This window comes from Bradyrhizobium sediminis (assembly GCF_018736105.1).
Taxonomy (GTDB): domain Bacteria; phylum Pseudomonadota; class Alphaproteobacteria; order Rhizobiales; family Xanthobacteraceae; genus Bradyrhizobium.
Genome location: NZ_CP076135.1, coordinates 5,396,699 through 5,450,494, shown reverse-complemented (window position 1 = coordinate 5,450,494; position 53,796 = coordinate 5,396,699). Strand labels below are relative to the sequence as shown.

Below are 53,796 nucleotides of genomic sequence, written 5' to 3'. Positions count from 1 at the left end.
TTTCGACGACTTTTCTGATGGGAGTAAATTTTGGCTGGCGAAACCGCCGGGCGGGTGTTCCGCGCGGCGTGACCTCAAGCGAGGCTTCGTCTCCAGGCACAGACCGGCCGTCCGGCGAAACGCCGTCTGGCAAGATCGGGCTGGAAAAGAAGTGTTCGCGAGGTCAGCGCGTACTCGACGGTCTGTCCGGAGCGCGCGCGGTGGGCCGCGTACGGGCAATGTCCAAAGCGGCCAATACGTCATCGGCGGAGATTGGCAATTGATCGACTACTGCGATGATCCCGTTAAGCATACAGCCTCCCCCTCTCGCCTTGATTGCTCACGGCGAGTTGTCATTCCACTCGTGTTTCAAATTCAGTCGGCAACGCCTGAAGCCGAAAATCGTTCAGACGCGATACCGCTTCGTTCAGCCCGTTTGTCTTAACCCGTCCTGAGGCGTCGCCCTGCGCATTGCTCGGTCGGCCGGTGCGTATCTCTCTTGTTCTAGGCCGGCGCGACAACGAGTGCCCCGCCTTGAGAAATTTCGACACAGATCCATATTCCCCATATCGCTATGAGGTCTTACCCGACAATCGCTTGGAAAGCGTCGCCAACGCGCACACCGCCGCCGATTTGCACGTCCGCCCCGTTTCTTAAACCGCGCTGGTCTGAAGAGCCGTGGGCGCCGCGAACGTTCTTAGAGATACATCATGGCTTGTTTCCCGCAACGAAAATGATTCACGCCGCGAGGCGAAAAGATCGCTTCGCGTTTGCGAAATCGCGCGGCGGATTTTTTTGAAGGCGGCAACGTTTTGAATCTGTGCGGAGATTCGAATTGCAGAAGCGCTGTGACATTTCTGACAACCGCGCCAAATAAATTCATAATTCGTTTAAGGTTGAGCGAGGCGAAAATGAATTTTCAAACAACCTGCCGCCACTATGCCGATAAGTGACTACGCAAGCGCCATTTTTTTTGCTCGTCGGAACAGGGTAACCCTGAAGCGCTTCGCGCCGCGGCGCGGCGTCACGATTGCTTTTTCAAATGCGTGGCCGATCGCTTGATCTGCATCAAACCGGCGCTCGCCCTCGCGAGCCTCCCAGAGTCTGCCTTCCTACATAGGGTGGTAGTAAAACTACGGGGCGCCCAGGAGTTTCGCCAGGGCGATTGCGCAGAACGGCACGTACGAAAAAGAAAAAGCCCGGCGGGGCCGGGCTCTTTGACGAATATCGTTTTCGATCAGTCTTACTTCGCGAGCTTTGCGATCTGATGCGCGAGCCGCGAGACTTTTCGGCTCGCGTTGTTCTTGTGAATGATGTTGCGCTGCGCTGCCTGCATCAGTTCCGGTTCCGCGCGCGTCATCGCCTTCAGCGCCGCATCGCGGTCGCCGCTCTTGATCGCTTCTTCGACGGTGCGTACCGCGCCGCGCATCTGGGTGCGGCGCGACTTGTTGATGATGGTGCGGCGGGCAATCTTGCGCGTCGCCTTCTTGGCGGAAGTGGTATTGGCCATGTTCTCAAATATCCTTCGGCGGTGACCGATCGCAGCGGGCCAGAGCCTGCCAAACCTTCAACTGCATGATCGACGCGGGGTGTTTTCCAGTGTTCCCGAGAATGCCGTTTTCGAAAGCCAATATGCCCTCACGACGGCGCCGCTCAAAGAACAGCGGCGGCGGGATTGCGCCCGCCGCCATTGCCGGTCTTATAGAGGGCGCGCTTGGCAGCGTCAACGCCTTCCGGGCCCGGCCGGACCGGCGAGCTCGGCCCGGAAGCGCGGATAAGATGCTGAAGTAGTTGAATTTCCTGGGGCCCCCCGGTAATGCCTGACGGCGTTCCGGGCGCGACAGAGATAAGGTGACGCATGATCCGCGGTTTCTTCCGACTTGTGGGGCTGCTGCTGCTGGCCGGCGGATTTATCTTCATGGTCTATGACGGCGCGCGCTGGGTGGCCGACCAGACCCTGCAATTCACCCGGTTCGGGCAATTCTGGAACGATATCCATCAGTCCAGCCAGCAGGCGTTCCGGGCCTGGGTCGAGGGCGTGGCGCCCTGGCTCTGGACCAGCGTCGCCAAGGTCGTCCTGGACCAGCCGGTTTTTGCCGTGATGGGCGTGCTGGGTATTCTGCTGATGCTGCTGTTCCGGCCGCGCAAGCCGCTGATCGGCTATTCGCGGAGCTGACCGGGAAAGCCGATCCGGGAGACCCGATCCCACGGGTGCTGAAGGCGTTGCCGCGGTTGTGTTCGCAGCCCCGGCGTAACAAGGCTATGGCTGCCGACGTAAACGCCTATATTGGAGCCGATATCCGAGACGCACGCTGTTCCCACGCGTTTCAGCATTCCGCCGGGAGGTGACCGATGTTTTTCACGCGCAAGACCACAGCACTGCCGAGCGCAGCCGAGGCGCTGCCCGGCCGTTCGCAGCCGATCCCCACGGCCAGGAGCCATTTCGTCAATGGCCGCCAGCTGCAGCCGCCTTACCCCGCAGGACTGGAGCAGGCGGTGTTCGGGCTTGGCTGCTTCTGGGGTGCGGAGCGCAAGTTCTGGGAACTCGGCGATGGCATCTACACCACGGCCGTCGGCTATGCCGGCGGGCATACCCCAAACCCCGGCTATGAGGAGGTTTGCTCGGGCCGCACCGGTCATACCGAAGCGGTGCTGGTGGTGTTCGATCCGAACAAGATTTCGTACGAGCAGCTCCTGAAGACGTTTTGGGAAAGCCATAACCCGACCCAGGGCATGCGTCAGGGCAATGACGTCGGCACCCAGTATCGTTCCGCGGTCTACACCTTCGGCGACGCGCAGCGCAAAGCCGTCGATGCGTCGAAGGCGGCCTACCAGAAGGCGTTGACGGCAAAGGGCCTCGGCGCCATCACCACCGAGATCGCACCTGCAGGCGCATTCTATTTCGCCGAGGACTATCATCAGCAATATCTGGCCAAGAATCCGGCCGGCTATTGCGGGCTTGGCGGCACCGGCGTGTCGTGTCCGATCGGTGCCGGCGTCAGCGCCTGAAGGGTTCGCAGCAGTCGCGGAAAGCCGTTTTTCGGCTTTCCGCCCCGGCCGCCGAAAAAACCATTTGTTAACCATAACCGGTGCAAGACTTTGGCTGTCTCGCTATGAGGGATGGCTCCGGTGCGGGTTGTGCGCGCGTTTCGATTACCGATCACTGCCATCATGACTGCGCTCGCTCTGTCGGGCTGCATGCGCACGCCGGGACCCGTCGCCGTGGTGCAGCCTGGCGATCTCGATTCCATGGCCTATGGCCAGCCCAATAATCCCGCTCCGCCGGTCGTCGCCGCCGATGCCGGCGGCGGCGCGATCGCTGCGCTTCGCTCCAGCTTTGCCGCGGCGCCCGGCCGGACCTACGCGCCGGTTCCGGTGGCCTATGCGGCAGCACCCATGCCGGTGGCCTATGACGCGGCCTATCATCTCGACGCCGGCGACAAATTGCGGGTCGTGGTCTACGGCCAGGAAGGTCTCACCAACACTTATGCGATCGACGCCGGCGGCTCGATCACCATGCCGCTGATCGGCGCGGTGCCGGCGCGCGGGCGGACGCCGGCGGGCCTCGCCGCCGAGATCGCCGCCAGACTGCGCAACGGCTATATCCGCGAGCCCTCGGTGGCGGTGGAGATCGAGGCCTACCGGCCGTTCTTCATCCTCGGCGAGGTCGCGGCCCCCGGCCAATATCCTTACGTGCCCAATATGAGCGTCGAAAGCGCGGTGGCGATCGCCGGCGGCTTCTCGCCGCGCGCCCGCCGCGACCGTGTCACCCTCACCCACACCGACGCTTCGGGATCGATGCGCACCGTGGTGCCGCTCGGCACCGCGGTTGCCCCCGGCGATACCGTTCTGGTCGGCGAGCGCTGGTTCTGAATCCACTCACTTGTCATGCGCGGACTTGATCCGCGCATCCATCGTCCGCGCCAGCAGACCAAACTCATTTCGAACAGGATGGATTGCCGGGTCAAGCCCGGCAATGACGACTAGCGCAAATGCTTGCCGAGGAACGCCATGCTGCGCGGCCAGGCGATATCGGCGCTGGTCTTGTCGTAGCTTGCCCGCTCGTCGCAGTGAAAGCCGTGCTGCGCGCCCGGATAGACATGGATCTCGACGTCGGGCCGCTTCGTCCTGATGGTCTCGACATCGCTGAGGGGAATGCCGGCGTCCTTCTCGCCGAAATGCAATTGCGTCGGCACCTCAGGCTTGTCGCCGGCGAAGCGGACGATGGCGCCGCCGTAATAGCCGATCGCCGCCGACAGCCCTGAAAGCTTGGTGGCGGCGGCATAAGCGATGCTGCCGCCGAGGCAGAAGCCGATGATGCCGACCGGGCCGACATGCCTGACCGCGTCGATGGCGGCCTGGGTGTCGCGCAGCATCGACGCCCAGTCGGGGTTGGCGATGAATTTTCGCGCGTTCGCAATCTCGTCAGGCGAATAGCCGCATTGGAAATTGCGCTCGGTGCGGTCGAAGATCGAAGGCGCGATGGCGACATAGCCCTCGGCCGCGAGACGGTCGCAGACCGCGCGGATGTGGTGATTGACGCCAAAGATCTCCTGGATCACCACCACGGCCGCCCTGGGCGCGCCGGCGGGATCGGCGCGATAGCCGCCCAGTTGAAAATGGTCCGAAGCCGTCAGCTTGATGTCTTGTCCCACGGGGCATCCCTTTGTTGCGGGTTGATCTTGTCGGCGGGTGTGCGAGGAGAAGAGGGCGGTGTCCGGCCGGTCCGCTATTGCCACATCCAGTTGCGGCCCCAGTCGCCCTTCCAGCCGGCCAGCCGGCCGCCGCGGAATTGCAGATAGAGCCGGTGGCGGTGAGGGAACAGGCCGCTGCCGCCGAAGTCGCGGAACGCCAGGTAGATTTCGTTACCCGGCCGGCCCTTGATGTAATTGAGCGGGACGCCGAGAGCCCGCGCCGCATCCCCGGCGTCCATGCCGAACACCAGCGGCGTATTGTTCGACAATGTCGCGGTAAAGGGCGGCGCGTAGGGACCGCCTGCCGGCGGCAGGGTCTGCGCCATTGCAGGAACGGCCGTTCCGCCCAACACCGCAACGATCGAGACTGCCGCAGCGGCCATCATCCTCATGACGCGACCTCTCGCGCCGCCGTTGCATCGAGGCTGTCGAGGAACGGCAATACGGCTTCGATGAACGCCTGCGGCTGGTCGATGTTGACGGCGTGGCCGGCGGCCGGGATCACCACCTTCCTGGCGCCGGGAATCTTCGCCGCCATGTAGTCGGAGGCGGCGAGGAACGGCGTGTCGTCGGCGCCGACCACGACCAGCGACGGCACCCTGATGTCGGGCAGCGATTCGATCACGCGGGCGTCGCGCTGGATCAGCATGCCGCGCGCGGCGCGCGCCAGCCCCGACGCGTCGCGATGGCTCGCCTCGGCGCGTTCGCGGCTGAATGATTTCAGCACGTCGAGGCCTTCGCGCTCGAAACGGTCGCCGGTTTCGTGGGCGCGCCTGTTCCAGGCCTCGCGGGCGTCGTCCTTCTTGAAGCCGGGTCCGGTATCGATGATCAGCAGCGCGCGCACGCGCTCCGGATACGCACGATAGAATGCGAGCGACATGTACCCGCCAAGCGAAAGCCCGCCGACGATGGCGCTGGAAGCGCCGACCTCGTCGAGCAGTGCGGCCATGTCGGCGACCGTCGCGGCTTCGCTATAGGCGGATGGATCGTCGGGATAATCGGACCGGCCGTGGCCGCGCATGTCCCACAACACGAGCCTGTGGTTTTTCGACAGCGCCTCGATCTGGCCCCGCCACATCTCGCCGGTGGACGAATAGCCATGGGTCAGCAACAGCGCCGGACCGGAGCCATGGACCTCGTAATGGATTTCGACCCCGTCACGTCTGAGTTTTGGCATCGCGATTTCCTGAATATCTCGTGACCCTATTCTAGCGCGATCCGTTCGCCGAGGGGAAATGCCCAATTCCATGCGGCGGCGGCGCCCCCGCCGGCGTGGGCAGCAGATCCGATCGACAACTTCGTGACAAGTCGTTGCCGCATCGCACAAACCGGCGGACCGGAATATTTTCTCGTCACTCAATTCCAAATTGCATTTGCCTAGCGATGGGAACGCGATCATTCTGCGCGCTAAGGTCGGCATCGGCCCGGTGGGTGTCAGACCATAAGCCAACATGTGAGTTGCCGCCGTAAGCGGCTTCATGCACCGGCAGGGGGGAAGAGACCATGCCTAATCTCAACATCAACGGGCGGAATATGTCCGTCGAGGCGGCTCCCGATACGCCGCTGCTGTGGGCCATCCGCGAACAGCTGCAGATGACCGGAACGAAATTCGGCTGCGGCGCCGGCCTATGCGGAGCCTGCACCGTGCACGTCAACGGCGAGGCGGTGCGTTCCTGCCAGACCTCGCTCGGCGACGTCGCCGGCAAGAAGATCACCACCATCGAGGGCCTCAGCGCCAAGGGCGATCATCCCTTGCAGAAGGCCTGGATCGCCGAGCAGGTTCCGCAATGCGGCTACTGCCAGTCTGGCCAGATCATGCAGGCGGCCTCGTTGCTCGCCAGGAACCCCAATCCGAGCAAGGAAGAAGTGGTGGCGCACATGGACGGCAATCTCTGCCGTTGCATGACCTATTCGCGGATTCAGAAGGCGATCATGCGCGCGGCTTCCGAAATGCGCACCGCCTCCAACGCCGGCACCGAGCGGAGGGCAACATGAATACGCACGTGAAAGTCACCCCACCGGCTTCAGCCGATCTCAGCCGCCGCTCGTTCCTGGTCGGATCCGCCGCCGCCGGTCTCGCGCTCGGCTATTCCGCCGTTCCCGGCCTGCTTGGCGCCGATCGGGCGCTGGCCGCAGCGGGCAATTTCGATCCCAGCGTCTGGTATTCGATCGCGCCGGACGGGCTGGTCACGGTTACCTGCGGCAAGGCCGACATGGGCCAGCACATTGCCTCGACCATGGCGCAGATCATCGCGGAAGAACTCGGCTCGAACTGGAAGGACATGCGGGTTCAGCTCGCGTCCAACGATCCGAAGTTCAACGACCCTGTGCTCGGCGCGCAGATCACCGGCGGCAGCTGGAGCACGATGATGAACTTCGATGCCATGAGCCGCGCGGGCGCCGCCGGGCGCATCGCGTTGACCGAGGCTGCGGCCACGGCGATGGGGCTGCCGCCCTACTTCAAGGACGAGCTGGTCGTCCGGGACTCCGTCGTTTCGCATCCGAAATCGAAGAAGTCGATGACGTTCGCCGAAATCGTCAAGAGCGGCAAGATCACCAAGACCTTCACCCCGGACGAGCTCAAGGCCATCAAGCTCAAGACGCCCGACAAGTACACCATGATCGGCGTCTCGGTGCCGCAGCTCGACATCCCCTCGAAGACCAACGGGTCGGCCAAATTCGGCATCGACGTCATGTTGCCGGGCATGGTGTACGGCAAGATCGTCACGCCGCCGGTTCGCTACGGCGCCACCGTCAAATCGGTCGACGACGGCGAGGCCAAGAAGGTGCCGGGCTTCATCAAGGCCGTCATCCTCGACGACAAGACCGCGACCACGTCCGGCTGGGTGGTGGCGGTGGCCAACACCTATGCCAACGCCCGCAAGGCCGCGGACGCGCTGAAGATCGCCTATGACGGCGGGCCCAACGCCAAGCTGTCGAGCCAGTCGCTGCTCGACGAGGCCAAGCGGCTGCAGGCGCTGGACGATTCCGGCCTGTTCTTCGTCAAGGACGGCGATACCGCGGCCGCCCTCGGCACGGCGGCCAAGGTGCTGGAGGCGGAATACACCACCAGCATCAACATCCATGCGCCGCTGGAGCCGATGAACGCCACGGCGGAGCTCAAGGGCGATATCTGGCACATCTATTCCGGCAACCAGTTCGCGACGCGCTCCGGCGCGATCGCGGCGGGCGCCGCCGGGGTCGATCCCAAATTCGTCGTGATGCACCAGATGTGGCTGGGCGGAGGCTTCGGCCGCCGTCTCGACGCCGACATGATGGTGCCCGCGGTGCAGGCGGCGAAGGCCGTCGGCAAGCCGGTCAAGGTGATCTACTCGCGCGAGAACGACATGACCATGGACTTCTCGCGTCCGCTGACGTTCCAGAAGATCAAGGCCGGTCTCGACGGCGACGGCAAGCTGATTGCGATGAACCACGACGTGGTCTCGGCGTGGCCGACCAAGCGCTGGGGCATCCCGGATTTCCTGTCGCCTTCGGTCGACAAGAAAGGGGCGCTCGATGCGTTCACCGTGAACGGGGCGGACTTCTTCTATTCCGTGCCCAATCACAACGTCCGCGCCATCCTCAACGAGATGGCGCACAACGCCACCCCGTCGGGGCAGTTGCGTTCGGTCGCGCCCGGCTGGACCTTCTGGGCGGTCGAAAGCATGATCGACGAACTCGCTCACGCCGCCGGCAAGGATCCCGCGCAGTACCGGATCGCGCTCCTGGACGGCAAAGGCAAGAACGACGGCGGCGCGCAGCGCCTGCGCAACACCCTGCTCGCCGCGATGGGCATGGCCGGCTACGGCACCAGGCAACTGCCGAAGGGCGAAGGCATGGGCGTGGCCTGCGTTTCGTCGCAGGAGAGGGCGACCGCAAGCTGGACCGCGTGCGTGGCCCATGTCGCGGTCGCGCCGTCAGGCGAAGTCAAGGTCAGGAAATTGACCGTGGCGACCGACGTCGGCACCCAGGTGCATCCCGACAACATCCGCGCCCAGGTCGAGGGCGCGGCGCTGTGGGGACTGTCGCTTGCGATGTACGAGAAGGCGACGCTGAAGAACGGCGGCATCGAGCAGGCCAACTTCGACACCTACAAGCCGCTGCGGATGTCCCAGGTGCCGGAAGTCGCGGTCAACGTCATCGCCAACGGCGAGAAGGCCACCGGCGTCGGCGAGCCCGCGGTGACCGTGGTCGCGCCCGCGATCGGCAACGCGATCTTCAATGCCTGCGGCGCCCGCGTCCGCTCGCTGCCGATCACGGCGGAGGCGGTGAAGGCGAACATGAAGGCGTGAGCCGTCAAGTCATGGATGATAACGATCCGCCGGAAGCCCTGCTTCCGGCGGATTTTTTTTATGACGACGTTGGACACCTGTGCCCGCCGTTAGGTCCGTAGGATGGGTTGAGCACTTGCGAAACCCATCTTCAAGCCTCTGAAGGCCGCTGGCGATATCCCGCACACGTCCAATGATGGGTATCGCTGCGCTCCACCCAGATGCTTGAAAAAGCGCCCGACTGGGCGCTTTTTCAATTCACTACTGGCAGAGATGGTTGCGGCCATCCTCGCCACGGAACACTGTTCCCGGCTGACAGACGAAGCCATTGCGAATGGCATACCCGGGATCGTAGGGAGGCGCGACGCCGTAGGCCGGACCATAATAGCCGGGCGGGTAGCCCTCGTAATAGCCGTAGGGCTGCGTTGCTGCCCCAATAATCGCTCCGCCGATCAGTGCGCCTGCGATGCCAAGGCCAATTCCTGCGCCGCCATGATAGCCGCCGCGCCAGCCGCGGCGATATTGTATGGTCTCTGCCGGCGGCCCCACCGTCTCTTGCAGCATTCGTGGCGACCCGATCGGCGCCGCTGCGGCAGGCGCAACGACCCACGGCCCCAAGGCCACAGCCAGCGCGGCGACAAGAACTCCAGACGATTTATTCATTTCAATAACTCCCAAACATTTGAGCAAGGGCAAGCCCTGCCAAATGTGCTGAACTGCTCTTCATCAGTCGTTCAGGATAAAAGTCACCTTGAGGTCGACGCGATACTCGGCAATCTTCCCATTCTTCACGATAACCTTCTGTTCCTTGACCCATGCGGCCTCGACATTCTTGAGTGTGCTGACGGCGCGAGCGATGCCCTTCTCGATCGCGTCCTCGAAGCTCTTGTTTGAACTGGCGATAATCTCCGTAACTCTGGCTACCGACATTGACGCCTCCTTGTTGGTGAAACGATATGTTGTCGTGCGCCGGATTCTTCTTCAGGGTAGTTGATCAACTCTTGTGCGTCCGACATCGCGGAAAGACAAATAGGGTCAGCCGGCAAAAGTTCCCGCCCTGCCGCGCGCAATAGAGCCGCGCAGATTGATCTGCATCAAAGACAAATACGATATCGAGCGATGGCAGCAAACCTGCCAGGCGCGAAGCCGCCACTGGAAACAAGAAAACTGTGGTCCGTGGTTGCGCAGCCGGCTGTATTCAGCGCCAACGCCGCGTTTGCATGGCTGCTCGCACGCGGCGCTCGGCCAGCGCGACGGCTGCAGCGCGCGGAAGCGCCTTTTGGCGTCGACTCTCTTCCAGGACCGTGCGCACGTTGGCGCGAATTCGCTCATCGATATCGTCAAAGGCCGCGCGCTGTGTACCGCCCCGAGACTCGACCGAGGCACAGATCACGCCACCGGCATTCGCGATGAAATCCGGAATCACCAGCACTCCGCGCTCATGCAGCGCCCGCTCGGCTTCCGGCGTGCATGGGATATTGGCACCTTGCACCATCAAACGAGTCCGCAGCCGTGAAACATTGTCAGCGCGCACCACATCGGGCCGCGCCGCTGGTATCCATATGTCACAGTCAATATCGAGGATTGTATCGGCAGCGAGCTTCGAGCCCTTGTCGTGGTCGTTCAGCGATCGTCCTGCCTCCTTAAGGGCAATCAGCGCACCAACGTCGAGCCCCGATGGGTCGGCCAATGTTCCACCTGTGTCGCTCGCAGCGACAAGAAGGGCGCCTTTCTGGGCAAGAAAGAGCGCCGCGTGTTTGCCGACAGCGCCGAACCCCTGCACGGCGATACGTGCACCTTTCAGGTCGAGACCGATAAATTCGCTGGCAACATCGACACAGGCCGCCAGCCCGAAGCCGGTTGCGCCGATCTCATCGAGTGGAATTCCGCCGAGAGCGGCTGGCAAGCCGACGGCTCGGCCGATTTCGTCCTTGACCCATGCCATGCATTGCTCGTCCGTGCCCATGTCCGGCCCGGGAATGTAGTCGGTGATATCCCGGATACCGTCGGCGAAGGCGCGGATCAGCTGCTCCTTCAATGCCCCGGCCATGCGGGGGTTGCCGAAAATGACCGACTTGCCGCCGCCGTGTGGCAGGCCGGCGGCGGCGTTTTTCCAGGTCATTGCGCGTGCGAGTCGGAAGCATTCCTCGACCGATACATCGGGCGCCATTCGGACCCCGCCGATGCCCGCACCGCAAGCGGTATTGTCGATGACGACAATGGCCTTCAGTGCAAGACTGGGCCGACAAATATGGATGATCCGGGCAGGCCCGAAGTCATCGGCAAATCGAAACATGTCCTCCATGTCAGCCCTCTTGGTCAGGATGCGCTTTCAAGATCGGCGATCACCGCGCGCAGGAAGCGCCCCGCCATGCCGCCGGTGACCGCGCGGTGATCGAAGGTCAGCGACAGCGGTAAGGCGCGATGCAGGGCGCCGCCGCCGTCGGCGCCCCGGGCCGGCAGCGCCACGACCCGGCCGACGCCGAGGATAGCCACCTGCGGCGGCATCACGATCAGCGATGCATGGCGGCCGGCGATCGATCCAAAGTTCGACAGCGTGATGGTCGCGCCGCGCAGATCGGCTGGCGCCAGGCTCCGCTCCCGCACGCCGCGCTTGAACGCATCGATTTGCCGGCGCCAACCCTGCGGGGCTTCGCGCGCCGCGTCCCGCAGCACCGGAACAAACAGCCCGTCGGGACTGTCGATCGCGAGCCCGAGATCGATGGTGGGATTTTCTCGTAGCGACATTGAGGCTGCATCGTAGCTGGCGTTCAGGGCCGGCTCGGCTCTGCAGCCGGCGATCATCGCCCGCACCAGCCGGCCTGTCAGGTCTTCGCTCGGTGCCCATGCCTCGATGTCGGCTTCATCCTGAAGGGTCGCATGAACGACCTCACGCCATGCCCGCGCCATGTTGGCGGCCATGGTCCTCCGTGCGCCTCGCAACGGCGCAGCCGCTTGGCCCGTGACGGCGCCCGCCGCCGTGGCCTGGACGTCGGACATGGTCACTGTGTTGCCCGGACCCGTCCGCGTCACGCGCGCGAGGTCTACGCCAAGCTCGCGGGCGCGAGCCCGCACCGCGGGCGTCGCCCGTATGGCGCCTGGCGCAGGCGCAGCGGCTGCTGCTGCCGGTGGCGCCGCGGCCGGTGCCGGTTCCGCCAGCTGCCCCATGACGGTGCCGGCTTCGGCATGCGGGCCTTCCTCGAATTCAAGCAGGGCTGCGCCGACTTTCACCCGCTCGCCAACCTTGGCCAGCAGCCTCGCGATGTGGCCTGCCTGCGGCGATGGAATTTCCACTACCGCCTTTTCGGTTTCGACCGCCAGCAACGGCTGATCGACCACGACGTGATCGCCCTGCGCCACGTGCCAACTGACGATCTCGGCCTCCTGCAAGCCCTCGCCGAGATCGGGCAATGCGAACCTGCTCATGTGAAGGCCATCACGCGCCGCGCCGCCGTCATGATGGCCCCGACTTGCGGCATGTAATGCGCCTCCATGCGGGCATAAGGCATCATCGTATCGTAGCCGGTCACGCGCTCGATCGGCGCAAGCAGGCTGGTCATGGCGCGGCTGGCGACGCGAGCGGCGATCTCGGCACCGTATCCGCACGTCATCGGCGCCTCATGCACGACGACGAGACGGCCGGTGCGCTCTACCGACGCCAGAATCGTTGCGCTGTCCAGCGGCTTCAGCGTCGCAACGTCGATGACCTCGGCCTCGACGTTTTCTGCTGCCAGTTGATCGGCGGCTTCGAGCGCCTCCTTGACCATTGCTCCCCAGCCTACGATTGTGACGTCGCGCCCCGCCCGCAGCGTAAGGCAGTGGCCCAGCGGTATGCCGGCGCCATCGTCCGGAACGTCTTCCCTCGCAGCGCGGTAAAGCCGGGCAGGTTCCAGGAACACGACCGGATCGGGATCCCGGATGGCCGACAGCAGCAGGCCGTAGGCACGCGCGGCGGACGATGGCATGACCACCTTGACCCCCGGGATATGTGCGAACATGGCCTCGGGACTTTCGGAATGATGCTCGACCGCCTTGATCCCGCCGCCCGCCGGAGAGCGCAGCACCATCGGACAGGTCAGGCGGCCGCGCGTGCGCGCGCGCAGCCGGGAAGCATGATTGAGGATCTGGTCGATACAGGCATAGGCGAAACCAGTGAACTGGATTTCTGCCACCGGGCGAAATCCCTGCGCCGCGAGCCCGATCGAAACTCCGGCGATCGAGGCCTCTGCCAGCGGCGTATCGAGCACGCGCTGCTCGCCGAAAATCCTGAACAGTCCTTCGGTCGCGCGAAACACACCGCCGTCGATGCCGACGTCCTCCCCCAGCACCAGCACGCGCACGTCCTCGTTCATGGCGTGTTTCAGCGCGGCATTGACCGCTTGCACCAGGCTGAGCTCGGTCATGCGTCACCTTGCGCCTGAACGGTTGCTGCTTCCCGCTGCTCTGCGAGCTCGGCTGGAATTTCGGCATAGATGTAATCGAAAATAGCAGAGATCGGCTGAGCCGGCGTGGCAAGATACGCCTCGGCCGCTCCTTCGACGGAGCTGCTGCACTCATGCAACAGGGCCTCTTCCATGTCTTTGCTCCAGTGCCCGGCGTTCATCAGGAACTTGCGCAGACGCGCCACCGGTTCAGCCGGCCAATGGCCGCTGACCTCGGCGTCGTTGCGATAGCGGCTGGCGTCATCGGAAGTGGTATGGTCGCACAAGCGGTAGGTCAGTGCTTCGATCAAGGCAGGACCGAGCCCCTGCCGCGCCCGCGCCAGCGCCCGCTCCGTCGCCGCTCGGACGGCGATGACATCATTGCCATCGACCTGCTCACCGGGAATGCCGGCAGCGACGGCCTTTTGCGCCAGCGTCGCGGCGGCGGTCTGCTTTTCACGCGGGACCGAGATCGCCCAGGCATTGTTATTGACGACGAAGACTGCCGGAACTTTCCAGACACCTGCCATGTTCAGGGCTTCGGCCACGTCTCCTTTCGAGGTGGCGCCGTCGCCGAACACGCACACGGCGGCACGCTGTTCGCCGCGCAGACGAAAGGCCAGCGCCACGCCCACGGCATGCGGCGCGTGCGAAGCAACCGGGACGCAATTCGGAAAATCCTCGCGTGGACCGGCGAAATCGTTGCCGCGTTCGTCGCCGCCCCAATAGAGGAACAGCTCTTTGAGCGTGACGCCGCGCCAAATCTGCGCGCCATGTTCGCGAAAGCTCGGAACAAGGACATCGCTTTTCGCCATCGCGGCGGCTGCACCGACCGATACAGCCTCTTGCCCCAGCGACGACGCGTAGGTGCCGAGGCGGCCGGTACGTTGCAGCGCGATGGCCTTGGTGTCGAATGTGCGCGTGAGAACAAGCGTCCGATAGAGCCGCAGCAGTTCGGCGGGGTCGCGCGCGAATTCGGGCAGGGGCCCGGCAAGATTGCCGTCGCGATCGAGCACGCAGAGCAATCGGTTGCCCAACATAGACTAATCCCTTGCCCAATCTTGTTGGTAAACTCGCGCGGAAGCGGGATCCTGCTCTTGATCTATCTCAATCGATCGTGATCAGGACCGTTGATCGGCTTCGTGTCGGCGTGAGTGAATAGGCCGCCCGCAGCCTAGCGTTGGAATCGCTGGTATGCCAATATAGTTGTGCCAATTTGCAGGGGGGCAGCATGCGAACAGTTATGGTAGGAGCACTTTGCGCCATCGCAATGGTCACGAACGCAAACGCTGCGGTCAGGGAAGAGCCGGTCATCTATACGGACGGCGAGACCACCATGAAGGGCTTCGTCGTATACGACGACGCTACCGAAGCCAAGCGACCTGGGATCGTCATGGTGCATGAATGGTGGGGCATCACCAACCACATCCATAACGAGGCGCGGAAGCTCGCGCAGCAGGGCTACACAGCCTTCATTGCTGACATGTACGGCGACGCCAAGACCGCCGACAACCCCAAGGACGCCGGCGCGCTCTCGGGTTCGGTGATGAAGAACCCGACGGTGATGGAGTCGCGCTTTAACGCAGCGCGGGGCCAACTCGCGAAGCAAGCCTCGGTCAATCCCCAGCGGATCGGCGCCGTTGGTTACTGCTTCGGCGGCGCGGTCGTGCTGAACATGGCGCGTTCCGGCGCTGACCTCGTCGCCGTTGCGGGCTTTCACGCATCGCTCGGTCTCAATACCCCAGCGCCCGCGCCGGGAACCATCAAAGCGAAGATCCTTGTCCTAAATGGCGCGGACGATCCATTCGTAAAACGTGAGCAGTACGACGCGCTCAAGAAGGATTTCGACGCAGCGAAGGCCGATTATCGGGTCATCGAATATCCCGGCGCGGTGCACGCGTTCACGAACCCCGAAGCCACCGAGCTCGGCAAGAAGTTCAACCTGCCGCTCAGATACGACGCCAAAGTGGATCAGGAAGCGAAGGCCGAGGCGACCAAGTTCTTTGCCGCTGGCCTTCAAAAATAGGCAAAAAGGCCACCCACATGGTGGCCTTTTCAATCAGTGGCTGAGTCTAGTCAGCATGATCGGATCCGAACGAGGAATCGGCGTGGCCTTCATGGCTGCCCCTGATCTGAAGCTTCTCGACTTCGGGCGTCGCTCGTTTAGCCGCGAGAGATAGGCTGGGCCGCAGCTTTGCTCCTGGACACCTTTGCGGCGGACGAGACCGTCCGACCAAATGCAGCGCAGACACCGCAGCATTTCAACTGCCAACTGAATATCTCGGTTGGGCCCAAGTCTATGCGAAAGCACCGTCGCTACTTCTGCTGAATTCGATTCAGATAATCGACAACGGCGAGCAGGCGGGTTCGCGCGATGGCATCTAGATCGGAGGAAAGCTCGACATAGTGATCTGGCTTCTTTGAACCGGGTGACGTATTTCGAGCAAAATATCGGAACCCCCAAATAGGCATGTCTGGAGGACCGTGAGCTACAATCCTTTTAATTCCGTAGATGGCCTCATAGACCGCGTTGACAGGAAACACCCCGTTATTGTGCTTCGTCAGCACAGTCAAATCAGCGGGCGCTACCCTAAGCTGCTCACTGAGCGGTCCTTTGCCCTTTCCATCAATGCCGTGGCATGTCGCGCAGGAAGACTGAAACTCCAACTTGCCCGCATCAAGGTCTTGAGCCAAGGCCACTGCAGATAGGCCGACAGTAACGCTGGCAACCATCACCCACTTGCTCGCGTGTTTTGTCATGTTGCGCACTCATCGCCTGAGGGAGCTTGCTGAGTTGATGTAAGTCAATTCGCTGGCCAATTTTGCTCTTGATGGCACGATCACTCAAATCAATACGCCGGGAACATGGCAGGGACCGGCACCGTTGTCAGTTCTCAAGCGCTTCATAAATCAGCTTCTTCAAGGCAGGCTGGATCCGCTGCCGCTCGGACGGTGTTTGCTCCAGCAATACGAAAAACATGTCCTGCTTGCGGTCGATCACGAAATAGCAGCCGCTGACGCCATCCCACTTCAATTCGCCTATGGAGCCCGGCGGCGGTGGCTTCGCGTTGCCGGGGTCGGTTCGTACGCCGAAACCGAGACCGAAACCGAAACCATCGCCGGGGAAATAAAAATAATCGCGCGCGACGCCTGAAACTGGTCCGACATGGTCGCGCGTCATCACGGCGAAGCTTGCAGTGCTGAGATAACGCCTGCCGTCGAGCGTGCCACCATTCAGCAGCATTTGTGAAAACCGCGCAAAGTCTGCGATGGTGGAGACCATGCCGCCGCCACCGGATTGCCATTTCATGTAGATTTGCGGGCTGCTTTCCCAGCCGACCCTGAAATCGCTGTCATGGGGCAGCGGGTAGGCGATCTGGCTGTACTTCTGCGGATCGGCCACAAAGAAGCTGGTGGCGGTCATGCCTAGCGGATCGAGCAGGTTGTCCTTTTCGAACTCGAGAAGCGTCTGTCCCGATGCAACTTCGATTATCCGTCCGAGAATGTCGGTCGAGTGGCCATAGTCCCAAAGGGTACCCGGCTGTTCGGCCAGAGGCAGTCTCGCGATGCGCTCGGCGAACTCGGCATTGTCGAAATCACCCGCGTAAATATTGGCGTCGCGATACGCCTGCCGGACCAGGCTGGCGCCATAAAAGCCATAAGTGATGCCCGAGGTGTGCCGCATCAGATCTTCGACGGTAATGGGCCGATTCAGCGATACCAATTCCAAGCTGCGTTCGCCATTGTTCGACTTTTTCTCGACGCCGACCTTTACGTTTGCGAAGGAGGGAATGTATTTGGCGACGGGGTCGCCAAGCGCCAGCTTGCCCTGATCGATCAGCATCATGGCCGCGACGCTGGTGATGGGCTTGGTTATGGAAAAAATACGAAAGATGGTGTCTGGCGTGATAGGCAGCTTGGATCTCACGTCACGGACGCCGAAAGATTGCAGATAGACCGGCTGCCCGTGCTGCTGAATCAAGATTATAGCCCCGGGAATTTTTCCGGTCGCGATCTCGTTTTGGAAATACTCGCCGATGCGCTCAAGTTTTTGCTGGTTGAAGTGGGCGCCCGCAGGGATGTCGAATGCGCCTTCCGCTAACGCGCCAACTGAGGGCGCCGCGATTAAAGGCAGCAACCCCGTCACGGCCGACCGTAGCAATTGCCGCAAGTTCATCGCCCTGCTTCCCGCTCATCGTCGCTACCGGCCTTTAAAGGCGGCCCAGGCACTTCCCTCGCCTGCCAAGGCGATTAGAAATGAAACCTAACATACTCACAGGAGCGTGCCTGGCACAAATCGTGTCGTCTACGCTACTCGCCCGTGCGGACGAGGTGATCGAATAAGCCGCTAGTTGTTGCAGTGCATGAGTCTCTTGTTGGCACATTTCGGACATGGTGCGATGTTTGACGTGAGTTCGTTTGCGCATCAAGCGGACGTCCGCCAGCGCGTCTCGTTTTTGAACTCATGCCCTCACCATCATCGCAGTTGCCCATGATGGACGGCTCAACCATTCTGCAGGTCCTTCGCCCGCACTCCTCCTACGGCACCACGGCTGCGGCAAAATAACCCGACGGGCAAATTTCCGCTTTCGCCGTCGGGCAAATCACTTTTAGGATTCCCGCCATCCTGTCCCCGAGGAAGGGGCGTTGGCCATCGTCACGAACGTTGGGATGGGATGCGGTGGACGCGGCGGCTTCGTGCGCGCGATGGGATGGCAGGGCGGACTTCACGGTCCGTGAGCGGTCACAGGACGTGCGGACGAGCGGTGCTGAAGCGTACGGCGAAGGCGTGTGGTCCTGACAGCCTCTGGGTTGGCGTCAAGTCCTTGCGGAGGCGTAGCCGGCCCAACCGGGCGTCGGGCTTTGCCGTCAATCCGCGGGGCGACGGTGACAAGCAAATCCTGATCGCCGGGGAGAGCGCGCTATAAACCGTAAAGCCATTGCGCAGGGAATGTCGGATCGCCTCCGCTGCCCTGTATGCTCGTGTGCGTTTTTTACTCGTGCATTTTGCACACGAGACCGCGGGTGCAGCGCGCATCCGGCATTCCCTGCTCCCTCTTCTTTCGAGGGACAACGACACGCAAACCTCGGGCGCATCGCGCCGCGAGAATGCGGACGTGAATCTGCGATTTTCCGTCCCGTCATTGCGAGCCGACCTTGCGATGATTGTCTTTGCGATCGGCGTCAAGCGTCATGCCAATTGCAATCGCTAAACTTTTACGTTTCGCGATCTCCCGGCATTCACCACACCCCTTAAGCCCCGGGGAACCCGTTGTCAGGTAGCGTCGCTGTCGGTCACAACCGCGCCAGTCAACGAGGATCCATGACAGTCCCCGCCACGCAAGTCTCGCCCAGACGCCGGCTGCTTCTGGCGTCGGACCGGAGCGACCAGAGCAACGAACTGGCCAGCATTCTGCAGATGGCGGGTGAGGTCGATACCGTCCCGACCTCGGACATTCCCGACCAGCCCGGCCAGTTTGCCGGCATCGTGGTCGACATCAACCTGCGGTCGCCGGAGAGCGTCCAGATCGTCCGCAACAAGCTGCGCACCGAGGCTTACCGACCGATGCCGCGGCTGTTCGTTCTCGCCGACGCGCTGCATCACGGCTCGATGCAGGCCTGGGCGCTGGGCGCCACCGATACGATATCGCGGCCGTTCGATGCGCAGGCCATTCTGCAGCGCATCCGTGCCGCGTTTCCCGACAGCCATGGTTTCGACGCGACGGATCGCGGCAAGGCCCTGAACCGGGGCGTCGAGGCCGCGCACGCGGTGATGGTCAAGATCTTCGAGAAGCTCCCGGCGGGGGGTCCGCTGAAATTCAGCGACATCGTGGCGGCCGAAAACAGGATTCTCAAGGCCATCAAGCACTCTTCGTTGCGCGAATGGCTGACGGCCGTCGGCTGCCATCACAACGACAGCTATCGCCATTGCCTCTTCGTCACCGGCTTTGCCGTCGCGTTCGCCCAGCATCTCGGTATGCGCGAGGATGACCAGCGCCGCCTGGCGCGGGCCGCGCTGCTGCACGATGTCGGCAAGGCGTTCATCCCCGTGGCCATCCTCGACAAGCCGGGACCGCTGACGGAGGAGGAAACGGCCGAGATGCGCAAGCATCCGCGCCGCGGCTATGACGCGCTCGCGGCCGAGGGCGGCTTCCCGCCGGAGATGCTGGACGTGGTCCTGCACCATCATGAGATGCTCGACGGGTCGGGCTATCCGAATGGCCTGCGCGATAACCAGATCAGCGACATCGTGCGGCTGACGACGATCATGGATATCTACGCGGCGCTGGTGGAGAAGCGGGCCTACCGGCTGCAGCATACCCACGCCAAGGCGTTCGCGATGATGGAGCAGATGGGAGACAAGATCGACCAGCACCTGCTTCAGGCGTTCCGCCCGATCGCCTTCGGGCACTATTGATGGCCAAACTGCACTTCACCCCAGCATCTTCCGCAGCTCCGCCTTCGCCACCTTCTCCAGCGTTGAGCGCGGCATGTCGTCGACGAAGCGGATTTCGCGCGGCACCTTGAAGTCGGCCAGCGCGCCGCGGCAGGCGGCCATCACGGTGTCGTGCAGATCCCTGGGCGCGCCTTCGACGCCGGCCGCCGGAATGATGAACACGACCGGCACCTCGTCGAGCATCGGATGCTTCTTGCCGACCACCGCGGCCTCGCGCACGCCGGGCACCACCGCGATCACCTGCTCGATCTCGGAAGCCGCGACGTTCTCGCCGCCGACCTTCAGCATGTCCTTGGCGCGGTCGCCGAACCTGATGAAGCCGTCTTCGAGCAGCGTAACCCGGTCGCCGGTGATGAAATAGCCGTGCTCGTCGAAGCTTTCCCGCGTCGCCTTTTCGTTGTGCAGGTATTCCTGGAACAGCGACAATCCGGGAATGCCCTTGATCAGCAGGTTGCCGGTGTCGCCGACCCTGGTCGCGGAGCCGTCATCGCCGGTGACGCGGATCGCATATTCCGGCGCGGCGCGGCCGATCGACATCGGAATGTTGGGCTGGTCGACCTCGCCGACGATGCCGTGGGTGATGGTCTCGGTCATGCCCCACCAGCCGATGATCTTGATGCCGAAGGCGGCGAACGGCGGCGGATCGTTGATCGCCGAGCCCCACAGCCGGAACTTGTGATGCTTCGGGATCTCAAGTTCCAGCAGCGCCTTCATGCAGAACGGGATCGTCGAGGTCCAGGTGCAGCCGTGCTCCAGCGCCACGCTCCAGAACCGGCTCACGGAAAACCGCGGCTGGATCACGCAGGTTCCGCCGACCCACAGGCTCGCCAGCATCGAATAGGCCAGCGCATTGGTGTGAAACAGCGGCAGATAGGTCTGATGCACATCGCCTTGATGCAAATCCTGGTGCGCGGCGTTGATCTTGGCGCCCCACAGCGCATTGGCGTGGGACCACAGTACCGCCTTCGGGCGGGACGTGGTGCCGGAAGTATATTGCACGCTGCACGGCGCGAAGGGATCGGTCGGGCGGCGCGGCCGGGCGGCGCTGTCGGCGAACAGCGCCTCAAAGCTGTCGCTGCGCCCGGGGCTCGAGCCTTGCGCCGGGCTGGCGCCGGCATCGTGCGATATCACCGCGATCCAGCGCAGGCTCCGGCAATGCGCCGATACCATCTCGGCATAGGCCGGCTGGGTGATCGCGGCCACCGCGCCGCAATGACCGGCGAAATAATCCATTTCCGCCGGCGCCGAGCGGGTGTTGGTGGTCACCGCGATGGCGCCGAGCTCGACGCAGGCGAACCAGGCCAACATCGCCTCGATGCAGTTGTCGAGATGGATCAGCACATACTCGCCGGGCTTGATGCCGCGCGCGGCCAGCCCCGCGGCCAGCGCGCCGACGCGGTCGTGAAATTCGCCGTAAGCCCAGATCCGCGCCGGCGCATCGAACGGCGCCCAGATCAGGAACGGATGGTTGCGCCGCGTCTCGGCCCGCATCCGCAGCAGCCACGGTACGTCAAGCCCCGCGAATGGCCCGACGATGCCCGGCGCTGCCTGTGAATTCCGCATCAGATCCTCCCGCGCAGCCTTGCCGGCTGCCTTCAGCGTTGTTGCTTGGGGGCCTTTCTGCCACCGGATCGGGCGCGGGGCAAATCCGCAAATGCGGGGCCGTCCATACATGACGGGGAGGAGGCCTACGCCTCTCGCTGATACGACGAAATCTCGATCAGGCTGCCGTCGGGATCCCGGCAATAGACCGATTGCAGCGTGCCGCGGGCGCCCTGTTTCGCGACCGGACCTTCCTCGATGGCGACGCCGCAGGCCTCGAGATGCGCGACCACCTGTTCCGGCGTGCTCGCGGTGAGAAAGCAGAGGTCGTCGCTGCCGGCGGTTTCATGGTCCGCGGTGAACCATTCGACCTTGTCGGCGTGCAGCGGCCGCACGTTGATCTTCTGGTTTCCGAACACCAGCGACGTCCGCGGCGTCTTGCCCGGACCTGGATCGAACACCTTGATCTCCATGCCGAGGATTTTCCGGTACCATTCGGCCGAGCGCGCCACGTCCGCGACATTGATAACGATATGATCGAGCGCGGTAACCTTGACAGCCATGGATTGTCCTTTCGTCGCGGTCCGGCGCGCGCCGCCGCTACTGGTCGCCTCACGCTTTGTTTGTTACAACGCACGCTGTTGTCAATCCAACAGATGCGGACCGCGCGACACGACGCGGCCGCCGGGAGAAAACTGCATGGCCTCACGTCGCACTGCGATTTGTCTGATCGCAATGGGTATTTCGGCGATCGCCTCGATCGGCAGCGCCGCGGCGCTGGATTATCCGACCCGGCCGGTGCGCTGGGTGGTCGGCTATCCGCCGGGCGGAGCGACCGATATCATTGCACGCCTGCTCGGCCAGCGGCTGTCCGAGCGGCTCGGCCAGCAATTCGTGATCGAGAACAAACCCGGCGCCGGCAACAACATCGCCACCGAGTCGGTGATCAAGGCCGACCCGGACGGCTACACGCTTCTGTTCGTCAATCCCGCCAACTACATCAATGCCTCACTCTATACCAACTTGAAATTCAACGTCGTTCGCGACCTCGCGCCGATTGCCGCGTTCAATCGCGTGCCGAACGTGATGACGGTCAACAAGGACGTGCCGGCGAAGACGGTGGCCGAGTTCATCGCCTATGTGAAGGCCAATCCGGGCAAGGTGAACCTGGCGTCGTCGGGCAACGGCACCTCGGTGCATCTGTCCGGCGAGATGTTCATGATGATGTCGGGCGTCAAGATGCAGCACGTTCCCTACCGGGGCTCGGCGCCCGCGCTCACTGACCTGCTCGGCGGCCAGGTCCAGGTGATCTTCGACAACATGCCCTCGATCCTCCAGCATATCCGCGCCGGTTCCGTGCGCGCGCTGGCGGTGACCTCGACGGCGCGGTCCTCGCTGTTGCCCGACGTGCCTGTTCTCGCCGACACCGTTCCCGGCTACGAGGCGAGTGCGCTGTTCGGCGCGGCCGCCCCGAAGGACACGCCGAAGGAGATCATCGAGAAGCTGAACAAGGAGATGAACGCGGTGCTGGCAGAGCCCGCGATCAAGGCGAGACTGATCGAACTCGGCGGTGAGCCGCTGATCGGTACGCCGGAGGCGTTCGGCAAGATGATCGTGGCCGAAACCGAGAAGTGGGAGAAGGTGGTCAAGGCCGCCGGCGTGCACGTCGATTGAGGCGTGGCCGGAACCGTCCGCCGGGTCGCGATGTTTTGAAAACGAGGCGACCCGGCAGCCGGTATAAACGACGCGGAGGAGATCCGATCATGCGCAGCGCAAAATTGGTAATGCTGGTCTTGCTGGTCGCCGGCGCCAGCACGATGGCCGGCTCCACGCCGGCCGCCGCGTACGACTACCCCTATTGTGCCCAGGGCAGGGGTGTCGGCATCCCAGGCGACTGCTCCTACCAGACCTATGGCCAATGCATGGCGAGTGCGTCGGGGCGCAACCTCTACTGCAACGTCAATCCGCGCGCCGCCTTGAATAAGCAGCAGCGGCGCGCCCGTTCCAATCCGAACTACCGGTACTGAGGCGCCATCTTCGAAGGCGCGTCTTGACTCTGGATTGTTTGCGCTTATACTAAACCACATGGTTAAGTATAAAGACGAAACGTTGGACCGCACTTTCGCGGCGCTCGCGGACCCGACGCGGCGCGCGCTGCTGGCGCGGCTCGGCCGGGAGGACGGCCTCTCGGTCAGCGAGCTGGCGCAGCCGTTTTCGATGTCGCTGCCCGCGATCATGAAGCATCTCGACGTGCTGTCGGACGCCGGTCTGGTCGCGCGCTCCAAGACCGGCCGCACCGTGGCGTGCCGGCTGACCGCCGGGCCGATGGAGCAGGCGATGGAATGGCTCAACCGATACCAGCGCTTCTGGTCCGAAAACCTCGACCGCCTTGCCGCCTTTATGGAGGAAGATCAATGGCCGCCAAATCAGCCACCGCCGGCGACGCCGGTCTCGTCACCCGGCCGAGCCTCACACTCAAGCGTCGCCTCAACGCCCCGCCGGCGAAAGTCTTCGCCGCATGGACCGACCCGGAAAAAATAGTTCGATGGTTCGGACGTGCCGACGCCAGGCCTGACTCGTTTCAGGCCGACATCGACGCCCGGCCCGGCGGCCGCTTTCGGGTCAGCTTCTCCACCGATGACGAGTATCACGAAGTCGGCGGGGTTTATCGTGAGGTGGTGCCGAACGCGCGGCTGAAGTTCAGCTGGGCCTGGCACTCGACGCCGGAGCGCGAATCGCAGGTGACGGTCGTGCTGACGCCCGACGGCGACGGCACGTTGATGATGCTGACCCACGAACAGCTGTTCGACCAGGCCGCGCGCGACGGCCACGAGCGCGGATGGCTGGGGTGCTTCGACAAGCTCGAGAAAATTTTCGCCTGAAATGTTTCAAACCGAGGAGCCGCACATGCAACCGCACAAAATCGTCTCGCGCCAGGAATGGATCGCCGCGCGAAGAACGCATCTGGCGCACGAGAAGGAATTCACGCAAGCGCGGGACCGGCTGAGCGAGGAGCGCCGCGCACTGCCATGGGTCGAGGTCGAAAAGCCCTATTTGTTCGACGGTCCCGGCGGCAAGCAGACATTGAGCGACCTGTTCGCCGGCCGCAGCCAGCTCGTGGTGCACCATTTTATGTTCGCGCCGGACTGGACCGAGGGCTGCAAGAGCTGCTCGTTCTGGGCCGACGGGTACGAGCGCATGATCCCGCATCTGGCCGCGCGCGACACTACCCTGGTGGCGATATCGCGCGCGCCGGTCGCAAGGCTTCAGGCCTTCAAGCAGCGGATGGGCTGGACCTTCGACTGGCTGTCGTCGGCAGACAATGACTTCAACTACGACTACGCCGTCTCGTTTACGCCCGACCAGATCAAGTCAGGCGCCAAGGTCTATAATTTCGGCACCAGCGGCTTCGGCGTCGAGGAAGCCCCGGGGATCAGCGTGTTCTTCCGCGACCAGGCCGGCAACATCTTCCACACCTATTCCTGCTTCGCCCGCGGCCTCGACATGATGAATGCCGCCTATCACTACCTCGATCTGACGCCGCTCGGTCGTCACGAGGAGGGACTGCCTTATCCGATGGACTGGCTGCGGCTGCGTGACCAATACCAGCCGGCGCCGGTTCAGGCATCCTGCTGTCACAGCTGAAGAGGTTTCGGCGTCGTCACGGCGACGGCAACAACGAGGAGAGCAACCAATGCCCTATGTCGACGGCTTCATCGTCGCGGTTCCCAGGAAGAACCTCGCGGCCTATCGCAAGATGTCCACCAAATGCGGCAAGGTCTGGCGCGAACACGGCGCGCTGGACTACCGCGAATGGGTCGCCGAAGACGTCAAGGTCGGCAAACTCACCTCGTTCCCGCGCGCGGTCAAGCTGAAGCCCAACGAGACCGTGATCTTCTCCTGGATCACCTACAAGTCGCGCGCCCAGCGCGACAAGGTCAACGCCAAGGTGATGGCCGATCCGCGGCTCAAGAACATGATGGACCCGAAGTCGTTGCCGTTCGACGGCAAGCGGATGATCTATGGTGGGTTCGCAAGCCTGGTCAAAGTCTGAGTCGCGTACCGCCGCGCGGAATTCTCAAGACTGCGGATAACTTGCCGCCCGCGCTGGACGAGTGCTGCGACGGCAAGATACTTACGACTCATCGACCGCGCACAAGAGCAAGAACCGTTGCGGTCCAAGGCGTCGGCGTGAGCATACAGGTTGCTATTCTGAAGGTATTGGCCAGTCACGACAGCGGTCGAACCACGCTCGCCTCACTCAAGAGAGACATCGTCATCCTCACGGCAAGCGGCGCAGACTGGAGCGCGCGGATGAGGCGTCTTGCCTCACGGGTGCCCGCGATCGATATTTTCGGTTGCGGTCATGTGCTGCGCGACGCTGAAGGATGGCAGATCACCGAGGCCGGCCGGCAATTCCTGGCCGCGCTCGAAGCCGTGACCCAGGATAACCTGCCGCCGGTATCGCCACGGCGTCCGGCTGATATCGCCGGGGCGGCCGGACCGCCGCAAGGCGCGCTGATCGTGATCGGCCACCGATTCAAGAGCCGGATCGACCGGCGCCACGGAGCGGCCTCGCAGGATGCCAAGGCGCTTCCGGGCCAGCGGGATGTCCGCTCGCGGGAAGAAAACGCGTCGAAATGAGGTAACGGGCGCGCCTATGCGGCGGCGGACCCGGTCTGCTCGCCGGCGATGGCGCGATCGATCGCGTCGATCAAGGCCTGGATCTCGATGAATTTGATCCGCGCCCGCTCCGCCTTGTCGCGGTCGAACGGGGCGGCCAGCGTCTTGGCAAAGGCATCGCGGTCATCGGCCATCCGCTCGCGCGCCTTCTTCAGCGTCTCCAGTCGCTCGGTCATGTGGGTTTCGCCTTCTGTCGGTCAGGAATTGCCGCCAATGGAGCTGGCGCTCCACGTTCGATGAAGATGGGCAATTTTGCTTCGTCGTAGTGCTATCACACTGGAGCCCTCCATGCGCTCCCAGTCGGTAAATCTGCCTGCGATATTGCGCTCCGCCTCGCGGGCAGTTGCCCGACGCGTCCGCGCTCGATTGGCCTCAAATCCGGTTGTCACCAGAATGGTGACATGATATGATTTCAATATGCAGGTGATCGCCCGCCGGACGCTGAGGGAGTTTTGGGCGCGTTACCCGCATGCCGAGGGCCCGATCCGCGCCTGGGTGGCGATTGCAGTGAAAGCGCGCTGGGCAAATCCGGCCGAGATAAAGCGGCAGTTTGGCGGCTCCGTCGACTTCGTAGGCGACAATCGGGTCATCTTTGATCTGGGCGGCAACAAATATCGGCTGGTCGTCCACGTGTCATTTTCCTTCGGCCGCTTGCTCGTGAAGTTCATCGGTACTCACGCCGAGTACGACCGCATCGATCCGGAGACCGTGTCATGGCGAAAAAAATGATCCGTCCGCTTCACTCCGAAGCGGACTACGACGTCGCGCTGAACGAGATCGAGCGGTACTTCGAGAACGAACCGAAGCCCGGGACGCCGGAGGCCGATCGTTTTGATCTTCTCGCATTGATCATCGAGGACTACGAGCGCAAGCGCTGGCCAATCGAACCGCCCGATACGATCGACGCGATCCGTTACCGGATGGAGACCGGCGGCTATACGCAAGCCGATCTCGGCCGACTGCTCGGCTCGCGCCAGCGCGCATCCGACATCCTGACGAGGAAGCGTCCCCTCACGATGAGGATGGCCTGGCGGCTGCACCGCGAGTGGGGCATACCGGCGGAAGCATTGATCGCACCGCCGCGATCGCGCGGGAGGAGGTCGGCAGCATAGGCGTTTCGGCTGGTGGAAATCGGCGCTGATTGACGCCAATACCGCATCTCGTACTGGCGCACCCGACACGATTCGAACGTGTGACCTTTGCCTTCGGAGGGCAACGCTCTATCCAGCTGAGCTACGGGTGCGTTGCGGTCCATTTAGCCGATTGGCCGGGCAGGGGCAACGGCCCTGCGAGGGGGCTGGCCGGGCGCCGGGCAAAGCCGGCAAAAGGCGGAAGCCGCGGCTTCAAATCGGGCCGGGTGCGGCGCAAAAGCACGTGCCGGGCGCAAGCGGGGCCTTGGCCGCCGTTTCTCCCGAATAATCGGCTTTTGATGCGGCTCTATCGGCCGCCCGGGATATCCGACGCCGACCCCTGCACCCGCTACTGCCGCGGGCGGCCGGCGCTTCCGATCCCAAATGGCTCGCCGTCAGCGCGGGGCGGTTATACATTGTCCGTCAAACAAAGGCGGGTGTCGCCGATGGACGGGCCAAGCTCGACATTTGCATGGGGAAACGTATCCGAGGATTTCGCACTGTTCAGAACGCTCAGTTCCGAACAGCGGCGCAAGGCTATCCGCGCCATGGTCCGCCAGGATCTGGTGCGCGGGCAGATGCTGGTGGCGCAAGGCGCGCCCTCGGACGCCCTGTTCGTGGTGCTGCACGGCGCGCTGGCGGTGCGCAAGATCGGCGATGCCGCGCCGATTGCCGAGCTTCGCGCCGGCGAATTGGTCGGCGAGATCGGCTTCTTCGCCAATATCCCGCGCACCGCCAATGTAATTGCGATTCGCGACACCAGCGTTCTGGTGCTGACACGCGCGGCCTATCAGGAACTTGCCGAAGAAGCGCCGGCCATCGTCGAAGCGCTGCTGGCGGTGCTGGCGCTGCGCTTCGCCAGGGAGACGGCGCGGCTCATCCCGGTTCGCGCGTCGCCGAAGGCGCGAACGGTGGCGTTCGTTCAGGGCGGATACGCGCCTGCGCCGGACGCGTTCGATCGCCGGATGCGCGACGGACTGGCCGCGGCCGATGCCGAGATCGTCGATCCCGACCGGCTTGCCGTCATGTTTCCCGGACGGGCTCTGGATGCGCCTGAGGTCACCGACTGGCTCAACAAGATCGAACAGACCGCGCCACTGGTGGCTTATCTCGATGGTGGTGAAGACTCGGCCTGGACGCGCAAGGCGATCCGCCAGGCCGACCTGGTCGTCTTCGTATGCCACGGCAAGGCGCCCGCCGCCGGCGTGCCGACGGATGTCGAAGCCTTCGCCTGCGAAGTACATAGCGAAGCAGCCCGCCGCCTCGTTCGCGTCCACGACCGGCGCAGCGGCGAGGTCAGCGGCACCGCGGCCTGGCTCGCCCGCCTGCCGAGCTTCATGCATCACCACGTCGCGCTCGAGGATCAGGTCGATATCGACAGCCTGGTCCGGTTCCTGTCCGGCCGTGCGGTCGGCTTCGTCGCCGCCGGCGGCGGCAGTTTCGGATCGGCCCATGTCGGCATCTACAAGGCGTTCCGCGAGCGCGGCGTCGTTTTCGACATCTTCGTCGGCACCAGCGTCGGCTCGGCGATGGCGGCCGGTTTCGCCAAGAATCACGAGGCCGAGCATCTGGAACGCGGCACGCACGAGATCTTCGTCAGAAGCCGCAGCTTCCGGCGGCCGACCTGGCCGCGTTATGCCCTGCTGGACCACAAGGCCTTCGATCGCGCGCTCGCCGATCAATACGGCGCCGACTGCCGGATCGAGGATTGCTGGCGGCCATTCGCGGCGGTCGCGACCAATCTTTCCACCCACAATCTCGAACTGATCCGGTCGGGGTTGCTGTGGCAGGCGGTGCGAGCCTCGAGCGCGATCCCCGGGCTGTTGCCGCCGTTCTACACGGCGGAGGGCGCGATGCTGGTCGACGGCTGCCTGATCGACAATGTGCCGCTCGCGCAGATGCATCAATTGAAGAGCGGTCCCAATCTGGTGGTGCATTTCGGCGACCCCGCGGCCGAGATGTTCGACGTCGAATATGCCGCGCTGCCCGGGCGGTTCGAGCTGGTCATGGCGATGCTGACGCCGTTCCGCAAGAAGCTGCTGCCGGCGGCGCCGAGCGCGATCAACGTGCTGTGGCGAAGCCTGGTGGCGCATCAGCGTTACGATATGCTGCCGGCCGCGCCGCTCGATCATGTGATGCGGCCGCCGCTTTCGCCCGAGATCGGCGTGACGGAATTCGAACGCCATACCGAGATTTTCGACGCGGCCTACCACTGGGCCCGGGAAGCCATCGCCGCGCTGGAGGCGGAGGGCGATGCGGCCATCGCCGCCATCCTCGCCACCGCCAGGCCGGCAACCAAACGCTGAAATCCACACAGGTCTTCATCCACCAAGCTCCGGCTGCGTCAGCGCCGATTGCCACGCTCCCGGCCATGTCCTGGTGTAAGACCTGCGCGACCTGGAACCCGGCGACGACGATCCCATGACCTCCTCCAACATCGAACCATTGGCCCGCGAAATGACCGAGCGGATCTGCCGGCGGAGCGCCATGCCGGAGGCCGATATTCCGCGCTGGGTCGATCTGCACTGGCCCTGCGCGGCCGCGATGCTGGAGGCCGGCGTCATGGATGAGACAGGCGAATGGGTCGAGGACAAGGACGTCCGGCTGGGGCTGGAGGCCTATCGCGAGCGGTTGCTGGGACCGAAGTGAGGGAACCGGCGCGGCGTCGGGGCTGCCCCCGCCGAAGCGGTTGATTGCGCCAAATCAATGATCGGCAGCGATCTCCTGACAATCTAATACTAATGCAGTCATCCTTCGAGACGGCCGCTTCGCGGCCTCCTCAGGATGAGGTTTAACTTGTTGATACACAACGACCTCATGCTGAGGAGCGAGCATCGCGAGCGTCTCGAAGCATGGGCAACAAGCGACTCACTGACCATTAATAGTGAGCACTGGTCAGCGTCATGGTCCGTCAGCCGATGAAAGGCCCGAACGGCTTGTATCTGGAATCATTCATCGATCTTGCCGGCGATGCGGTGGTTCTTGCCGCGGGCGGACTTTTGATCGGAATGCTGTTCGGCGCTTTCGCGCTAGCGAGCAAATTCTGTCTGCGATCCGCCGTGATCGAATTCTCACATGGGCTGTTCGGCTCGAAGTTCTCGATCTGGCTATTGACGTTCTCTGCCGCCGTTGCCGGCACCAATGCGTTGATCGCCTTCGGGCTGCTCGATGTTTCCGGCGCCCGCCAGCTCGCCGCGCGAGGCAGCCTCTCCGGCAGCCTGATCGGCGGCGTGCTGTTCGGCGCCGGCATGATCCTGGCGCGCGGTTGCGCGAGCCGCCTGTTGGTTCTGTCGGCGACCGGAAATCTGCGCGCGCTCATTTCCGGGCTGGTCCTCACCATCGTCGGCCAGGCCTCGCTGCGAGGGTTCCTGTCGCCGGTCCGGGAAGCGCTGTCCGAACTATGGACCGTGCAGGGCGGCCCTTCGCGCAGCCTGCTTGCAATCGTCGACGCCGGCGCGGTGTTGGGCCTGCTTCTGGGCATGCTTGGGCTCGGCGGCGCGCTATGGCTGGCGCGGCGCGCCCGGGTCGGCGTTCTTGCCGGCGCCAGCGCCGTGGGCGTCGGCCTCGCCGTTGCGGCGGGTTGGCTTCTGACGTTTCGCGTCTCGCAAACCTCATTCAATCTGGTTCAGGTCAAGAGCATCAGTTTCATCGGGCCATCGGCCGACACGCTGATGGGACTGATCAATTCACCGTCCTTGCAACTGGGGTTCGATGTCGGTCTGGTTCCCGGGGTGTTCGCCGGTTCGCTGTTTGCCGCGTTGCTGGCGGGCGAATGGAAGATGCAGGGATTTCAGGATGGACCGAGCATGAGCCGCTACCTGTTCGGCGCGGCGCTAATGGGCTTCGGCGGCATGCTGGCCGGCGGATGCGCCGTCGGCGCCGGCGTCACCGGCGGGGCGATCTTTGCCCTGACCTCCTGGGTGGCCCTTGCCGCGATGTGGGCCGGCGCATTGCTGACGAATTATCTGGTCGACGAACGATCCGTCCGTTCGACCAACCCCCGCGAGATCGTCAGCGCCTCTTGATGGATTCGAGGCTGATTGACCGGCCTGGGGCCGTCGGGGCGATACCCCGATTGTCCCGCCCGATGCAGCCTGTACACTGCCCCTTGAGGAAATCGCGCAGGCCAAAGCCGCGCATCAAGGAGAGAAGTTCATGCGTCCGCTCGAATTCGGCTGGTACCTTCCCACACATGGCGACACCACGGCCTATGGCGTGCCCGAGGCCCAGGTGCCGGGATCTCCGGACTTGTGCGACCGCGTGGTGCAGGCCGCGGAGAAGGCGGGCTTCGAATATCTGCTGATCCCGGTCGGCTCGGTGTGCTGGGAGGCCTGGATCACCGGCGCGTTCATGGCGGCGCGTTCGTCGAAGATCAAGCCGCTGATCGCGGCCCGGCCCGGCTACATCAATCCGGTGCTGCTGGCCAAGATGATCTCGACCTTCGACCAGATGTCGGGCGGGCGCATCTGCATCAACCTGATTGCGGGCCAGAACGAAAGCGAGGTCGAAGGCGAGGGCGTGCGCTACGCCAAGGAAGAGCGCTACGCGCTGATGGAGGAGGAAGTCTCGATCCTGAAGGCGCTGTGGACCACGCGCGGTCCGGTGCATTTCGAAGGCAAATTCCACACGCTGTCCGGCGCGCATATCCGGCCGCGGCCGCTGCAGCAGCCGTTCCCGAAATTCTATCTCGGCGGCGGCTCGCGGCAGGCGTGGGAAATGTCGGCGAAGCATTCCGACGTGCATTTGTTCTGGGGCGACCTGCCGGACCGGATCGCCGACAACATCGCCGAGATCAGGCACATGGCCCGCGCCCATGGCCGCGACCAGACAATCGGATTCGGCATGCGGCTGCAGGTGATCTGCCGCGAAGATGAAGCCGATGCGTGGGAGGCCGCCGATGTGCTGGTGCGTGACGCGACCGAGCGGCAGAAGCAGGAGATGAAAACGCTCTACAACAAGTCGGAAGCCAACCGGCGCGTGCAGGAACTCGCCCGCGAGCATGGCGACCTCCTGATGCCGCATCTATGGACCGGCATCACCAAGGTGCGGCCCGGCGCCGGCATCGCGGTGGTCGGCAATCCCGCCCAATGCGCCGCGACGCTGCAGCAATTCATCGACGCCGGCTGTCATTCGTTCTGCCTGTCCGGCTATCTGCACGACGAAGAGGCCGAGCGCTTCGGGCGGCTGATCCGCCCGATCCTCGCCGCGAACAACCGCGGCCGGCTTGCGGCATAGGGGAGCCAGGGCTTCAAGGCCAGTCAGGCTGCGAAGGCCTTGCCGGGTTCCCCTTAACAAATGTTGCCGCAGGGCGGACCGCAGGGTTGATCGATGTCAAAGCGGGAACAACAAGGGTTGGGCATTCATATTCCATGCCGTTTTACAGATTCCAGGTCTGCGATCCGATCAACCCCATTGATGGCCATGGCCACGATGGGGCGGTTTTGGCCGACGATATCGATGCCCTGCTGTTTGCCGCCGGCGTCGTTCAAAGGCTGGTCCAGGAGCATCCGGCGGTTCCCAGGACCTGGGCGATCAGGATCACCGAGGACGCGCGCCAGGTGAGCGTTCTCCCGTTCGAGGCTGGCCTGAAGGTTCTGCTGAGGCCGAACTGGGTCCGCGACCAGCCGGCTGAATCGCACGAAGCCTGGCGCTGAGGCGCGCTCCCCGGACCGACGGGCTATGCCGGCACGATCACCTTGCCGATCGGCCACAGCGCGATGCCGGCGAGTTTGACATGCGCCCAGGCGAAGGGGATGCCGATGATGGTTACCGCGAGGATGACCGCGGTGACGATATGTCCGAGCGCCAGCCACCAGCCTGCCAGCAACAGCCAGATCAGGTTGCCGATCACGCCGAGCGGTCCGGTGCCGATGTCGGACTGGCCGGTGACTTCATCGCGACGGACCGCCTTGGAGCCGAACGGCAGCAGGGTATAGACGGCGATATTGAACGCGGCCCTTGCCCAGGGCAGGCCGATGATGGTGATGGCCATGACGACGGCGGCGATCATCCAGCCCGCAGCCATCCATGCGCCGCCGAGCAGAATCCAGAAGATGTTCAGGAGGAGGGAAACGGGCTGCATGCGGATTCCTCGATGTGAGCGCGTCGCGGGGAATGGTACTGCAACCCTATGACGATAGGCCCGACAATCAAGCCGATTTACGGCTAATCCGCGATCTGGACCTCGCCCTCGATTTCCACCGGCATCCCGAACGGCAGTTCGGCCATGCCGACCGCGCTGCGGGCGTGGGCGCCGGCCTCGGGTCCCCAGAGTTCGAGGATGAGATCGGAGAAGCCGTTGATGACGGCGGGTTGCTGGACGAAGCCGGGCGCCGAATTGACCATGCCGAAAATGCGCACCCAATGCGTAACGCGGTCGAGCTCGCCGAGCGCGCGCTTGAGATAGCCCAGCATCGATAATGCCGTGAGCCTTGCGGCGGCATAGCCCTGTTCGATGGTCAGCTCGCGGCCGACCTTGCCGAGCGGCTGCGCCAGCGGTCCCTCGGGGCTCTGCGGCCCGTGCCCGGCAAGGACGGCGCGGTTGCCGATTCTGCGCACATTGACGAAAGGCAGGACAATTCCGGGCGGCGGAGCGAAGGCCGGCGGCAGCACCAGGCCGAGAGCGTTGAGACGGGATTCGATGTTGGCCATGGCGAGAACTCGCTTGCGTGAAATGGATACATCTCAATCATACTGGCCCGAAAAAGCGAACTGTCGTCTTGTCATCGCCGCGAAATATTTCCTTGATAAGGCTTTCACGTAAAGCGGCAGGAGACGTACTTGCGCGATGCTCGAATTCGTTGAAGAGCTTTGGCGGCGAGGCGTTCGCTTCGATGCCGGATCGGGAGAGGGGTCTGCGCAATTTTGGGCTTCTCGCTTGCCTTGGCAGGCAAAGCATCCTGCTGCCGATAGTCAGCCAGAAAGCTCCCATCCCTCGAAACTCTCGGGGACGCCGGGAGATGGCCTTTACAATAACATATGCGCAACGACGTCTGGTCAGGGGTCGTTGGCCGACAGGAAAACGACGCTTGAGGCACTCGTTCGTGGCAACCTGAAAATAGATGGTTTCCCCATCTTTTCGGAAGGCGAAGCGACCGCGTTCGTCGAAAATGTCCGGGGCTGTGGTTCCGATCAGGCCTTGCGTGAATTGGTCGATATCCTCGCAGGCAAATGCGGTTTGCTGGAATCTGCGCTGCTTCAGGGCATGCGAGCGAACGCCAATCTGGTCTGATGCTAGCGAACCGGGCCCCCACGCCTGATCGCGTGGAGGCCCGATCATTCAATCGAAAGCGGGCGTTTCCGGCTCGAGGGCGATCGTCAAGTTCTTGCGATTTGGGATATTTACGCCGCCCCGTTTGGTCCCGCGTTCGATATTGATCCAGCGCTCGGCAATCGCCTCTGGCAGTTCCATTCCGTCGGGCAAAGACAGCCAGATCCGCATCAGATGACGCTTCCTTTCGGGGGAATCCGGCCAGTCCTTGAAACTGGTCCGCGAATGGAACACCACATGGTTGTGGACGAACTGGAAGTCGCCGGGCTCGAAGGGTATGTGCAGCGAGAATTCCGGATCATTGCAGAGATCGAGAAACAGACGAAACGCTTCCCATTGTTCTTCCGTCGTTTTCGGGGCGTCTTCGAATCTGGTCGCGGACTCGACGTAGTTCTTCAGCGGCGCATATCCAACCAACGAATTCTTGTGCCAGCTGAAAACCGGGATACGCATCCAGGGATGTTTCCCCGCTGGAATCTCGCCGCGGCGGTCGACGGTGAGGGGATCATAGAGCGCGTGGCAGAGTTCCGGCCGGCGGCGAAGCATCTCGTCGTGAACGGAGGCGGCGCTGACCAGCGCGCTTTGGCCGCCTTCCATCGCCGTATTGATGCAGACCAGGCCGACCACGTCACACGCGTCGGAGTGAAATTGCAGTTCGGTGGAGGTTTGGGTGAGGCGTTTGTTGACGTCGTCAACCGGGGTGCCGATATCGATCACGTGCCCCAGCAGATGGCCGTTACGATTCTGGGCCACCGGATCGCCCACATGAAGAGACAGCCCCCAGTAGATGCGGGTCAATGTTTCACGGTCGTACTTTCGAACCGGAAGCCCGCGAAGATAGGCAAAGCCGAAATTCGCAAGGATATCCTGGCGCATCAGCTGGATCTTTTCGGTAAGCCCGGAAAGGGGAAAATCATCCTTCGCTATATCGATGATGTCCAACCCGCGTGCGCGCGAAACCGCGACCGCAGCCTCGAGTTCGGCGATGTCTTCATCGCTCAGCCGATGGATCCAGCGCTCGTCCTTCTGCAGGTCGGCTGACTTCCAGGCAAACGGACCGCCCACCGGGCCAGGGGCATATTCCGTCTTTTTCGTTTTTTCCACTACGTCCAACATTGGCTATCCTTCGCTGTTTGAGGTTCTTGTTATTTCGGCAACAGTGCGTTGACTTCGGCTTCCATTCGAACCATCGCGTCCTTCGGGGCGGCCCTCAACGCGACCACGGACTCGAGATTGTCGGTGATGACGTCGATAATCTTCACGCTGTTGTCGCCGGGGAATCCGACCCACGCGGTGGCCCGCGGCAATTGCTGCAGGCTGGTGCGCGCGTTGGGAGCTTTGGCGTAGTAGTCGCCAAGCATCGCCGGCGTATCGATCGCGATCTGGTTGCTGGGGATGTAGCCGGTGAGGCGCGCCATAGTGGTCTGCGCCCGTGCGCCACTCAGGTATTTCATGTATGCCCAGGCGGCCTTCTGCTTGTCCTTGTCCTTGGCAAACAACATCGCGGTTGCACCGCCCGACACGATCTTGGTGTCCAGCCGAGGTGTGGGGAACGGCGCAGTGCGCAGCTCAAATTTCGACCCAATCTGCTTGGTGACCAGGGTCAGCTCGGCAGACGATGAAAACTGCATGCCCAGCATGCCCGCCGTGAAGTCCTGGCGGCCCTGTTCGCGGGTGTAGTTCGGCATCTTCGCGCGCGCGCTGAAATCGTGCAGCGCGGTCAGCGCCCTCATGCCCTCGGGGGAATTGAATGCTGCTTTCTTTTTGTCCTCCGTCAGCAGTTTGCCGCCATTCGTGAAAAGCAGCGCCTGCCACAGATAATTGCCGGTGGTCTGCCAATGGATGAACATGCTCTTGGTGTCGCCACCAAGCTTGTTGATCTTTTCACTGAGGGCCAGGACGTCGTCCCAGGTCTTCGGCAGATTGTCCGGATCCCCGCCGGCGCGTTTGACAATGTCGATGTTGTAATAGGCGATCGGCGTCGACAGGGCGAAGGGCATGCCATACTGCTTGCCATCGACCTGACTGGTCGCAAGCATTCCTGGAATGTAGCCCTGCTTGGCCCAATCCTTTTCATCGCTGATAAACTGATCGAGGGGCTGGGCGAGGGCGCGGTCCACCACAACCCCCATCAGGTTGGTGCCGCAGAAGGCCACGTCCGGAACCGAACCGGCTACCGCACCGCGCAGGACGGCGGTGACGACTTCCTCGTAAGATTTAGCCGGTGCAAGCAGGTTCACCTTGATGCCGGGGTTCTCGGCCATGAACTCCCTGGCGATCGTCTCGTGCGTCTCCTTGAATAGCCAGGGCAGTCCGTAGAGAACATTGATCTCGGTGGCGGCCGACGCGCTGCCACCAATCAGGGTCGCCACAAGGGCACCGAGGAAAAATCTGAACATGAATGTATCCTTTGCTTTGGGGGTTACCGGGCTGCACCCAGCGACACGCCTTGCAGGAAGCGCTTCTGGGCAACGAGAAATGCAATGATCATGGGGAGTGCGATGATGACCGCGCCGGCCATGAGAGCTCCGTAATCGGAACCGGCTTCTTCGCTCTGGAAGAGCATCACGCCATAGGGCGGCGTAGCCATGCTGACCGAGCGCACAACCACGGACGGCCACAGCAGATCGTTCCAGTGACGAACGAACGAGAAGATGCTGAAGGCGCCGATTGCCGGTAGCGCCATCGGCAGCATGATACGGAGAAGGATTTCACCTTCGCCTAGTCCGTCCAGCCGGGCCGCCTCGATGATCTCATCGGGCACTTTCATGAAGACCTGGCGAACCAGAAAGATGCCAAGGACCGAGACTGTCCATGGCAGCACGAGTGCGGTGTAGCTGTCGATCAGCCCGGCGCTGCTGACCATCAGGAAAAGCGGCAATGACAGCACGGTCGACGGAACCATCATCCCGATGATGACCAGTGCGAAAAGCGTCGTGCGGCCCGGAAAGGACAGCTTGGCCAGGGCATAGGAGCATGGGACCAGGATAACCAGCTGACAGAGCAGGATGGCCGTGCAGACGATCAGACCGTTCCACAGGAACAGCATCAGCGGCATCTGGGTCAGCGCCAATCCATAGTTCCGGGCCGCAGCCCATGTCTGGGGCAACAGATGCAGGTCCTTGGTGAATATCTCCTCGGGCGCGCGAACCGATACCGCAATCGCCCATACAAACGGCGCCAGGATCAGAAGCGCGCCGGCGCAGAGCACCAGATGGCGCAGCAGTTCGGTGAAGGCTGCGCGGATCTTCATGTGTAATGCACCCGGCGGCTGACATATCTGAACTGGGTGGCGCTAAAGACCAGCAGTATCAGCAGAAAGGCGACGGTCACCGTTGCCGCATAGCTGGTGCGGAAGAACACGAAGCCTTCCTGGTAGATTGTATAGAGCAGCAGCTGGGTCGACTTCTGGGGGCCGCCCTGAGTCAGGATCGCCACCGTTTCGAAGGCCTGAAACGCGTGGATGCCGGCGGTGATCACGAGAAACAACGTCATCGGACCGAGCTGGGGCCACACGACAAGCCAGAATCGATCCCATGAACCGCCGGCGCCATCGATCTTGGCTGCATCCATCAGGCTCTGAGGCACATCCCGCAGGGCAGCCATATAGAAAATGGTGTTGAAGCCGATGCGCTCCCACACACCGATCATTGCCAGGGTTGGCAGCGCCCAGTTGGAGTCCTTGAGCCAGTTCGGGCCGGAGACATCGATGGCGCGGAGCATCTGGTTGAACAGACCGCTGGTGGGATGCAGCAGCATTTGCCAGGCCACGGCCGCGGCAGCCAGGGTCGCTATGGTCGGCAGAAAGTAGATGGTGCGGTAGAAGTTCTGGCCGATCCGGCTGCCGGCGATCAACAGCGCCACGGCCAGCCCGATCCCGACCGTCAGCGGTGCAACGGTGGCGACATAGATCAGCGTATTGAAGAGCGCGGTCTGGAATTGGCGGTCCGAAAGCAATTCGATGAAATTACTCAGACCGACAAAGGCTATCCGTGAAGATCCCATTTGCCAGTTGGTGAAGGCGATCACCACAACCGCGATCAGCGGCACGATGATCAGGCAGACCAGCAGGATCGACGCCGGCAAAACCATCGACACGGCTGCCCACCGCCGATCGCGCTTTGCACGGCTCACCGCGCGGGTGCGCGTTGGTGGGGCGATCGCGAGGCTATGCATAGGAGGGGACCGGCTGGCGGCCGTGATGCAACGTCAGGCGGTCTCCCGTGTCATCGAAGAGCAATACTTTCTGGGGATCCAATTTGAGGCCCACACTGTCGCCGCGGTAAGGCAGGTGGCTTTGCTCGCCGTTCATCCGGACGATGAGAGGGTGGCCAAGCCCCTTGAGCTGAACGTGTACAAGACTTTCGGGCCCCAGATTCTCGACAGCGACAACCTCGCCGACAGGAACGTTGCCGTGGATGCCGCGTGTCAACACGATGTGTTCCGGGCGAATGGCTGCAGTCACCGGCTGGCCGGCATGGGCAAGAGCGCCATTCAAGGGACAAAGCGGCTGGTTCTTGAACAGGAGCCAGCCATCCGGTCCGATGTGAGTATCGATGCTGTTGATTTTCGGAGTGCCGACGAATTGTGCGACGTCCAGCGACGCCGGATTGTCGTAGAGTTCTCCGGGTGTAGCGACCTGGGCCACCCTGCCGTTGAGGATGACGGCGATCCGGTCGGACATCGTCATGGCCTCCGACTGATCGTGGGTGACGAAGATGAAGGTCGCGCCGGATTGTCTGTGAAGGGCCGTCAGCTCCATCCGCATATGGACGCGAAGCTGCGCATCGAGATTGGAAAGAGGTTCGTCCAGCAGCAGGATCCGGGGGTTTCTCACCATCGCGCGGCCGAGCGCGACCCGCTGGCGCTGACCGCCCGACAACTGCGAAGGAAGGCGGTTCAGCAAGCTGCCGATCTGGAGGCTGTCGGCCACCCGCCCGACGTCGGCGCCGATCTGCCTTCGCACCTCTCTCGCAGTTCGACTGATGCCGAAGCGTCCGGCCATCCGCTGCAACCGCGTGAGCCGCCGCATCGTTAGCGGCAGGCCAATATTCTGAGCGACGGTCAAATGCGGATAGAGCGCGTAGTTCTGGAAAACCATGGCAAGATTTCGGTCCTTGGCGTCCGTACCAAGGATCGAAATGTCATCCGCCAGCACATCGCCCTGATCGGGCGATTCCAGTCCGGCGATAATGCGTAACAGCGTTGTCTTGCCACAGCCGGAGGGGCCGAGCAGGGTGATAAATTCCCCGCGCTCCACTCTCAAGTCGACCGCACGCAGAACCTGCGTCGGGCCGAACGATTTCGTGAGTTGAACGATGTTGAGTTGCGACACGCCGTCACCTGATTGAGGTTTTGGCGGTGTTAGTCCGACGCGGTGACAGGCATGTGTATTGTTTGTTGCAAGTATAAGACAATCACTTTCGTGCCGAAAAATTCGATGCAAGTGGATCCGTCGCGGCGCGATTGGCTTAGACCAGTTGCAATTTCGAGCTGATGTCGCTAGTTGCAAAAAGGCCCAGCTGGCGTGACAAATACCGGGCCCAAAATACCAGGGTTACGGGAGGCAAGCAGTACCGCGTCGTCCCGGGAATTTCGATCGTTACCAACGCGACAGGGTCAGGCTCCCAGCGTTGTCAGCCGGCACTTGGCATCATCATGAGCGAACAGCAAGAGATCCAACGACGGTCAGATCATGAAGACCGCAGTATCTATCTTCACATCGTGCGGCAGCTCCAGCAGCAAATCCGCACCTCCTACAATGCGGGCGACCGATTGCCGTCGGAGCGCGCCCTGGCACTTGAGTTCAAGGTGCACCGGAACACAATCCGGCGGGCGATCGAAGCGCTGAACAGGGCGGGCACGATTTCGACGGCCTGGGGCGCCCGAAGTGTCGTGACGAAGAAGCGGCTCAATCATCGTATCACCTTCAATACGAGCTTCACCGCGTCCGCACTGGCAGCGGGCGTTATTCCAAGAACTGAATTGATTTCGGCCACGGAACTCCCCTCCCGCGCCTCGCTCCAGATTTGCCGTCGCGTTCTGCAAAGGGACGCAACCGGTGAGATCACCACCGTTCGGTTTGTGAATGATGAGCCGGTCTGCTGGATCCGTCATCTGCTGTTCGGGCTTGATGCACAGCGGCTCATGGAGGGCTTCAGTGGAGCGTCCGTCCACGAATGGATGCGCGAGAAAGTCGGCGCTAGCCCCCAGCGGATTGAGACCACTGTCGGGGCTGATCGTGCAACGAGCATCGATTGCAAGATGCTGCGGGTTTCCCGCGGGGCCTCGATCCTTTACTCGCACAGCGTCAATAATGATCCGCGAACGCAGGAATTGATGGAATTGTCGATCACTCGCTTCAGGAGTGAGTCCGCTGAATTGAGACTGACGCTGTAGAGAGAGGCGCCCCGAAACGGGAGGAATCCGTGACTTCGTGGTGAGGCAAGCGCCGCCCCGCCGGGCCGGCAATTGCGATGCAGGCTCATCTCGTCCGTGATAAAATATATCGCATGTTCCCCTTTGCGATGGAGGCGCCGATGTCCATGCGTATGCTGATCGTGCTGGCCGCGATGGGCGTGCTGCTGCAAACCGGCGTCGGCCGCGCCGACGCCATCGACGGCGACTGGTGCAGCACCGACGGATTGCGGATGTCGATCCGCGCCGAGAAGATCATCACGCCGGGCGGCAAGCAAATCGACGGCAATTACAGCCGCCATGCTTTCGACTATGTCGTTCCGGCGGGCGAAAATGGTTCGGGCGAAGTCGTGAGCATCATCCTGCGCAGCGAATATCTCGCGCTGTCGCGCCAGGGGGCCGCCGATGCGCCGATGCGGGAATGGCATCGCTGCAAGGAGACCATCAGCCGGGCGCCTTCCGGAAACGTTCTGGGTGCGCCGGCTTGAGTCGCTGGCGTCCGTGAATGCCGTCCAATGAATGCGGGCTAGCCGGCAACGCCGGTCGAGGCATTCGGCTCGATCGTGGCGCGCAGTCCGCCGAGTTCCGACGTATCCAGCCGCAACGTCCAATCATAGGCTTCGACGACGTCCTGGACGATGGCAAGGCCGAGCCCGGCGCCGCCGCGCTCGTCGAGCCGTCCGCCGCGGGCGAGGACGGTTGGCCGGACCGCTTCGGGAATGCCGGCGCCGTCGTCCTCAACGGTGATGCCGCGGCCGTCAGCGGTGGCTGCGATCCGGACCCGGTTGCGGGCATGGCGCGTTGCGTTCTCGAGCAGATTGCCCAGCACCTCGGCGAGATCGGCGCGCTCGAACGGCACCGTCACCTCATCCGTCATCGCGATCTCGCAGGCGATCCGGGCGCCGTCCGGCGTCCGCGCCAGCGTCGCGACCAGTGAGCGAACCAGCGGCGCCAGCCTTGTCGATGCATCCGGCCGCGAACGTCCGGCACCGTGCAGCCGGGCCCGTGCTAGTTCGCGGTCGACATGACGGCGCATGGTCCCGATCACCTCATCGATGCCGTCGGCGACGGCCGACTGTCCCGTTTCGCGCAGGCGGCCGGCATCGGCGGCGAGAGCGGCAAGCGGCGTCTTCAGGCCATGGGCAAGATCGGCGGCGCGGTGGCGGGAACGCTCGACTTCCTCGGCGCGCGCAGCCAGCAGTGCGTTGACCTCGTCGACCAGCGGCCGGACTTCGTCGGGCACGGCGGCTGCGAGCCGCCGGTCACGGCCGGCGCGGATATTCGCCACGCCGCGCCTGAGGATGTCGAGCGGCCGCAGCCCAAGCCCGACCTGTATAGCGGTCGCCGCCGCCAGCACGACCCCGAGCAGGCCGAGCGCCGTCGCAAGGTCGGCGGCGAAAGCGCTCGTCGCCGCCGCGACATGCGCGGCGTCGATCGCGACCGCGACCGTGACCGGCGCATCGCGCCCGTTGATGTTGAGCCGGACCCGGCGTTCGGCAAGCAGAACCCGGCCGTTGCCGGGGCCGGTCGCTTCGTGGCGATGCACTTCGCCGGCGGCGGGCTCGTCCTTCGGCAGCAGCAATGATGAATCCCACAGCGAGCGCGAGCGCAGAGTCTGGCCGCGGTCGTCGGCGATTTGCCAATACAATCCCGACAGCGGTTCGGAAAACCGCGGATCGACGGGGCCATTGGTGACAACCATGCGCCCGTCGGCGTCGACGTCGAGGCCGGCCAGCAGCTTCTTGAGATGGACATCGAGATCCTGGGAGACGGTGCGGCCGACATGGCGCTCGAACAACAGCGTCAGGCCGAGGCCGGCCAGCGCCAGTGCAAGCACGATCGCGGCGATGCCGCCGGCGACGAGGCGCAGCCGCAGCGAATTCCAGCTCATCCGGCCGGCTCCGGAATCAGGTAGCCGAAGCCGCGCCGGGTCTCGATGAGATCGATGCCAAGCTTGCGGCGCAGGCGGCCGACCAGAACCTCGATGGCGTTGGAATCGTGGGCGTCGTCGGTGCCATGGATGTTTTCGCTGAGTTCGAGCTGCGACACGACGCGGCCGCGCTGGTGGACCAGATAGGCCATCACGCGATATTCCAGCGCCGACAGGTTGATCGGTACGCCGCGCACGCTGACCTTCATCTGGCGCTCGTCGAGGGTGAGATCGCCGATCGTCACCACGGAGGAGGCCCGGCCGGCCGAGCGGCGCAGGACGGAGCGCAGCCGCGCCAGCAGTTCCTCCATCTGAAACGGCTTTGGCAGATAGTCGTCGGCGCCGGCATCGATGCCATCGACGCGCTCGCTCCAGCTGCCGCGCGCCGTGAGAATCAGAACAGGCGTGGTGCGGCCGCTTGCGCGCCAGCGCTTGAGTACGGCCAGTCCGTCCATGCCGGGCAATCCCAGGTCCAGAATGATCGCGGCATAGTCCTCGGTATCGCCGCGGAACCAGGCGTCCTCGCCCTTGCTTTCGCGATCGACCACATAGCCAGCCGCCACCAGCGCGCGCTCGACCTCGGCGGCGATCCTGCGGTCATCCTCGACGAGCAGCACGCGCATCATTTCTCCCGGGTGCGGCCGATCTCGCCGGTGGCCGCATCGACGTAGACCTCGAGAAGGTGTCCTTGCGCGCCGACGATCCGCAATTCGTACATCAGCCGCCCGCCCTTGCGCTCGATCTTCACGCTTGCGACCTCGCCGGGAAGCTTGTCACGCACCATCTGCAGGATTTCGGCAAGCGGCTTGATTTCGCCGCGCTCGACGGCTCGCCGCGCCACGTCATGGTCGTGGCCGTCGTCTGCCCGCGCGCCGGCCGCGAACGCCGCAACTGCCGACAGCAGGCAAATAGCCAATCCCTTCGAACGCAAGCCCATGGCTGCACTCAATTCCTTTCGACAGCATCCTTGCATGGGCCGGCTGACAATTCGCTGACATCGGCCAACAGGTCGTTGTCAGCGGTGCCGGCCGATAGTGCCCCCGTCGCTGGCCGGATAGGCGGCCGGGACACAAGCCCAGGAGATACCCCATGCGCAAAACCATCCTACTTGGCGCCCTCATTACCCTGTTCGGCGCCGGAGCGCTGGCGCAGGCCAAGGACATCACGGAGATCGGAAGCACCAGCGAGGCTACCCGGTCTGCCGGAGAACACGCACATGAGCGCCACCATGAATCCCGCAGGGACCACCACGGCGCCCGTCGCGGCCATCACGACGAAGCCCGCGAACGCCACGATGAGCGGCGGGACCACGATCGGCGCCACTGACCATCATCGAAAATACCAATACCGATGGGACGCTGACCGGTCGATGACATGGATCAAAAGCACCTATCGGATCGATCCCCCTTTTCAGCGCTGCCAGCAGGCAGGCGCCCACCACGGAGACTTTCCATGACCAAGATCGCAATGCTCGCTGCCGCTGCCCTGCTTGCCACGGCAACGTTCGCCAACGCCGGCAGCCTCGGGCGGCCCTGCACGTCGGCGCCGCAGAGCCAGTGGCTCTCCCTCGACGCGCTCCAGGCCAAGATCGAGGCGCAGGGCTATAAGGTTCAGAAGGCAAAGCTGAAGGCCGCCTGCGGCGAGCTCTATACCATCGACAAGAACGGCAACCGCGTCGAGCTGTTTGTCGATCCGACTTCCGCCGCCATCGTCGGCCAGTTGTAACGGCCCGCGCCATGGCATTCACACATGACGCGATCGAAGCCGGCGGCGCAGTGCCGCCGGCAACGGTCAAGGTGTGGGACCCGTTCGTGCGGATGTTCCACTGGACGCTGTTGACGCTGTTCGTCATCGCCTTCGTCACCGGCGATGAGATCGAGGGCGTGCACATCGCCGCCGGCTACGGCATCGCCACTCTGCTGGCGCTTCGCCTGGCCTGGGGCGTCATCGGTCCACGCCACGCGCGGTTTTCCAGTTTCGTGCGGTCGCCGCGCGATGTGCTGGCCTACCTGCGGGATGTCGCGCGCCTCAAGGCGCCGCGCTATCTCGGCCACAATCCCGCCGGCGGCGCGATGATCGTAGCGCTGCTGGCGGCGCTGATCGGCACCGCTGTCACCGGTTACATGATGACGACGGACGCCTATTGGGGAGCCAAATGGGTCGAGAAGCTCCACGAGGCGCTCGCCCACGGCACGCTGGTGCTGGCCGGCCTGCATGTCCTGGGTGTCGCGGCTTCGAGCCTGTTGCACCGCGAGAATCTCGTGAAGGCGATGGTGACCGGCCGCAAACGGTCGTCGTGAGAGAGAGAGAGAGAGAGAGAGAGAAGAATTCCGGCGGCGCGGCAACCGCGCCGCCCGGACCCAATTGTTCATCACGAACCGCGGAATCTTCGTCGCTAGGCCACGGCCGCCGTCATCGGCGGCTGCGTACCGAACAGTTGCCGCACTTGCGGGGCGGGTTTGGCGGCGCTGAACAGGTAGCCCTGCATCTCGGTACAGCCCAGCGCGGAAAGCAGTTCCTTCTGCTCTGATGTTTCGACGCCTTCCGCCGTCGTCGTCATGTCGCGGGAGGCTGCGATGTTCACCACCGCCTGCACGATCGCCGATGAGCCGCCGATCTCCGTGATGTCGCTGACGAAGCAGCGGTCGATCTTGATCTTGTCGAACGGGAAGCGCTTCAGATAGCTCAGCGAGGAATAGCCGGTGCCGAAATCGTCCAGCGCGATGCGGACGCCGATGGCGCGGAGCTGATGCAGGATGGCGAGCGCGGTCTCGTCGTCGCGGATCAACACTGCCTCGGTGATCTCGAGCTCCAGCCGGCTCGCCTTCAGGCCGGAGGCCGCCAATGCGCTGGTGATCTTCAGCGCCAGCGTCGGGCACTTCAGTTGAACCGGCGAGACGTTGATGGCAACGCGGACGTGATCCGGCCAGATCGCCGCTTCGGCGCAGGCGGTGCGCAGCACCCATTCGCCGAGTTCGACGATCAGGCCGGTGTCTTCCGCGACCGGTACGAACTCGGCGGGAGAAATCATGCCGCGTTCCGGATGGCGCCAGCGCAGCAAGGCCTCGCAGCCGGTTACCTCGTTGCGGCGAAGATCGACAACGGGCTGATAGTGGATTTCGAAGCCGCCATCCGCGAGCGCCTGACGCAGGTCCTGCTCCATGGCAAGCCGCGCCTTGGCGCTGGCATCCATGGCCGGCTCGAAGAAGCGATAGGTCCGGCGTCCCCCGGCCTTGGCGCCATACATCGCCAGGTCGGCATTCTTGATGAGCTGATCCAGATCGGTGCCGTCCTGCGGCGCCATTGCAATGCCGATGCTGGCGTCGGTCGAAAGTTGGTGGCCGAGGCATTGATAGGGCTGCCGGATGGTCTCGTGAATGCGCGTCACGAACTCCACGACCTCGCGGGTGTTCCGGACGCCAGTCTGGATCACCGCGAATTCGTCGCCGCCGAGCCGCGCGATGAGATCGGTTTCCCTGATGCAGCTCCGGAGGCGGTTAGCCACGGCCTTCAGCAGCTCATCGCCGACATGATGTCCGAGCGAATCGTTGATGCCCTTGAATTCGTCGACGTCGATGTAGAGCAGTGCGAATTGCTCGCCGAGGCCGGTTCGCTGCAGTTCGCGTTCGATCTGTTCGCGAAACAGCACCCGGTTCGGCAGATCGGTCAGCGCGTCGTAATGCGCGAGGTGCGCGATCCTTTCGTCGGCGCGCCGCCGGTCGGTCACGTCGTCGACGACATTGACAAGGTATCGGGTCTCGCCGGCCTGATCGCGGATTCCAATGCGCGTTGAAGTCATGAAGCGGGGGCCCAGCGTCGAGCTCTGCCACGGGGTCGCGTCGAGGAACCAGCCGCCAGCTGACCGCAGGGCCTCCTCGTCGCGTGCCGTGACCGCATCGGCGACTGCCTTTGCAAATATGTCCGGCGCCGTTTTGCCGAGGATGGCGTCGCTCGAGAGGCCGAAATGAGTCTCGGCCACCCGGTTGACCAGAAGATAACGGCGATCGCGCACGTCCTTGACGGTGATCTGCGACGGTATGTTGTCGATGATCTGACGCAGGAACGCATGATTGCGGTCGCGCTCCTGTTCGAGGTTCCGGCGCTCCGTTATGTCTTCTATGGTCGCGACCCAGCCACCCTGCGTCAGCGGCTTGTTGACGATCAGATACGAACGGCCGGAGGTCTCCATGGTCATGTGCGTGATTTTGCCCTGCGCAACGTTGCGCATGATGTTCGTGCAAAATTCGTCGACGTCGCCGTCGAACGATCCCGTCGCCTGGCGGTGCCGGATCAGGTCGCGGAAGTGGCAGCCTGGCTTCACGACGTCGGTCGACAGTTCGTACATGTCGATGTAGCGCCGGTTGCAGAGGATGATGCGCGCCGATGCGTCATACAGCACGAGGCCCTGCGTCATGTTGTTCAGGGCGGTGTCGAGTTGCTGCTTCTGCAATTCCAGCCGCTGCTGCGAATCCCGGCCCTGCCGGGCCATCTGCCTGACGATCAGGAATAGAATGAGCGCGATCACCAGCGCCGACAGCACGGCGGCGGCGACGATCAGCCTGGTCTGCTCGCGCCAGTCGGCCAGCGCGGCGGCGACGGTCGTGGTCGCGACGACCACGATCGGCAAATGGTTCAAGGCGGCCGCCGAACCGAGCCGCGGCAGCCCGTCGACGGGGCTCTGCATCCGGTGGGTCTGGCGCCCGCCCTCGGTCAGAACCTTGTTGAGCAGCGGCGCCCCCTTGAATTTTTGCCCGATCATGTCGGCGATATGAGGATAGCGCGCCAGCATCGTCCCGTCGCGATGGAACATGGAGATGGCGGCGCCCTTGCCAAGCGCGACGGATGCGAAGAATTTCTCGAAATTGTCGGGGTCTATCCGTCTCGCCATCACGCCGAGAAAAACCCCGTTCGGCCCGGTGAGTCTGTGGGCGACGACAGTGGTCCAACTGCCGGTGAAAATGCGAACCGGCTCGGCCAGGGCAATTTTTGAGCCCGGATCCGATTTGAGGGTCTTGAAATAGGCCCGCTCGGCAATGCTGATGGCCGGCAGCGGCCAGACTCCCGATGAGTTGATCAGTGTCCCCCTGGCATCGAAGAGTTTGATTTCGCCGATAGGGGACAGCGTTCCGACTTTGGATCGCAACATCAGGTGCGCTTCGGGCGTCGACATTTGCCTCTCGAAAATTTCGGGCGAAGCGATCTCGGAAAATTGCAGTTGGGCGATCAGGTTGTTCGCGATGACATCGGCGTCTTCGAATTGCTGCTCGAAGTGCTGGGACAGCAGCAGCACGGTATTTTCGAGTTCGCGCTCGGTGTTGCCGAGGGCGCGCTCGCGGAATTCGCCGACCATCATCACCGTGCCGACGATGATTGCCGCGACCAGCAGGCCGCCGCACAGGATCAGCGAAAGGATCGGCCCACGTCGTATCGACGCGGCAAGAGCCGGCGACCCGATCGCCGCGGTGAACCCGTTCCACACGTTGGAAGCCAATTTGCGCATTCGCCAACCCCGGGGGGTATGGATACAATGCACAAATGGCATACTGGTTAGGAAAACCGGTTACTCAGGTCTTAATGACGCGTCCGGGCCGTAGAAATACGGGCTGTGCCAGCGCTCAAGACGGTTTGCGCGAAGGGTTTCGTAACCGTCCCACCACGCCAGTGGGGAAGAAATAGACGCTGGCGATAAACAACAGGCCGAGCCACAGCAGCCAGCGATCCGGATGCAGCAATCCCGGCAACAATGGCAGTCCGGCGTCGGCCGCGGCGTTGGAGGCCGCGCCCATCAGCGCCTGCAGATAGTTCTGGGCCAGAATGAAGATCGTAGCGCCGATGATGGCGCCGTACATGGTTCCCATGCCGCCGATCACCACCATCAGTAGAATGTCCAGCATGATGGAAAAGCTGAGCGAGGTGTCCGGCCCGGCGTAACGCAGCCACAGCGCGTTCAGCATGCCGGCGCTGGCGGCGACGAGGGCGGCAAGGCAATTGGCATAGGTTAGATGAAACACCGTGCGGAAGCCGAGGGCTTCGGCGCGGAAGCGGTTTTCGCGGATCGCCTGCAGCACCCGGCCGAACGGCGAATTCACCACCCGCAGCAGCGCCAGGATCATCGCGGCGCACGCTACGAAGATGAGATAATAGGTTAGCACGCGGCCGTTGACGGCGAAGCCGAACCAGTCCTTCGGAATGATGACCGTGCCCGGCCGCAACAATTCCGGCAGCTGAAAACTGCGGCCGTCCTCGCCGCCGGTGAGCCACGACAGTTGCGAGGCCAGCACCAGGAACGCGGAGGCCACCGCCAGCGTGATCATGGCAAAGAAGATCGCCTCGACCCGCAACGAAAACAGCCCGATCGCGAGCGCCAGCAGCATCGCCAGCGGCAGCCCGGTCACGATTCCGGCAGCCACCGCCGTCCAGGTCGGACCCATCGAATAGAGCGCAATCGCGATCGAATAGCTGCCGATGCCGTAGAACATGGTGTGGGCGAACGAAACCGAGCCGGTGTAGCCGAGCAGGAGGTCGTAGGACGCCACCAATGCTGCGAAGATGCAGATCTTGGTGGCGACGTTCATCGCCTTGGCGCCGGGAAAGAGCAAGGGCGCCACCGCCAGCGCCGCGATGATGGCGACGAGCAGGATGCCGAGAAGCCGGCTGCGCGGCGGATCGCCTGAAAGAATCATCATCTGGAGGTCACCGCATATAGCCCGCGCGGGCGCCACATCAGGATCGCGACCATCAGCAGGATGTTGGAGACCAGCGCCAGTTTCGGCAGCAGAAAGCCGCCGTAGTTCGCGACCATCGCCACCAGCAGCGCGCCGATGAAGCAGCCGCCGATCGAGCCGAGGCCGCCGATGATCACCACGATGAACACCAGCACCGTGAGATCGTCGCCCATCGAGGCGTGCACCTGCTCGCGATACAGCGCCCACATCACGCCGCCGAGGCCGGCGAGGCCGGAGCCGACCATGAACACGCCGAGGAACAGCCGCCTGATGCGATAGCCGAGCGCTTCCACCATCTCGCGGTTCTCGACGCCGGCGCGGATCAACAGGCCGATCTTGGTGCGGTTCAGCACCAGCTGGATCGCGGCGAATACGGCCAGCCCGAGCAGCATCGCCAGCAGGCGGTACTTCGCGATCGCGACGTCGCCGATGATGAAGGAGCCGCGCAACGAGGCCGGCAGCGGCAGCGGAATGATCTGCGGCCCCCACAGCGCATACAGCGCCTGCTCGGCGACGATCAGTCCGCCGGTCGTCATCAGGATCTGCTTGAGGTGCTGGCCGTAGACCGGCAGGATCAGCACGCGCTCGACCACGAGCCCGAGAGCGCCGGAGACCGCCATCGACAGTGCGGCGGCCGGCGCCAGCACCGCCAGGTTGATCCACAGCGAGTCGGCCTGCACATAGGGCGCCAGCGGCAGCAGCACCAGGGTCGCGACATAGGCGCCGACCGCGATGAAGGCGCCGTGACCGAAATTGAGCACGTCCATCAGGCCGAACACCAGCGTCAGCCCGGACGCCATGATGAAGATCATCATGCCCATGGCGAGGCTGGCCACCGTCAGCGTCACCCACGAACTGCCAGAGCCGATAAACGGCAGCATGGCGAGGGCGAGAATCGCCGGCAACAGCGCCGGCAGGATATCCCGCTTCGGCTTGGGCAATGCTTCCGGTGCGGCGAGGTCGGTCACTGATGCGCCTCCAGGCTTAGTCCGAGCAGCCGTTCCTGCAGCGCCACGTCGCTGGCCAGCGCTGACATTTCACCGCGATGAACGATCTGGCCGTTGTCCATCACCAGGACGGAATCGCCGATCTCGCGCGCGGCATGGAAATTCTGCTCGACCATGAGGATGGTGGCGCCGCGGCGCTTGATTTCGGCAAAGCATTCGATCAACGCCACCACGATAGCCGGCGCCAGACCCTTGGTCGGCTCGTCGATCAGCAGCAGCTTGCGCGGCTCGACGATGGCGCGCGCGATCGAAAGCATCTGCTTCTGTCCGCCGGACAGCGCCCCGGCGCGCGACAGCCAGAAGCGGCGCAGCGCGGGGAAGAATCCGAAAATCCACTCCAGCCTGGCATCGTCGAGCGGCCCGTCGCGCGCCGCCAGGATCAGGTTTTCCTTCACCGTCAGGTCCGAGAACACTGCCATGCTTTCCGGGACGTAACCGACGCCGAGCTGCGCGATATCGGGCGTCGCGCTCGCCTCGATGCGCTGCCCGTCGAGCGTGATCTGGCCGGCGGAAGCCTGCCACAGCCCCATGATGGTTCGCAGCGTCGAGGTCTTGCCGGCGCCGTTGCGGCCGAGCAGCATCGTGGTCTTGCCCTCGGCCACGCCGAAGTCGACACCGTGCAGGATGTGATAACGCCCGACATGGGTATGCACGCCGGCGAGGGTGAGAAGGTCGGTCATGCCGCGCTCTTTCCGGGCGCGATGCCGAGATAGGCCTCCTGCACGATCGGCGAGGCGATCACCTCGGCCGGCTTGCCATCGGCGACCAGCTGGCCGTTGTGCAGCACGATGATGCGGTCGGCCAGCGAGCGCACCACGTCCATCTTGTGCTCGACCAGCAGGATGATCTTGCTCGAATCCTGCTTCAGCTTCGCAATCAGGTTGAGCACGACCGGCACCTCGTCGATGCTCATGCCGGCGGTGGGTTCGTCGAACATGAAGACCTTCGGCTCGAGCGCCATCATCAGCGCGACTTCGAGCTTGCGCTGATCGCCGTGGGACAGCGCGGTCGCCGCCACATTGCGCCGGCCGCCGAGCGCGACCTCGTCGAGAATGGCGTCGGCGCGGGCGATCAGGTCGCGGCGCGTCATCCACGGCCGCAGCATGTCGTAATGCACGCCGTGCGCGGATTGCACCGCGAGGCGGACATTTTCCTCCACGCTCAGATTGGGGAACAGATTGGTGAGCTGGAACGCGCGGCCGAGGCCGGCGCGGGTGCGCAAGGGTGCGGAAAGCTGCGTGATGTCGTCGCCGTCGAACAGGATGCTGCCGCCGGTGGGGCGCAATTGTCCGGAGATCAAATTGAAATAGGTGGTCTTGCCGGCCCCGTTGGGGCCGACAATGGCGGTCAGCTCACCCGGCCGAAACGTGCAACTGATGCGGTTGACCGCGACGTGGCCGCCGAAGCGAATGGTCAGGTCGCGGGTTTCGAGGATGGTCATCGAAAGCTCGTGGGTAGAAACGTGACGCAGAGGTCTTGATGCAGTGGACTTGGCCTCTCCCCCGTGTGCGGGGAGAGGCCAATCGCGGAACGAAAAGTTACCGCTTGTTGCGGATCGGAACGTTCATGTCCCCGATCTTGAGCTCGCGCACCGGCTCCAGCACGGCCCAGGCGACGTTCGGATCGACCTTGACCCTGAAGTGATACATGCTCTGCAGCGCCTGATGATCCTCCTTGCGGAACATCATCTTGCCCTTGGGCGTGTCGAACTCCATGCCCTCCATCGCCGCGATCAGCTTCTCGGTGTCGGTGGATTTCGCCTTGGTCACGGCGGTGACCGCGGCCATCGCCGCGGCAAAGCCGCCTGCGGTGAAGAAGTCCGGCGGTGCGTTGAAGCGCTTCTGGTGCTCGGCAACCAGCCAGTCGTTCACCGGATTCTTCGGGATGTCATAGTAGTAGTAGGTCGCGCCTTCCATGCCGGGCATGATTTTATAGCCTGCGAGCGCCGGCAGGATGTTGCCGCCGGTCGAGAGCTCGATGCCGTAGCGCTTCGGATCCATGTCCTGGAGCTTCGCCGGCGGATTGCCGGCGCCGGCCCAGATTATCCATATGATCTTGCGGCCCGGCTTGTCCTTCAGCGCGTCGAACAGGCGCTGGCCCACCGCGGTGAAATCGGTCGTGTTGGTCGGCGCGTATTCTTCGGCCGCCAGCGTCGCGCCGGTCTTGGCCAGCGCTTCCTTGAAGGCGGCGACGCCGTCACGGCCGAAGGCATAGTCCTGAGCCAGCGTCGCAACGGTGACGCCGGGCTTGCCGATCGCCACCGCGTTGGAGATCGCGTCCTGCGAGGAATTGCGTCCGGTGCGGAAGATATAGCGATTCCACTTCTCGCCGGTAATTTGATCCGCGACCGCGGGCTCGACGATCAGGATCTTCTTGTTTTCCTCCGCCACCGGCAGGTCGGCCAGCGCCGCCGCCGACGATGTCGTGCCGATCGCGATATCGACCTTGTCGTCCTGATAGGCTTCCGCGAGCGCCGCCTTGGAGAGATCCGGCTTGCTCTGGTCATCCTTGGTGATGATGACGATCTTGCGTCCGTCGACCGTCATGGTGCCCTTGGTGGCATACTCCAGTCCCATGCGCAGGCCGGTCTCGGTCTGCTTGGCGTAGGCTTCCAGCGGCCCGGTTTTTCCGTAGATCAGGCCGATCTTCAGATCGTCCGCCTGGGCGGCGGCGCTTCCGATCAGGCCGAGTGTGGCGGTTGCGAGAATGAGTGGTAAGCGCACGGCAGTTCCTCCTGTTGCAGAATTGACGTTATCACAGCGATTCGCACAGCGGGAGGAACATTGCAATTCGATGTTCCGGCTGCGGGCGGTGTCGGCGAAAATACCATCGGGCGTTCATGCGATTCATCCAAGCGTCACACGGCGGTCGGGATCGGGGCGCGAGCCGGCGATGCCGGCGACGTGCCGCCAATCCGACTGCGCTTCCTCCGCGCTCTCGAAAATATGCGCGGCGACGCCGCGCTTTTCCAGCGCCTCGCCGAGTTTGATACGCAGGAAGCCCGAGGTGGTGTAGCGGGAGACGCCCGAATAGAAGCGGTCGGCGAGGCTGCGCACCATGGCCGAATATTCGTCGAGCAGTTCGGGCACGATCGAGAAGTTGTCGTAATTGACGATCGCGTAGACCCGTCGGCCGAGGCCGCCGAGCTTCGCTTCCACGGCTCCGGCGATCGCATCGATATCGGCGCGGTTGCGCAGCGCGAACCGCTCCAGATTGACGAAGAACAAGTTCTGCTGCTCGTCCAGCGTGAAGCGCTGATCGAGCGGAATC

The 53,796-nt window shown here is 63.4% G+C and carries 60 protein-coding genes and 1 tRNA gene (1 of these 61 running past the window's edge); 27 read left to right on the top strand and 34 right to left on the bottom strand.

The features are described 5' to 3' along the window. Positions 1-1,222: 1,222 nt before the first annotated feature. Positions 1,223-1,489 (bottom strand): 30S ribosomal protein S20, encoded by a 267-nt coding sequence (gene rpsT, locus KMZ68_RS25940; RefSeq protein WP_215604133.1) that lies wholly within the window; start codon positions 1,487-1,489, stop codon positions 1,223-1,225. Positions 1,490-1,493: 4 nt separating this feature from the next. After that, on the bottom strand, positions 1,494-1,670 hold the full coding sequence (locus tag KMZ68_RS25935; protein ID WP_215613916.1) for a hypothetical protein: 177 nt from the start codon (positions 1,668-1,670) through the stop codon (positions 1,494-1,496). A 167-nt stretch (positions 1,671-1,837) separates the two neighbouring features. Between KMZ68_RS25935 and KMZ68_RS25930 the strand changes: the two genes are divergently transcribed. From KMZ68_RS25930 to KMZ68_RS25920, 3 genes are all read left to right on the top strand, one after another. Beyond that, entirely contained in the window at positions 1,838-2,155 is a 318-nt protein-coding gene (locus KMZ68_RS25930; RefSeq protein ID WP_215613915.1) for a hypothetical protein, read from the top strand. A gap of 176 nt (positions 2,156-2,331) precedes the next feature. Further along, positions 2,332-2,988, top strand: a complete 657-nt coding sequence (gene msrA, locus KMZ68_RS25925) for a peptide-methionine (S)-S-oxide reductase MsrA (RefSeq protein WP_215613914.1) — start codon at positions 2,332-2,334, stop codon at positions 2,986-2,988. Between the two features lie 162 nt (positions 2,989-3,150). Then, positions 3,151-3,852, top strand: coding sequence for a polysaccharide biosynthesis/export family protein (locus tag KMZ68_RS25920; RefSeq protein WP_249779482.1), 702 nt, complete (start codon positions 3,151-3,153; stop codon positions 3,850-3,852). 110 nt (positions 3,853-3,962) lie between these two features. On the opposite strand, the gene KMZ68_RS25915 is transcribed toward KMZ68_RS25920, so the two are convergent. The 3 genes from KMZ68_RS25915 to KMZ68_RS25905 all read right to left on the bottom strand — a co-directional run bounded on the left by KMZ68_RS25915 (position 3,963) and on the right by KMZ68_RS25905 (position 5,850). Further along, entirely contained in the window at positions 3,963-4,634 is a 672-nt protein-coding gene (locus tag KMZ68_RS25915; protein ID WP_215613912.1) for a dienelactone hydrolase family protein, read from the bottom strand. 74 nt (positions 4,635-4,708) lie between these two features. Further along, positions 4,709-4,999, bottom strand: coding sequence for a hypothetical protein (locus KMZ68_RS25910; protein WP_249779673.1), 291 nt, complete (start codon positions 4,997-4,999; stop codon positions 4,709-4,711). Between the two features lie 62 nt (positions 5,000-5,061). Next, complete coding sequence (locus KMZ68_RS25905) at positions 5,062-5,850, bottom strand: alpha/beta fold hydrolase (protein WP_215613910.1); 789 nt, start codon at positions 5,848-5,850, stop codon at positions 5,062-5,064. A gap of 326 nt (positions 5,851-6,176) precedes the next feature. Between KMZ68_RS25905 and KMZ68_RS25900 the strand changes: the two genes are divergently transcribed. Together KMZ68_RS25900 and KMZ68_RS25895 are read left to right on the top strand one after the other, a co-directional pair. Then, positions 6,177-6,668, top strand: a complete 492-nt coding sequence (locus tag KMZ68_RS25900) for a (2Fe-2S)-binding protein (RefSeq protein ID WP_215613909.1) — start codon at positions 6,177-6,179, stop codon at positions 6,666-6,668. Beyond that, a complete protein-coding gene (locus KMZ68_RS25895; protein ID WP_215613908.1) occupies positions 6,665-8,965 on the top strand; it encodes a xanthine dehydrogenase family protein molybdopterin-binding subunit in 2,301 nt (766 codons plus the stop codon). Before KMZ68_RS25900 ends, KMZ68_RS25895 begins: the two co-directional genes overlap by 4 nt. 240 nt (positions 8,966-9,205) lie before the next feature. On the opposite strand, the gene KMZ68_RS25890 is transcribed toward KMZ68_RS25895, so the two are convergent. From KMZ68_RS25890 to pdhA, 6 genes are all read right to left on the bottom strand, one after another. Further along, the gene (locus KMZ68_RS25890) at positions 9,206-9,607 is read right to left on the bottom strand and encodes a hypothetical protein (RefSeq protein ID WP_215604125.1); all 402 of its coding nucleotides are present in this window, start codon (positions 9,605-9,607) and stop codon (positions 9,206-9,208) included. Positions 9,608-9,670: 63 nt separating this feature from the next. Beyond that, a complete protein-coding gene (locus KMZ68_RS25885; protein WP_215604124.1) occupies positions 9,671-9,874 on the bottom strand; it encodes a dodecin family protein in 204 nt (67 codons plus the stop codon). A gap of 268 nt (positions 9,875-10,142) precedes the next feature. Beyond that, on the bottom strand, positions 10,143-11,249 hold the full coding sequence (locus tag KMZ68_RS25880; RefSeq protein ID WP_215613907.1) for a Glu/Leu/Phe/Val family dehydrogenase: 1,107 nt from the start codon (positions 11,247-11,249) through the stop codon (positions 10,143-10,145). Between the two features lie 14 nt (positions 11,250-11,263). Beyond that, a complete protein-coding gene (locus tag KMZ68_RS25875) occupies positions 11,264-12,355 on the bottom strand; it encodes a dihydrolipoamide acetyltransferase family protein (protein ID WP_371741391.1) in 1,092 nt (363 codons plus the stop codon). Between the two features lie 11 nt (positions 12,356-12,366). Further along, entirely contained in the window at positions 12,367-13,347 is a 981-nt protein-coding gene (locus tag KMZ68_RS25870) for an alpha-ketoacid dehydrogenase subunit beta (RefSeq protein ID WP_215613905.1), read from the bottom strand. Next, a complete protein-coding gene (pdhA, locus tag KMZ68_RS25865; protein ID WP_215613904.1) occupies positions 13,344-14,405 on the bottom strand; it encodes a pyruvate dehydrogenase (acetyl-transferring) E1 component subunit alpha in 1,062 nt (353 codons plus the stop codon). The genes KMZ68_RS25870 and pdhA overlap by 4 nt, the downstream gene beginning before the upstream one ends. Before the next feature lie 230 nt (positions 14,406-14,635). Here pdhA and KMZ68_RS25860 point away from each other — a divergent pair, with 230 nt between their 5' ends. Further along, entirely contained in the window at positions 14,636-15,391 is a 756-nt protein-coding gene (locus KMZ68_RS25860) for a dienelactone hydrolase family protein (protein ID WP_215613903.1), read from the top strand. A gap of 290 nt (positions 15,392-15,681) precedes the next feature. Here the strand turns inward: KMZ68_RS25860 and KMZ68_RS25855 are convergent, their stop codons facing one another. Both KMZ68_RS25855 and KMZ68_RS25850 read right to left on the bottom strand, forming a co-directional pair. Next, positions 15,682-16,125, bottom strand: a complete 444-nt coding sequence (locus KMZ68_RS25855) for a c-type cytochrome (protein ID WP_215613902.1) — start codon at positions 16,123-16,125, stop codon at positions 15,682-15,684. A gap of 127 nt (positions 16,126-16,252) precedes the next feature. Next, positions 16,253-17,542 (bottom strand): serine hydrolase domain-containing protein, encoded by a 1,290-nt coding sequence (locus KMZ68_RS25850; protein WP_215613901.1) that lies wholly within the window; start codon positions 17,540-17,542, stop codon positions 16,253-16,255. Positions 17,543-18,688: 1,146 nt separating this feature from the next. Between KMZ68_RS25850 and KMZ68_RS25845 the strand changes: the two genes are divergently transcribed. After that, entirely contained in the window at positions 18,689-19,783 is a 1,095-nt protein-coding gene (locus KMZ68_RS25845) for an HD-GYP domain-containing protein (RefSeq protein WP_215613900.1), read from the top strand. A 15-nt stretch (positions 19,784-19,798) separates the two neighbouring features. Here the strand turns inward: KMZ68_RS25845 and KMZ68_RS25840 are convergent, their stop codons facing one another. After that, the gene (locus KMZ68_RS25840) at positions 19,799-21,385 is read right to left on the bottom strand and encodes an AMP-binding protein (RefSeq protein ID WP_215613899.1); all 1,587 of its coding nucleotides are present in this window, start codon (positions 21,383-21,385) and stop codon (positions 19,799-19,801) included. Positions 21,386-21,510: 125 nt separating this feature from the next. After that, the gene (locus KMZ68_RS25835) at positions 21,511-21,927 is read right to left on the bottom strand and encodes a VOC family protein (RefSeq protein ID WP_215613898.1); all 417 of its coding nucleotides are present in this window, start codon (positions 21,925-21,927) and stop codon (positions 21,511-21,513) included. A 136-nt stretch (positions 21,928-22,063) separates the two neighbouring features. Here KMZ68_RS25835 and KMZ68_RS25830 point away from each other — a divergent pair, with 136 nt between their 5' ends. The 7 genes from KMZ68_RS25830 (at position 22,064) to KMZ68_RS25800 (ending at position 26,008) form a co-directional block, all read left to right on the top strand. Continuing rightward, positions 22,064-23,038 (top strand): Bug family tripartite tricarboxylate transporter substrate binding protein, encoded by a 975-nt coding sequence (locus KMZ68_RS25830; RefSeq protein ID WP_215613897.1) that lies wholly within the window; start codon positions 22,064-22,066, stop codon positions 23,036-23,038. 89 nt (positions 23,039-23,127) lie between these two features. After that, positions 23,128-23,391 carry a DUF3551 domain-containing protein gene (locus tag KMZ68_RS25825; RefSeq protein WP_215613896.1) on the top strand — a complete coding sequence of 88 codons (264 nt, stop codon included), beginning with the start codon at positions 23,128-23,130 and terminating at the stop codon, positions 23,389-23,391. 82 nt (positions 23,392-23,473) lie between these two features. Beyond that, positions 23,474-23,905, top strand: a complete 432-nt coding sequence (locus tag KMZ68_RS25820; RefSeq protein WP_249779481.1) for an ArsR/SmtB family transcription factor — start codon at positions 23,474-23,476, stop codon at positions 23,903-23,905. Continuing rightward, positions 23,902-24,246 (top strand): SRPBCC family protein, encoded by a 345-nt coding sequence (locus tag KMZ68_RS25815; protein WP_249779672.1) that lies wholly within the window; start codon positions 23,902-23,904, stop codon positions 24,244-24,246. The genes KMZ68_RS25820 and KMZ68_RS25815 overlap by 4 nt, the downstream gene beginning before the upstream one ends. 25 nt (positions 24,247-24,271) lie before the next feature. Beyond that, positions 24,272-25,009 carry a DUF899 domain-containing protein gene (locus tag KMZ68_RS25810; protein WP_215613894.1) on the top strand — a complete coding sequence of 246 codons (738 nt, stop codon included), beginning with the start codon at positions 24,272-24,274 and terminating at the stop codon, positions 25,007-25,009. A 49-nt stretch (positions 25,010-25,058) separates the two neighbouring features. Further along, complete coding sequence (locus KMZ68_RS25805) at positions 25,059-25,418, top strand: DUF1428 domain-containing protein (protein ID WP_215613893.1); 360 nt, start codon at positions 25,059-25,061, stop codon at positions 25,416-25,418. Between the two features lie 41 nt (positions 25,419-25,459). Further along, the gene (locus tag KMZ68_RS25800; RefSeq protein ID WP_215613892.1) at positions 25,460-26,008 is read left to right on the top strand and encodes a hypothetical protein; all 549 of its coding nucleotides are present in this window, start codon (positions 25,460-25,462) and stop codon (positions 26,006-26,008) included. 14 nt (positions 26,009-26,022) lie between these two features. Here KMZ68_RS25800 and KMZ68_RS25795 read toward each other — a convergent pair whose 3' ends face one another. Continuing rightward, a complete protein-coding gene (locus KMZ68_RS25795) occupies positions 26,023-26,223 on the bottom strand; it encodes a hypothetical protein (RefSeq protein WP_215613891.1) in 201 nt (66 codons plus the stop codon). A gap of 241 nt (positions 26,224-26,464) precedes the next feature. Between KMZ68_RS25795 and KMZ68_RS25790 the strand changes: the two genes are divergently transcribed. Together KMZ68_RS25790 and KMZ68_RS25785 are read left to right on the top strand one after the other, a co-directional pair. Continuing rightward, positions 26,465-26,776 carry a type II toxin-antitoxin system HigB family toxin gene (locus tag KMZ68_RS25790; protein ID WP_215613890.1) on the top strand — a complete coding sequence of 104 codons (312 nt, stop codon included), beginning with the start codon at positions 26,465-26,467 and terminating at the stop codon, positions 26,774-26,776. Further along, complete coding sequence (locus tag KMZ68_RS25785; RefSeq protein ID WP_215613889.1) at positions 26,761-27,159, top strand: helix-turn-helix domain-containing protein; 399 nt, start codon at positions 26,761-26,763, stop codon at positions 27,157-27,159. The genes KMZ68_RS25790 and KMZ68_RS25785 overlap by 16 nt, the downstream gene beginning before the upstream one ends. Positions 27,160-27,213: 54 nt before the next feature. Here KMZ68_RS25785 and KMZ68_RS25780 read toward each other — a convergent pair. Further along, positions 27,214-27,290, bottom strand: a tRNA-Arg gene (locus KMZ68_RS25780). Positions 27,291-27,725: 435 nt separating this feature from the next. On the opposite strand from KMZ68_RS25780, the gene KMZ68_RS25775 reads away from it, so the two are divergent. The 5 genes from KMZ68_RS25775 to KMZ68_RS25755 all read left to right on the top strand — a co-directional run bounded on the left by KMZ68_RS25775 (position 27,726) and on the right by KMZ68_RS25755 (position 32,831). Beyond that, the gene (locus tag KMZ68_RS25775; protein WP_249779480.1) at positions 27,726-29,483 is read left to right on the top strand and encodes a patatin-like phospholipase family protein; all 1,758 of its coding nucleotides are present in this window, start codon (positions 27,726-27,728) and stop codon (positions 29,481-29,483) included. Between the two features lie 115 nt (positions 29,484-29,598). Further along, on the top strand, positions 29,599-29,826 hold the full coding sequence (locus tag KMZ68_RS25770) for a hypothetical protein (RefSeq protein ID WP_249779479.1): 228 nt from the start codon (positions 29,599-29,601) through the stop codon (positions 29,824-29,826). Positions 29,827-30,080: 254 nt separating this feature from the next. Continuing rightward, entirely contained in the window at positions 30,081-31,202 is a 1,122-nt protein-coding gene (locus KMZ68_RS25765; RefSeq protein ID WP_249779478.1) for a YeeE/YedE family protein, read from the top strand. Between the two features lie 130 nt (positions 31,203-31,332). Continuing rightward, positions 31,333-32,412, top strand: coding sequence for an LLM class flavin-dependent oxidoreductase (locus tag KMZ68_RS25760; protein ID WP_215613887.1), 1,080 nt, complete (start codon positions 31,333-31,335; stop codon positions 32,410-32,412). Positions 32,413-32,546: 134 nt separating this feature from the next. Next, positions 32,547-32,831 (top strand): hypothetical protein, encoded by a 285-nt coding sequence (locus tag KMZ68_RS25755; RefSeq protein ID WP_215613886.1) that lies wholly within the window; start codon positions 32,547-32,549, stop codon positions 32,829-32,831. A 23-nt stretch (positions 32,832-32,854) separates the two neighbouring features. Here KMZ68_RS25755 and KMZ68_RS25750 read toward each other — a convergent pair whose 3' ends face one another. Then, the gene (locus KMZ68_RS25750; protein WP_215613885.1) at positions 32,855-33,259 is read right to left on the bottom strand and encodes a YccF domain-containing protein; all 405 of its coding nucleotides are present in this window, start codon (positions 33,257-33,259) and stop codon (positions 32,855-32,857) included. 83 nt (positions 33,260-33,342) lie between these two features. Beyond that, positions 33,343-33,828 carry a RidA family protein gene (locus KMZ68_RS25745; protein ID WP_215613884.1) on the bottom strand — a complete coding sequence of 162 codons (486 nt, stop codon included), beginning with the start codon at positions 33,826-33,828 and terminating at the stop codon, positions 33,343-33,345. Positions 33,829-33,964: 136 nt separating this feature from the next. On the opposite strand from KMZ68_RS25745, the gene KMZ68_RS25740 reads away from it, so the two are divergent. Then, entirely contained in the window at positions 33,965-34,408 is a 444-nt protein-coding gene (locus KMZ68_RS25740) for a hypothetical protein (protein ID WP_215613883.1), read from the top strand. A 48-nt stretch (positions 34,409-34,456) separates the two neighbouring features. Here the strand turns inward: KMZ68_RS25740 and KMZ68_RS25735 are convergent, their stop codons facing one another. From KMZ68_RS25735 to KMZ68_RS25715, 5 genes are read right to left on the bottom strand one after another with little or no spacing between them, the layout of a single operon-like run. Then, positions 34,457-35,563, bottom strand: coding sequence for a TauD/TfdA family dioxygenase (locus KMZ68_RS25735; protein WP_215613882.1), 1,107 nt, complete (start codon positions 35,561-35,563; stop codon positions 34,457-34,459). Positions 35,564-35,592: 29 nt separating this feature from the next. Further along, entirely contained in the window at positions 35,593-36,846 is a 1,254-nt protein-coding gene (locus tag KMZ68_RS25730) for an ABC transporter substrate-binding protein (protein ID WP_215613881.1), read from the bottom strand. Between the two features lie 23 nt (positions 36,847-36,869). After that, positions 36,870-37,700 (bottom strand): carbohydrate ABC transporter permease, encoded by an 831-nt coding sequence (locus KMZ68_RS25725; protein ID WP_215613880.1) that lies wholly within the window; start codon positions 37,698-37,700, stop codon positions 36,870-36,872. After that, the gene (locus KMZ68_RS25720; protein ID WP_215613879.1) at positions 37,697-38,623 is read right to left on the bottom strand and encodes a carbohydrate ABC transporter permease; all 927 of its coding nucleotides are present in this window, start codon (positions 38,621-38,623) and stop codon (positions 37,697-37,699) included. The genes KMZ68_RS25725 and KMZ68_RS25720 overlap by 4 nt, the downstream gene beginning before the upstream one ends. Next, complete coding sequence (locus KMZ68_RS25715) at positions 38,616-39,782, bottom strand: ABC transporter ATP-binding protein (RefSeq protein WP_215613878.1); 1,167 nt, start codon at positions 39,780-39,782, stop codon at positions 38,616-38,618. Before KMZ68_RS25715 ends, KMZ68_RS25720 begins: the two co-directional genes overlap by 8 nt. Positions 39,783-40,105: 323 nt before the next feature. On the opposite strand from KMZ68_RS25715, the gene KMZ68_RS25710 reads away from it, so the two are divergent. Together KMZ68_RS25710 and KMZ68_RS25705 are read left to right on the top strand one after the other, a co-directional pair. Continuing rightward, a complete protein-coding gene (locus KMZ68_RS25710; RefSeq protein WP_215613877.1) occupies positions 40,106-40,846 on the top strand; it encodes a GntR family transcriptional regulator in 741 nt (246 codons plus the stop codon). Positions 40,847-40,986: 140 nt separating this feature from the next. Beyond that, entirely contained in the window at positions 40,987-41,352 is a 366-nt protein-coding gene (locus KMZ68_RS25705; protein ID WP_215604096.1) for a hypothetical protein, read from the top strand. Between the two features lie 38 nt (positions 41,353-41,390). Here the strand turns inward: KMZ68_RS25705 and KMZ68_RS25700 are convergent, their stop codons facing one another. Genes KMZ68_RS25700 through KMZ68_RS25690 form a run of 3 tightly spaced genes read right to left on the bottom strand, consistent with a single transcriptional unit; the run spans position 41,391 to position 43,731 of the window. Continuing rightward, complete coding sequence (locus KMZ68_RS25700) at positions 41,391-42,755, bottom strand: sensor histidine kinase (RefSeq protein ID WP_215613876.1); 1,365 nt, start codon at positions 42,753-42,755, stop codon at positions 41,391-41,393. Continuing rightward, the gene (locus KMZ68_RS25695) at positions 42,752-43,417 is read right to left on the bottom strand and encodes a response regulator transcription factor (RefSeq protein WP_215613875.1); all 666 of its coding nucleotides are present in this window, start codon (positions 43,415-43,417) and stop codon (positions 42,752-42,754) included. Before KMZ68_RS25695 ends, KMZ68_RS25700 begins: the two co-directional genes overlap by 4 nt. Next, the gene (locus tag KMZ68_RS25690; RefSeq protein WP_215613874.1) at positions 43,417-43,731 is read right to left on the bottom strand and encodes a PepSY domain-containing protein; all 315 of its coding nucleotides are present in this window, start codon (positions 43,729-43,731) and stop codon (positions 43,417-43,419) included. The genes KMZ68_RS25695 and KMZ68_RS25690 overlap by 1 nt, the downstream gene beginning before the upstream one ends. 152 nt (positions 43,732-43,883) lie before the next feature. Here KMZ68_RS25690 and KMZ68_RS25685 point away from each other — a divergent pair, with 152 nt between their 5' ends. From KMZ68_RS25685 to KMZ68_RS25675, 3 genes are all read left to right on the top strand, one after another. Next, on the top strand, positions 43,884-44,120 hold the full coding sequence (locus KMZ68_RS25685; protein ID WP_215613873.1) for a hypothetical protein: 237 nt from the start codon (positions 43,884-43,886) through the stop codon (positions 44,118-44,120). Positions 44,121-44,246: 126 nt separating this feature from the next. After that, complete coding sequence (locus KMZ68_RS25680) at positions 44,247-44,519, top strand: PepSY domain-containing protein (RefSeq protein WP_215613872.1); 273 nt, start codon at positions 44,247-44,249, stop codon at positions 44,517-44,519. An 11-nt stretch (positions 44,520-44,530) separates the two neighbouring features. After that, the gene (locus tag KMZ68_RS25675; RefSeq protein WP_215613871.1) at positions 44,531-45,094 is read left to right on the top strand and encodes a cytochrome b/b6 domain-containing protein; all 564 of its coding nucleotides are present in this window, start codon (positions 44,531-44,533) and stop codon (positions 45,092-45,094) included. A 95-nt stretch (positions 45,095-45,189) separates the two neighbouring features. Here the strand turns inward: KMZ68_RS25675 and KMZ68_RS25670 are convergent, their stop codons facing one another. The 7 genes from KMZ68_RS25670 to KMZ68_RS25640 all read right to left on the bottom strand — a co-directional run. Beyond that, positions 45,190-48,294: a bifunctional diguanylate cyclase/phosphodiesterase gene (locus KMZ68_RS25670; protein WP_215613870.1), complete on the bottom strand. Its 3,105-nt coding sequence runs from the start codon at positions 48,292-48,294 to the stop codon at positions 45,190-45,192. Between the two features lie 115 nt (positions 48,295-48,409). Then, complete coding sequence (locus tag KMZ68_RS25665) at positions 48,410-49,480, bottom strand: branched-chain amino acid ABC transporter permease (protein WP_215613869.1); 1,071 nt, start codon at positions 49,478-49,480, stop codon at positions 48,410-48,412. Beyond that, positions 49,477-50,487, bottom strand: a complete 1,011-nt coding sequence (locus tag KMZ68_RS25660; RefSeq protein ID WP_215613868.1) for a branched-chain amino acid ABC transporter permease — start codon at positions 50,485-50,487, stop codon at positions 49,477-49,479. Before KMZ68_RS25660 ends, KMZ68_RS25665 begins: the two co-directional genes overlap by 4 nt. Next, on the bottom strand, positions 50,484-51,206 hold the full coding sequence (locus KMZ68_RS25655) for an ABC transporter ATP-binding protein (RefSeq protein WP_215613867.1): 723 nt from the start codon (positions 51,204-51,206) through the stop codon (positions 50,484-50,486). Before KMZ68_RS25655 ends, KMZ68_RS25660 begins: the two co-directional genes overlap by 4 nt. Next, positions 51,203-51,967 carry an ABC transporter ATP-binding protein gene (locus KMZ68_RS25650; RefSeq protein WP_215613866.1) on the bottom strand — a complete coding sequence of 255 codons (765 nt, stop codon included), beginning with the start codon at positions 51,965-51,967 and terminating at the stop codon, positions 51,203-51,205. The genes KMZ68_RS25655 and KMZ68_RS25650 overlap by 4 nt, the downstream gene beginning before the upstream one ends. A gap of 97 nt (positions 51,968-52,064) precedes the next feature. Continuing rightward, the gene (locus KMZ68_RS25645) at positions 52,065-53,249 is read right to left on the bottom strand and encodes a substrate-binding domain-containing protein (protein WP_215613865.1); all 1,185 of its coding nucleotides are present in this window, start codon (positions 53,247-53,249) and stop codon (positions 52,065-52,067) included. A gap of 123 nt (positions 53,250-53,372) precedes the next feature. Continuing rightward, a protein-coding gene (locus KMZ68_RS25640; protein ID WP_249779477.1) for an acyl CoA:acetate/3-ketoacid CoA transferase crosses the window boundary here: on the bottom strand, positions 53,373-53,796 show its 3' end. 1,622 nt of this gene lie beyond the right edge of the window; only the last 424 of its 2,046 coding nucleotides appear in the window; the start codon falls outside the window, past its right edge — the gene reads right to left on this strand; the stop codon is at positions 53,373-53,375.

Coding starts and splice junctions, on each gene's coding strand:
- rpsT (WP_215604133.1), bottom strand. CDS start 1,489: ATGGCCAATACCACTTCCGCCAAGAAGGCGACGCGCAAGATTGCCCGC.
- KMZ68_RS25935 (WP_215613916.1), bottom strand. CDS start 1,670: ATGGCGGCGGGCGCAATCCCGCCGCCGCTGTTCTTTGAGCGGCGCCGT.
- KMZ68_RS25930 (WP_215613915.1), top strand. CDS start 1,838: ATGATCCGCGGTTTCTTCCGACTTGTGGGGCTGCTGCTGCTGGCCGGC.
- msrA (WP_215613914.1), top strand. CDS start 2,332: ATGTTTTTCACGCGCAAGACCACAGCACTGCCGAGCGCAGCCGAGGCG.
- KMZ68_RS25920 (WP_249779482.1), top strand. CDS start 3,151: ATGACTGCGCTCGCTCTGTCGGGCTGCATGCGCACGCCGGGACCCGTC.
- KMZ68_RS25910 (WP_249779673.1), bottom strand. CDS start 4,999: ATGGCGCAGACCCTGCCGCCGGCAGGCGGTCCCTACGCGCCGCCCTTT.
- KMZ68_RS25905 (WP_215613910.1), bottom strand. CDS start 5,850: ATGCCAAAACTCAGACGTGACGGGGTCGAAATCCATTACGAGGTCCAT.
- KMZ68_RS25900 (WP_215613909.1), top strand. CDS start 6,177: ATGCCTAATCTCAACATCAACGGGCGGAATATGTCCGTCGAGGCGGCT.
- KMZ68_RS25895 (WP_215613908.1), top strand. CDS start 6,665: ATGAATACGCACGTGAAAGTCACCCCACCGGCTTCAGCCGATCTCAGC.
- KMZ68_RS25890 (WP_215604125.1), bottom strand. CDS start 9,607: ATGAATAAATCGTCTGGAGTTCTTGTCGCCGCGCTGGCTGTGGCCTTG.
- KMZ68_RS25885 (WP_215604124.1), bottom strand. CDS start 9,874: ATGTCGGTAGCCAGAGTTACGGAGATTATCGCCAGTTCAAACAAGAGC.
- KMZ68_RS25880 (WP_215613907.1), bottom strand. CDS start 11,249: ATGGAGGACATGTTTCGATTTGCCGATGACTTCGGGCCTGCCCGGATC.
- KMZ68_RS25870 (WP_215613905.1), bottom strand. CDS start 13,347: ATGACCGAGCTCAGCCTGGTGCAAGCGGTCAATGCCGCGCTGAAACAC.
- pdhA (WP_215613904.1), bottom strand. CDS start 14,405: ATGTTGGGCAACCGATTGCTCTGCGTGCTCGATCGCGACGGCAATCTT.
- KMZ68_RS25860 (WP_215613903.1), top strand. CDS start 14,636: ATGGTCACGAACGCAAACGCTGCGGTCAGGGAAGAGCCGGTCATCTAT.
- KMZ68_RS25855 (WP_215613902.1), bottom strand. CDS start 16,125: ATGACAAAACACGCGAGCAAGTGGGTGATGGTTGCCAGCGTTACTGTC.
- KMZ68_RS25850 (WP_215613901.1), bottom strand. CDS start 17,542: ATGAACTTGCGGCAATTGCTACGGTCGGCCGTGACGGGGTTGCTGCCT.
- KMZ68_RS25845 (WP_215613900.1), top strand. CDS start 18,689: ATGACAGTCCCCGCCACGCAAGTCTCGCCCAGACGCCGGCTGCTTCTG.
- KMZ68_RS25840 (WP_215613899.1), bottom strand. CDS start 21,385: ATGCGGAATTCACAGGCAGCGCCGGGCATCGTCGGGCCATTCGCGGGG.
- KMZ68_RS25835 (WP_215613898.1), bottom strand. CDS start 21,927: ATGGCTGTCAAGGTTACCGCGCTCGATCATATCGTTATCAATGTCGCG.
- KMZ68_RS25830 (WP_215613897.1), top strand. CDS start 22,064: ATGGCCTCACGTCGCACTGCGATTTGTCTGATCGCAATGGGTATTTCG.
- KMZ68_RS25825 (WP_215613896.1), top strand. CDS start 23,128: ATGCGCAGCGCAAAATTGGTAATGCTGGTCTTGCTGGTCGCCGGCGCC.
- KMZ68_RS25810 (WP_215613894.1), top strand. CDS start 24,272: ATGCAACCGCACAAAATCGTCTCGCGCCAGGAATGGATCGCCGCGCGA.
- KMZ68_RS25805 (WP_215613893.1), top strand. CDS start 25,059: ATGCCCTATGTCGACGGCTTCATCGTCGCGGTTCCCAGGAAGAACCTC.
- KMZ68_RS25795 (WP_215613891.1), bottom strand. CDS start 26,223: ATGACCGAGCGACTGGAGACGCTGAAGAAGGCGCGCGAGCGGATGGCC.
- KMZ68_RS25790 (WP_215613890.1), top strand. CDS start 26,465: ATGCAGGTGATCGCCCGCCGGACGCTGAGGGAGTTTTGGGCGCGTTAC.
- KMZ68_RS25785 (WP_215613889.1), top strand. CDS start 26,761: ATGGCGAAAAAAATGATCCGTCCGCTTCACTCCGAAGCGGACTACGAC.
- KMZ68_RS25775 (WP_249779480.1), top strand. CDS start 27,726: ATGGTCCGCCAGGATCTGGTGCGCGGGCAGATGCTGGTGGCGCAAGGC.
- KMZ68_RS25770 (WP_249779479.1), top strand. CDS start 29,599: ATGACCTCCTCCAACATCGAACCATTGGCCCGCGAAATGACCGAGCGG.
- KMZ68_RS25765 (WP_249779478.1), top strand. CDS start 30,081: ATGGTCCGTCAGCCGATGAAAGGCCCGAACGGCTTGTATCTGGAATCA.
- KMZ68_RS25760 (WP_215613887.1), top strand. CDS start 31,333: ATGCGTCCGCTCGAATTCGGCTGGTACCTTCCCACACATGGCGACACC.
- KMZ68_RS25755 (WP_215613886.1), top strand. CDS start 32,547: ATGCCGTTTTACAGATTCCAGGTCTGCGATCCGATCAACCCCATTGAT.
- KMZ68_RS25750 (WP_215613885.1), bottom strand. CDS start 33,259: ATGCAGCCCGTTTCCCTCCTCCTGAACATCTTCTGGATTCTGCTCGGC.
- KMZ68_RS25745 (WP_215613884.1), bottom strand. CDS start 33,828: ATGGCCAACATCGAATCCCGTCTCAACGCTCTCGGCCTGGTGCTGCCG.
- KMZ68_RS25740 (WP_215613883.1), top strand. CDS start 33,965: ATGCTCGAATTCGTTGAAGAGCTTTGGCGGCGAGGCGTTCGCTTCGAT.
- KMZ68_RS25735 (WP_215613882.1), bottom strand. CDS start 35,563: ATGTTGGACGTAGTGGAAAAAACGAAAAAGACGGAATATGCCCCTGGC.
- KMZ68_RS25730 (WP_215613881.1), bottom strand. CDS start 36,846: ATGTTCAGATTTTTCCTCGGTGCCCTTGTGGCGACCCTGATTGGTGGC.
- KMZ68_RS25725 (WP_215613880.1), bottom strand. CDS start 37,700: ATGAAGATCCGCGCAGCCTTCACCGAACTGCTGCGCCATCTGGTGCTC.
- KMZ68_RS25720 (WP_215613879.1), bottom strand. CDS start 38,623: ATGCATAGCCTCGCGATCGCCCCACCAACGCGCACCCGCGCGGTGAGC.
- KMZ68_RS25710 (WP_215613877.1), top strand. CDS start 40,106: ATGAGCGAACAGCAAGAGATCCAACGACGGTCAGATCATGAAGACCGC.
- KMZ68_RS25705 (WP_215604096.1), top strand. CDS start 40,987: ATGTCCATGCGTATGCTGATCGTGCTGGCCGCGATGGGCGTGCTGCTG.
- KMZ68_RS25700 (WP_215613876.1), bottom strand. CDS start 42,755: ATGAGCTGGAATTCGCTGCGGCTGCGCCTCGTCGCCGGCGGCATCGCC.
- KMZ68_RS25695 (WP_215613875.1), bottom strand. CDS start 43,417: ATGCGCGTGCTGCTCGTCGAGGATGACCGCAGGATCGCCGCCGAGGTC.
- KMZ68_RS25690 (WP_215613874.1), bottom strand. CDS start 43,731: ATGGGCTTGCGTTCGAAGGGATTGGCTATTTGCCTGCTGTCGGCAGTT.
- KMZ68_RS25685 (WP_215613873.1), top strand. CDS start 43,884: ATGCGCAAAACCATCCTACTTGGCGCCCTCATTACCCTGTTCGGCGCC.
- KMZ68_RS25680 (WP_215613872.1), top strand. CDS start 44,247: ATGACCAAGATCGCAATGCTCGCTGCCGCTGCCCTGCTTGCCACGGCA.
- KMZ68_RS25675 (WP_215613871.1), top strand. CDS start 44,531: ATGGCATTCACACATGACGCGATCGAAGCCGGCGGCGCAGTGCCGCCG.
- KMZ68_RS25670 (WP_215613870.1), bottom strand. CDS start 48,294: ATGCGCAAATTGGCTTCCAACGTGTGGAACGGGTTCACCGCGGCGATC.
- KMZ68_RS25665 (WP_215613869.1), bottom strand. CDS start 49,480: ATGATGATTCTTTCAGGCGATCCGCCGCGCAGCCGGCTTCTCGGCATC.
- KMZ68_RS25655 (WP_215613867.1), bottom strand. CDS start 51,206: ATGACCGACCTTCTCACCCTCGCCGGCGTGCATACCCATGTCGGGCGT.
- KMZ68_RS25650 (WP_215613866.1), bottom strand. CDS start 51,967: ATGACCATCCTCGAAACCCGCGACCTGACCATTCGCTTCGGCGGCCAC.